Source organism: Streptomyces sp. NPDC054813, assembly GCF_053611365.1.
Map to the genome: position 1 here is coordinate 1 of NZ_JBSHAF010000041.1, position 56,264 is coordinate 56,264.

52 protein-coding genes and 1 pseudogene (1 of these 53 running past the window's edge) are annotated in these 56,264 nt (G+C 71.3%); 12 read left to right on the plus strand and 41 right to left on the minus strand.

The genetic code is table 11. From position 1 onward, the window contains the following. The 6 genes and pseudogenes from ACWGJB_RS46440 to ACWGJB_RS46465 all read right to left on the minus strand — a co-directional run. Positions 1-121: pseudogene (locus tag ACWGJB_RS46440) on the minus strand (thiamine pyrophosphate-binding protein); the annotation flags it as partial. Positions 122-126: 5 nt separating this feature from the next. Beyond that, positions 127-1,395, minus strand: coding sequence for a dihydrolipoamide acetyltransferase family protein (locus ACWGJB_RS46445; RefSeq protein ID WP_453386129.1), 1,269 nt, complete (start codon positions 1,393-1,395; stop codon positions 127-129). A 42-nt stretch (positions 1,396-1,437) separates the two neighbouring features. Beyond that, positions 1,438-2,412 (minus strand): alpha-ketoacid dehydrogenase subunit beta, encoded by a 975-nt coding sequence (locus tag ACWGJB_RS46450; RefSeq protein ID WP_453386073.1) that lies wholly within the window; start codon positions 2,410-2,412, stop codon positions 1,438-1,440. A gap of 1 nt (position 2,413) precedes the next feature. Further along, positions 2,414-3,505 carry a pyruvate dehydrogenase (acetyl-transferring) E1 component subunit alpha gene (gene pdhA / locus ACWGJB_RS46455; protein ID WP_453386130.1) on the minus strand — a complete coding sequence of 364 codons (1,092 nt, stop codon included), beginning with the start codon at positions 3,503-3,505 and terminating at the stop codon, positions 2,414-2,416. A gap of 132 nt (positions 3,506-3,637) precedes the next feature. Continuing rightward, positions 3,638-4,372 (minus strand): thioesterase II family protein, encoded by a 735-nt coding sequence (locus tag ACWGJB_RS46460; protein ID WP_453386074.1) that lies wholly within the window; start codon positions 4,370-4,372, stop codon positions 3,638-3,640. Between the two features lie 199 nt (positions 4,373-4,571). Then, positions 4,572-5,423 (minus strand): hypothetical protein, encoded by an 852-nt coding sequence (locus ACWGJB_RS46465; RefSeq protein WP_453386075.1) that lies wholly within the window; start codon positions 5,421-5,423, stop codon positions 4,572-4,574. Between the two features lie 393 nt (positions 5,424-5,816). On the opposite strand from ACWGJB_RS46465, the gene ACWGJB_RS46470 reads away from it, so the two are divergent. After that, positions 5,817-6,539: a ScbR family autoregulator-binding transcription factor gene (locus tag ACWGJB_RS46470; RefSeq protein ID WP_453386076.1), complete on the plus strand. Its 723-nt coding sequence runs from the start codon at positions 5,817-5,819 to the stop codon at positions 6,537-6,539. Between the two features lie 154 nt (positions 6,540-6,693). On the opposite strand, the gene ACWGJB_RS46475 is transcribed toward ACWGJB_RS46470, so the two are convergent. From ACWGJB_RS46475 to ACWGJB_RS46505, 7 genes are all read right to left on the minus strand, one after another. Continuing rightward, complete coding sequence (locus tag ACWGJB_RS46475; protein ID WP_453386077.1) at positions 6,694-6,888, minus strand: hypothetical protein; 195 nt, start codon at positions 6,886-6,888, stop codon at positions 6,694-6,696. Between the two features lie 390 nt (positions 6,889-7,278). Continuing rightward, positions 7,279-8,526 carry an MFS transporter gene (locus ACWGJB_RS46480; protein ID WP_453386078.1) on the minus strand — a complete coding sequence of 416 codons (1,248 nt, stop codon included), beginning with the start codon at positions 8,524-8,526 and terminating at the stop codon, positions 7,279-7,281. Beyond that, complete coding sequence (locus ACWGJB_RS46485) at positions 8,523-9,752, minus strand: ATP-grasp domain-containing protein (RefSeq protein WP_453386079.1); 1,230 nt, start codon at positions 9,750-9,752, stop codon at positions 8,523-8,525. The genes ACWGJB_RS46480 and ACWGJB_RS46485 overlap by 4 nt, the downstream gene beginning before the upstream one ends. A gap of 43 nt (positions 9,753-9,795) precedes the next feature. Further along, positions 9,796-10,893 (minus strand): hypothetical protein, encoded by a 1,098-nt coding sequence (locus ACWGJB_RS46490; protein ID WP_453386080.1) that lies wholly within the window; start codon positions 10,891-10,893, stop codon positions 9,796-9,798. Continuing rightward, on the minus strand, positions 10,890-12,725 hold the full coding sequence (locus ACWGJB_RS46495; RefSeq protein ID WP_453386081.1) for a B12-binding domain-containing radical SAM protein: 1,836 nt from the start codon (positions 12,723-12,725) through the stop codon (positions 10,890-10,892). The genes ACWGJB_RS46490 and ACWGJB_RS46495 overlap by 4 nt, the downstream gene beginning before the upstream one ends. Beyond that, positions 12,722-13,618 carry a homocysteine S-methyltransferase family protein gene (locus ACWGJB_RS46500; protein WP_453386082.1) on the minus strand — a complete coding sequence of 299 codons (897 nt, stop codon included), beginning with the start codon at positions 13,616-13,618 and terminating at the stop codon, positions 12,722-12,724. Before ACWGJB_RS46500 ends, ACWGJB_RS46495 begins: the two co-directional genes overlap by 4 nt. Further along, positions 13,615-14,460 carry a hypothetical protein gene (locus ACWGJB_RS46505; protein ID WP_453386083.1) on the minus strand — a complete coding sequence of 282 codons (846 nt, stop codon included), beginning with the start codon at positions 14,458-14,460 and terminating at the stop codon, positions 13,615-13,617. The genes ACWGJB_RS46500 and ACWGJB_RS46505 overlap by 4 nt, the downstream gene beginning before the upstream one ends. Before the next feature lie 129 nt (positions 14,461-14,589). On the opposite strand from ACWGJB_RS46505, the gene ACWGJB_RS46510 reads away from it, so the two are divergent. Continuing rightward, positions 14,590-15,069 (plus strand): response regulator transcription factor, encoded by a 480-nt coding sequence (locus ACWGJB_RS46510; protein ID WP_453386084.1) that lies wholly within the window; start codon positions 14,590-14,592, stop codon positions 15,067-15,069. Between the two features lie 145 nt (positions 15,070-15,214). Next, complete coding sequence (locus ACWGJB_RS46515; RefSeq protein ID WP_453386085.1) at positions 15,215-18,286, plus strand: AfsR/SARP family transcriptional regulator; 3,072 nt, start codon at positions 15,215-15,217, stop codon at positions 18,284-18,286. Here ACWGJB_RS46515 and ACWGJB_RS46520 read toward each other — a convergent pair. The 12 genes from ACWGJB_RS46520 to ACWGJB_RS46575 all read right to left on the minus strand — a co-directional run bounded on the left by ACWGJB_RS46520 (position 18,276) and on the right by ACWGJB_RS46575 (position 29,555). Next, positions 18,276-18,431: a hypothetical protein gene (locus ACWGJB_RS46520; protein WP_453386086.1), complete on the minus strand. Its 156-nt coding sequence runs from the start codon at positions 18,429-18,431 to the stop codon at positions 18,276-18,278. The genes ACWGJB_RS46515 and ACWGJB_RS46520 overlap by 11 nt on opposite strands. A 79-nt stretch (positions 18,432-18,510) precedes the next feature. Beyond that, complete coding sequence (locus ACWGJB_RS46525; protein WP_453386087.1) at positions 18,511-19,659, minus strand: ATP-grasp domain-containing protein; 1,149 nt, start codon at positions 19,657-19,659, stop codon at positions 18,511-18,513. Positions 19,660-19,747: 88 nt separating this feature from the next. Further along, entirely contained in the window at positions 19,748-20,233 is a 486-nt protein-coding gene (locus ACWGJB_RS46530; protein WP_453386088.1) for an SAM-dependent methyltransferase, read from the minus strand. Between the two features lie 29 nt (positions 20,234-20,262). Next, positions 20,263-21,546: an ATP-grasp domain-containing protein gene (locus tag ACWGJB_RS46535; RefSeq protein WP_453386089.1), complete on the minus strand. Its 1,284-nt coding sequence runs from the start codon at positions 21,544-21,546 to the stop codon at positions 20,263-20,265. 5 nt (positions 21,547-21,551) lie between these two features. Then, on the minus strand, positions 21,552-22,301 hold the full coding sequence (locus tag ACWGJB_RS46540) for a class I SAM-dependent methyltransferase (RefSeq protein WP_453386090.1): 750 nt from the start codon (positions 22,299-22,301) through the stop codon (positions 21,552-21,554). 57 nt (positions 22,302-22,358) lie between these two features. Then, a complete protein-coding gene (locus tag ACWGJB_RS46545; protein ID WP_453386091.1) occupies positions 22,359-23,369 on the minus strand; it encodes a hypothetical protein in 1,011 nt (336 codons plus the stop codon). Continuing rightward, entirely contained in the window at positions 23,369-24,415 is a 1,047-nt protein-coding gene (locus tag ACWGJB_RS46550) for a PLP-dependent transferase (protein ID WP_453386092.1), read from the minus strand. The genes ACWGJB_RS46545 and ACWGJB_RS46550 overlap by 1 nt, the downstream gene beginning before the upstream one ends. Before the next feature lie 2 nt (positions 24,416-24,417). Then, positions 24,418-25,890 carry a radical SAM protein gene (locus tag ACWGJB_RS46555; protein WP_453386093.1) on the minus strand — a complete coding sequence of 491 codons (1,473 nt, stop codon included), beginning with the start codon at positions 25,888-25,890 and terminating at the stop codon, positions 24,418-24,420. Positions 25,891-25,964: 74 nt separating this feature from the next. Continuing rightward, positions 25,965-26,456, minus strand: coding sequence for a tRNA (N6-threonylcarbamoyladenosine(37)-N6)-methyltransferase TrmO (gene tsaA, locus ACWGJB_RS46560; protein ID WP_453386094.1), 492 nt, complete (start codon positions 26,454-26,456; stop codon positions 25,965-25,967). After that, complete coding sequence (locus ACWGJB_RS46565; RefSeq protein WP_453386095.1) at positions 26,453-27,532, minus strand: thioesterase domain-containing protein; 1,080 nt, start codon at positions 27,530-27,532, stop codon at positions 26,453-26,455. The genes tsaA and ACWGJB_RS46565 overlap by 4 nt, the downstream gene beginning before the upstream one ends. A gap of 44 nt (positions 27,533-27,576) precedes the next feature. Further along, positions 27,577-28,815: an MFS transporter gene (locus ACWGJB_RS46570; protein WP_453386096.1), complete on the minus strand. Its 1,239-nt coding sequence runs from the start codon at positions 28,813-28,815 to the stop codon at positions 27,577-27,579. Beyond that, positions 28,812-29,555 carry an alpha/beta fold hydrolase gene (locus tag ACWGJB_RS46575; RefSeq protein WP_453386097.1) on the minus strand — a complete coding sequence of 248 codons (744 nt, stop codon included), beginning with the start codon at positions 29,553-29,555 and terminating at the stop codon, positions 28,812-28,814. The genes ACWGJB_RS46570 and ACWGJB_RS46575 overlap by 4 nt, the downstream gene beginning before the upstream one ends. Before the next feature lie 194 nt (positions 29,556-29,749). Between ACWGJB_RS46575 and ACWGJB_RS46580 the strand changes: the two genes are divergently transcribed. Both ACWGJB_RS46580 and ACWGJB_RS46585 read left to right on the plus strand, forming a co-directional pair. After that, positions 29,750-31,255 (plus strand): amino acid adenylation domain-containing protein, encoded by a 1,506-nt coding sequence (locus ACWGJB_RS46580; protein WP_453386098.1) that lies wholly within the window; start codon positions 29,750-29,752, stop codon positions 31,253-31,255. A gap of 52 nt (positions 31,256-31,307) precedes the next feature. Then, positions 31,308-31,688 (plus strand): hypothetical protein, encoded by a 381-nt coding sequence (locus ACWGJB_RS46585; RefSeq protein ID WP_453386099.1) that lies wholly within the window; start codon positions 31,308-31,310, stop codon positions 31,686-31,688. A 25-nt stretch (positions 31,689-31,713) separates the two neighbouring features. Here the strand turns inward: ACWGJB_RS46585 and ACWGJB_RS46590 are convergent, their stop codons facing one another. From ACWGJB_RS46590 to ACWGJB_RS46600, 3 genes are read right to left on the minus strand one after another with little or no spacing between them, the layout of a single operon-like run. After that, positions 31,714-32,040: a DUF1048 domain-containing protein gene (locus ACWGJB_RS46590; protein ID WP_453386100.1), complete on the minus strand. Its 327-nt coding sequence runs from the start codon at positions 32,038-32,040 to the stop codon at positions 31,714-31,716. Between the two features lies 1 nt (position 32,041). Beyond that, positions 32,042-32,398: a DUF1048 domain-containing protein gene (locus ACWGJB_RS46595; protein WP_453386101.1), complete on the minus strand. Its 357-nt coding sequence runs from the start codon at positions 32,396-32,398 to the stop codon at positions 32,042-32,044. Beyond that, positions 32,395-32,721, minus strand: a complete 327-nt coding sequence (locus tag ACWGJB_RS46600) for a PadR family transcriptional regulator (protein WP_360484491.1) — start codon at positions 32,719-32,721, stop codon at positions 32,395-32,397. The genes ACWGJB_RS46595 and ACWGJB_RS46600 overlap by 4 nt, the downstream gene beginning before the upstream one ends. Positions 32,722-32,908: 187 nt before the next feature. Between ACWGJB_RS46600 and ACWGJB_RS46605 the strand changes: the two genes are divergently transcribed. Together ACWGJB_RS46605 and ACWGJB_RS46610 are read left to right on the plus strand one after the other, a co-directional pair. Next, complete coding sequence (locus tag ACWGJB_RS46605; RefSeq protein ID WP_453386102.1) at positions 32,909-33,946, plus strand: phosphatidylinositol-specific phospholipase C domain-containing protein; 1,038 nt, start codon at positions 32,909-32,911, stop codon at positions 33,944-33,946. Between the two features lie 124 nt (positions 33,947-34,070). Continuing rightward, a complete protein-coding gene (locus ACWGJB_RS46610; RefSeq protein WP_453386103.1) occupies positions 34,071-34,631 on the plus strand; it encodes a glycoside hydrolase family 25 protein in 561 nt (186 codons plus the stop codon). Between the two features lie 546 nt (positions 34,632-35,177). On the opposite strand, the gene ACWGJB_RS46615 is transcribed toward ACWGJB_RS46610, so the two are convergent. The 3 genes from ACWGJB_RS46615 to ACWGJB_RS46625 all read right to left on the minus strand — a co-directional run bounded on the left by ACWGJB_RS46615 (position 35,178) and on the right by ACWGJB_RS46625 (position 37,271). Continuing rightward, positions 35,178-35,876 carry an NADPH-dependent F420 reductase gene (locus tag ACWGJB_RS46615; protein WP_453386104.1) on the minus strand — a complete coding sequence of 233 codons (699 nt, stop codon included), beginning with the start codon at positions 35,874-35,876 and terminating at the stop codon, positions 35,178-35,180. A gap of 189 nt (positions 35,877-36,065) precedes the next feature. Continuing rightward, entirely contained in the window at positions 36,066-36,278 is a 213-nt protein-coding gene (locus ACWGJB_RS46620; RefSeq protein WP_351739702.1) for an EF-hand domain-containing protein, read from the minus strand. Positions 36,279-36,326: 48 nt separating this feature from the next. Continuing rightward, positions 36,327-37,271, minus strand: a complete 945-nt coding sequence (locus tag ACWGJB_RS46625; protein WP_453386105.1) for a helix-turn-helix domain-containing protein — start codon at positions 37,269-37,271, stop codon at positions 36,327-36,329. Between the two features lie 53 nt (positions 37,272-37,324). On the opposite strand from ACWGJB_RS46625, the gene ACWGJB_RS46630 reads away from it, so the two are divergent. Continuing rightward, complete coding sequence (locus tag ACWGJB_RS46630) at positions 37,325-37,957, plus strand: N-acetyltransferase family protein (protein ID WP_453386106.1); 633 nt, start codon at positions 37,325-37,327, stop codon at positions 37,955-37,957. A 21-nt stretch (positions 37,958-37,978) separates the two neighbouring features. Here ACWGJB_RS46630 and ACWGJB_RS46635 read toward each other — a convergent pair whose 3' ends face one another. The 6 genes from ACWGJB_RS46635 to ACWGJB_RS46660 form a co-directional block, all read right to left on the minus strand. Beyond that, the gene (locus ACWGJB_RS46635; RefSeq protein ID WP_453386107.1) at positions 37,979-39,169 is read right to left on the minus strand and encodes a YncE family protein; all 1,191 of its coding nucleotides are present in this window, start codon (positions 39,167-39,169) and stop codon (positions 37,979-37,981) included. Next, complete coding sequence (locus ACWGJB_RS46640) at positions 39,169-39,963, minus strand: polysaccharide deacetylase family protein (RefSeq protein WP_453386108.1); 795 nt, start codon at positions 39,961-39,963, stop codon at positions 39,169-39,171. The genes ACWGJB_RS46635 and ACWGJB_RS46640 overlap by 1 nt, the downstream gene beginning before the upstream one ends. Before the next feature lie 63 nt (positions 39,964-40,026). After that, positions 40,027-40,530 carry an ATP-binding protein gene (locus tag ACWGJB_RS46645; protein WP_360484462.1) on the minus strand — a complete coding sequence of 168 codons (504 nt, stop codon included), beginning with the start codon at positions 40,528-40,530 and terminating at the stop codon, positions 40,027-40,029. 290 nt (positions 40,531-40,820) lie between these two features. Next, complete coding sequence (locus ACWGJB_RS46650; protein WP_360484459.1) at positions 40,821-41,588, minus strand: enoyl-CoA hydratase/isomerase family protein; 768 nt, start codon at positions 41,586-41,588, stop codon at positions 40,821-40,823. A gap of 113 nt (positions 41,589-41,701) precedes the next feature. Beyond that, positions 41,702-42,931: a L,D-transpeptidase gene (locus ACWGJB_RS46655; RefSeq protein ID WP_453386109.1), complete on the minus strand. Its 1,230-nt coding sequence runs from the start codon at positions 42,929-42,931 to the stop codon at positions 41,702-41,704. 178 nt (positions 42,932-43,109) lie between these two features. Beyond that, positions 43,110-44,345 (minus strand): Ig-like domain-containing protein, encoded by a 1,236-nt coding sequence (locus tag ACWGJB_RS46660; protein ID WP_453386110.1) that lies wholly within the window; start codon positions 44,343-44,345, stop codon positions 43,110-43,112. 243 nt (positions 44,346-44,588) lie between these two features. Here ACWGJB_RS46660 and glgX point away from each other — a divergent pair, with 243 nt between their 5' ends. Further along, positions 44,589-46,820, plus strand: coding sequence for a glycogen debranching protein GlgX (gene glgX, locus ACWGJB_RS46665; RefSeq protein WP_453386111.1), 2,232 nt, complete (start codon positions 44,589-44,591; stop codon positions 46,818-46,820). 43 nt (positions 46,821-46,863) lie between these two features. Here the strand turns inward: glgX and ACWGJB_RS46670 are convergent, their stop codons facing one another. The 4 genes from ACWGJB_RS46670 to ACWGJB_RS46685 are packed head-to-tail and all read right to left on the minus strand — an operon-like array spanning position 46,864 to position 50,407. Beyond that, on the minus strand, positions 46,864-47,508 hold the full coding sequence (locus ACWGJB_RS46670) for a response regulator (protein ID WP_453386112.1): 645 nt from the start codon (positions 47,506-47,508) through the stop codon (positions 46,864-46,866). Next, positions 47,498-48,742, minus strand: coding sequence for a sensor histidine kinase (locus ACWGJB_RS46675; protein WP_453386113.1), 1,245 nt, complete (start codon positions 48,740-48,742; stop codon positions 47,498-47,500). Before ACWGJB_RS46675 ends, ACWGJB_RS46670 begins: the two co-directional genes overlap by 11 nt. 25 nt (positions 48,743-48,767) lie before the next feature. After that, positions 48,768-49,502, minus strand: coding sequence for an ABC transporter permease (locus tag ACWGJB_RS46680; protein ID WP_453386114.1), 735 nt, complete (start codon positions 49,500-49,502; stop codon positions 48,768-48,770). Beyond that, positions 49,499-50,407, minus strand: a complete 909-nt coding sequence (locus ACWGJB_RS46685; RefSeq protein ID WP_453386115.1) for an ABC transporter ATP-binding protein — start codon at positions 50,405-50,407, stop codon at positions 49,499-49,501. Before ACWGJB_RS46685 ends, ACWGJB_RS46680 begins: the two co-directional genes overlap by 4 nt. A 228-nt stretch (positions 50,408-50,635) precedes the next feature. Between ACWGJB_RS46685 and ACWGJB_RS46690 the strand changes: the two genes are divergently transcribed. The 3 genes in view from ACWGJB_RS46690 to ACWGJB_RS46700 are tightly spaced (at most 22 nt apart) and all read left to right on the plus strand, a layout consistent with a single transcriptional unit that may run on beyond the window. Further along, positions 50,636-52,537, plus strand: coding sequence for an ABC transporter ATP-binding protein (locus ACWGJB_RS46690; protein WP_453386116.1), 1,902 nt, complete (start codon positions 50,636-50,638; stop codon positions 52,535-52,537). Then, positions 52,534-54,432, plus strand: a complete 1,899-nt coding sequence (locus ACWGJB_RS46695) for an ABC transporter ATP-binding protein (RefSeq protein ID WP_453386117.1) — start codon at positions 52,534-52,536, stop codon at positions 54,430-54,432. Before ACWGJB_RS46690 ends, ACWGJB_RS46695 begins: the two co-directional genes overlap by 4 nt. Before the next feature lie 22 nt (positions 54,433-54,454). Next, positions 54,455-56,264 carry the 5' portion of an ABC transporter transmembrane domain-containing protein gene (locus tag ACWGJB_RS46700; protein WP_453386118.1) on the plus strand. The gene runs 29 nt beyond the window's last position, so only the first 1,810 of its 1,839 coding nucleotides appear in the window; the start codon lies at positions 54,455-54,457; its stop codon lies off the right edge, out of view.

Here is a 56,264-nt window from a genome sequence, read left to right on the forward strand (position 1 = left end):
TGGAATCCATCAGCGGGTCATAGGCAGGCAGGATCGCACCACCGGGAATGCCGAATACCGTGTCAGCACCGACCTCCTCAAGAGAGCGGATGAGGCACTGCGCACCTGTCATGAGTTCGATCATCCTTATGCCCACGTGATGAGTCGCTTGGGCTGCTCAAGGATCTCCGCGGTCGCGGCGAGGACCTTGGAGCCGAGTTCCCCGTCGACCAGACGGTGGTCGAAGGAGAGTGCCAGGGTCAGGACTTGACGGGGCTTCACCTTGCCCTTGTGGACCCAGGGCTGGGCCTTGATCGCTCCGACGGCGAGGATGGCCGCCTCCCCCGGGTTGAGGATCGGGGTTCCCGAGTCGACGCCGAAGACTCCGAGGTTGGTGATGGTCACCGTGCCGCCGGACAGGTCCGAGGGCGTGGTCTTGCCGGCCCGGGCCGTGGTGACCAGGTCGCCCAGGGCTGCCGCGAGTTGCGGCAGCGTCTTGGAGTGCGCGTCCTTGATGTTGGGGACGAGCAGACCACGAGGCGTGGCCGCCGCGATGCCCAGGTGGACCCGCTCCTTGATGACGATCTCCTGCGCGGCCTCGTCCCAGGAGGCGTTGATCTCGGGGAATCGCCGCACCGCGGTGAGGAACGCCCTGGCCACGAGGAGCAGCGGGGTCACCCGAAGCCCCGCGAAGTCGGCATCCTCCTTGAGTTGTTGGACGAGTTTCACCGTGCGCGTGACATCGACCGTGCTGAACTCGGTGACGTGCGGCGCCGTGAACGCGCTCGCCACCATCGCCTCGGCGGTCGCCTTCCGCACCCCCTTGATGGGAACGCGGCGCTCGCCAGACGCGGGTGTGCGCGCCGGCACGCCGAGGACCGGCACTTCGATGGTGCGGGCCGCGGCATGGACGTCCTCACGGGTGATCACACCGTCCGGGCCGGAGGGCATCAGACGGCCGAGGTCGACGCCGAGGTCCCGGGCCAGCTTGCGGACCGGGGGCTTGGCCCTGCCGGGGACGGCATCGCGGTGGACGGGCCGCTCCCGCTCGGCTCGAGGCAGGCGCGGGCGGCGCCTGGTCGAGCCGTTCATGACGCCGTAGCCGACGAGCAGGGCCTGCTGGGGCTCGGGCGCGGGAGCCGACGGCGCCGCGGCTTCGGACACCGGCGGCAGCGCGGGCGCGCCCTCGCCGTCCGGGGCGGTGTCGACGGTGATGATGACCGCCCCGATGTCGACGGTCGTTCCCGCAGGGCAGCGGACCTCGTGAACCAACCCGTCGTAGGGGATGGGCAGTTCCACCGCGGCCTTGGCGGTCTCGACCTCGCACACGGTCATGCCGTCGTGCACCCGGTCGCCGGGTTTCACGTACCACTGGAGTATGTCCGCCTCGCTCAGGCCCTCACCCACGTCGGGCATCCTGAACTCACGGAAACGCTGTGTTTCCACGGGATCCTCGTCTCAGTAGGCCAGGACGCGCTCGACAGCATCCAGAATTCGGTCCAGGTCGGGCAGGTAGGCGTGCTCGGTACGGGCGGGCGGGTACGGCATGTGAAATCCGCCCACCCGCAGGACCGGCGCCTCCAGCCGATGGAAGCAGCGTTCCGTGATACGGGCGGAGATCTCCGCACCGGTCCCGAAGAAGACGGGCGCCTCGTGCGCCACGACCAGTCGGCCGGTCCGGGCCACCGAGGCCTCGATGGTGTCGAAGTCGATCGGTGAGACAGAGCGTAGATCGACGACCTCCACGCTGGTGCCCTCCTCGTCGGCCACGGCCGCCGCCTCCAGGGCGGTACGCACCGTCGGGCCGTAGGCGAGCACCGTCGCATCGCTGCCGGGACGTATCACGCGTGCGGAGTGCAGCGGGTACGGTGCCGCCGCCGGGTCGACCTCGCCCTTGTCGTAGTAACGGCGTTTGGGTTCGAGGTAGATCACCGGGTCGTCCCCCGAGATGGCTTGCCGGAGCATCGTGTACGCGTCGGCGGCGTTGGACGGCGAGACCACCCGCAACCCCGCGACGTGCGCGAACAGTGCCTCCGGCGACTCGCTGTGGTGCTCGACGGCGCCGATGCCGCCGCCGTACGGAATCCGGATGACGACCGGCAGTGCGATACGACCGCCGGAGCGGGCCCGCATCTTGGCGAGTTGGGTGACGATCTGGTCGTACGCGGGAAAGACGAAGCCGTCGAACTGGATCTCCACCACGGGGCGGTAGCCGCGCAGGGCGAGTCCGATGGCCGTACCGACGATGCCGGACTCGGCGAGCGGGGTGTCCTTCACCCGACGCTCCCCGAAGTCCTTCTGCAGACCGTCGGTCACCCGGAAGACGCCGCCGAGCCGTCCGATGTCCTCACCCATCAGCACGACCCTGGGGTCGTCCTCCATGGCCGCCCGCAACGCCGCGTTCACGGCCTTGGCCAGGGTGGTCGCCGCCATGTCAGCTCCCCTCCACGAACGACGCCTCGTACTCCTCGAACCACTCCCGCTCCTCGGCCACCAGCCGGTGCTCGCCGGCATACGTGATGTCGAAGAACTCCGTGAGGTCGGGGTCCTGCATGGCGCGCACGCTCTCCCTGATGTGCTGGGCGAGCCGGTCGCCCTCCTGCTCGACCAGGCCGAGGAAGTCGGCGTCGGCCCAGCCGTGGTTCAGGAGGTACTTCTCCAGGCGGGCGATCGGGTCCTTCCGTGCCCACTGCGTCAGTTCGGCGGGCTGCCGGTAGCGGGTCGGATCGTCCGACGTGGTGTGGGCGCCCATCCGGTACGTGAACGCCTCGACGAGCGTCGCCTCGCGTCCCTGACGGGCCCGCTCCGCGGCGGCCCGGGTCACCGCCAGACAGGCCAGCACGTCGTTGCCGTCCACCCGGACACCGTGAAACCCGAAACCGGCGGCACGTTGATGGATCGGGACCTTGCTCTGCCTTTCCACGCCCTGCGAAATGGCCCATTGATTGTTCTGGCAGAAAAAGACGACCGGCGCGTCGTACACGGCGGCGAAGTTGAATGCCTCACTCACGTCGCCCTGACTTGTCGCACCGTCCCCGAAATACACGATAACCGCAGAATCGGCGTCGTCGTCGGCCACGCCCATCGCATATCCGGTGGCATGTAGTGCCTGTGAGCCGATGACGAGCGTATAGAGATGGAAGTTCTTCTCCGCTGGATCCCAGCCGCCGTGGCTCACACCGCGGAACAGCCGGAAGATGTGCAGCGGGTCGACCTCCCGGGCGAGCGCGACACCGTGGTCCCGGTAGCTGGGGAAGACATGGTCGTCCGCGCGCATCGCGAGACCCGAGCCGACCTGGGCCGCCTCCTGCCCCAACGATGAGGGCCAGAGCCCCAGTTCACCCTGGCGTTGCAGGGTGACCCCCTCGGCGTCCACCCGGCGGGTCAGCGCCATGTGACGGTACATCTCACGGAGCTCTTCCGGGGTCGGTTCGATGTCGTAGTCCGGGTGGTGCACGCGCTCGCCGTCCGGCGTCAGCAACTGCACCATTTTCCCGGGGCCTTCGCCTTCAAGGCCGTCCTTCATACGTTTACGCGCAGCCAAGACTCTCCCCCGCCACTGCTTGGATTCTCAACTCGAATTCGCCATGGACGCTGACTCATTCGCGCTCGAGGAGTATTACTGATCCTTCACCGGGAACACCAGTTTGTGCATGGTTCAGCCATACACATTCCCGGCCCGCACGGACTCGCCGTGCAGCACGGAGCGCAGTTCATCGAAGAAAGCCCGCTTCGACTCGCGTGGGAAGAAATGTCCGCCCGGGATCACATGGACGGTGCAGCCGGCACTGGTGTGCCGGCCCCATCCCGCCGCGGCCACCCGATCGACCAGGGGATCGCGTGTGCCGGTGAAGACATGGATCGGGCAGGACAGCGGTACGCCGATGTCCTCCATCGGGCGCCGGGGCCGGATGATCCGCAGGTCCTCCCGCAGCCGGGCGAGCATCACGGCCAGTCGTTCGGTGCCGCCGAGCAGGTCCGCGTGGATGTCGGAGGTGTCTACCAGCCAACGCAGCAGCTCCGAGTCGGTCATGTCCTCGGCGGCACCTGCCGACTGACGCAGATGCGGCGCGCCGAAGGCCCCTACGAGCAGTTTCTCGGGCAGCCGCTGTGCCCGCCCGGCCCGCAACCGGGTCAGCCGGTAGGCGACCAACGCCCCCATGCTGTGGCCGTACAGCACATGGCGCCCCGACAGGCGGGGCCCCAGGTCCTGAGCCAGCGCCTCGACCAGCGAGTCCATGTCGCGGTAGCGACCGCTGCGGCCGTCCCGCCCCCGCCCCGGCAGCGCGACCGGCACCACCTCGGCCTCCGGACCCAGTGCACGCTGCCAGCCGGAGAACGCCGCGATGCTGCCTCCGGCGTGGTGAAACCCGAAGAAGGTGAATCCCTCCACGGCACCGACACCTCCCCCGTGTCCGCCGGACACCCCGTCCAGGGCCTCCGGCGCTGTGCAACCACGCAATCCCCGTGGTTGCACAACCCCGTAGTCGCACCTGTCCATGCCCGGACAGTGCTTGGCCATACAGCCCCCGCCGCCGTACGGACGTCATCGGCCGACCGGCTCCCTCACGGTCGCGGGCGACCGGCCGCGGTCACTCGCCGCCGGCCTCGGCGGCCGCCTTTTCCAGATCGTCGGCGAACTCGGTCCAGGCGATGGCGCACTTGCGGGCGAGCTGACTGATCACCTTGGCCCCGTGCTCCGGTACGGCATCCCTCAGCTCCGTCCACCGGCTGTCGGGCAGCACCTGCGCGCCGAGCAGCCGCAGCAGGAAGCGCCCCCGCTCGGTCAGCCTGAGGGAGGGGTCCTTCATGAGGGATCTCAGCAGTACCTGCTCATCGACGGGATCGCGCTTCTCGGCCAACCGCCGCACCCTCGCCGACCGGGCCTCGGCGGAGTCGCCCTGCCGTGCGACCGAGTCCCGCAGCGACTTCGGGACCGGGTCCTCGCCCCGGCTCATCCGGTCACGTACGTCGCGGACCGTGCCCGGAGAGACGTCGGCCCGCTGGGCGATCGCCCGCAGTGAGGCGCCCGGCATCTCCCTGATCAGCTGACTGGCGCGGATCCGCCCTTCGGCGCTGTTCAACGGCCGCACCCGGCCGTCGCGCCCCAGTCTGACGGCGGGCTGTTCGCTCTCGCCCAGGGACGCCCGCCTGATGTCGCTCACCGTGCGTGCGGAGAGACCGGCCGCGAGCGCGATGGCGGGGTCGGACCAGTGCGGATGGGTCCGCACGATACGGGCGGCGGCCGCGGCACGATCACTCGCGCTCAGCGGCAGCCCGTGCCCGGTGTTCTCCCGTACGGCGATCACGAACGCGTCGCGCTCGTCGCCGTCGAAGAACCGCACCTTCACCTCCGGCTCCCCGCGCAGGCGGGCCGCCATGAGCCGGTGCGTGCCGTCCACGACCCGCATGGTGGGCCGGTGGACGATGATCGGCGGGAGCACCGCTCCCGAGTCGGCCAGTACACGTGCGTGCGTATGGTCCTCGCCTGCGGTGCGCGGTGAATCCGCAGGCAACAGAGCACCGATCGGAACCGTTGTCACCGCTGAGAGTCCGGGCTGCTGCCCTTCGCCTAACGCCTGCCGGTCGCCCACCCCCGTGGACTGCTGAGGCACCACCAAGACGTTCTGGGTACTCATCACGCTCCAGATCTCGATCTGACGTCGTGTCTCCAACATAGCTTTTTTCGTACGCTAGCGAATGGTTTCTTGACTCTATTTTGCCATCGAGGGCCATCCAGGCCGCCGCCCGCTGCACCCAACTTGCCGGATTTGCTGCGACTTTGGGCACTCACTACGTCACGAACCGCCCACATCCCGCCACGGACAGGATGAGAAATGCATTTGCAGTGGTATGTTCGTGCGTCAACCGAGTCGCCGTTGACACCAAGCGGGAGCCGCTACGTGCACGTCCTTGAACCCAAGCCCTCCGGCGGGAAGCGTCCCGCCCGGCAAGGTCCCAAACAGCAGAGGTCGATCCGCACACGCGTCCAGATCCTCGAGGCGGCGGCAGTCGTCTTCGCACGGAACGGCTTCGCCGATGTCACCCTGCTCGACATCGCCGAGCAGGCCGGGGTGACCAAGGGGGCCGTGTACTTCCACTACGCGAACAAGGAGTCCATCGCCATAGCGGTCTCCGAGGAGTACTTCGCCCGCCTGGCCGCCCTGTCCGCCGGGGTCAAGCGCCTGAAACTGCCGCCCCTGCCGGCGACGGTCAAACTCCTGCACCGCGTGGCAGTCACCCTCCGCGACGACACCCTGTTCCAGGCCGCGGTGCGCCTGCATCTGGACCGCCATCAGATCATCAGCGACTCGCCCACCCGCCCGTTCGTCGACTTCATTGCACACTGTCAAGAGTTGTTGACGGAGGCGAAGCGACAGGGGCAACTCCCAGATGGCGTAGACCCGGAGAGACTGGCTCGGGTGCTCGTCGCAGCCTTTTTCGGCGCTCAGCACATCTCCTGGGCGCTGAACGACCGCGCAGACCTCATCGACCGAGTGCAGGAGACAATCGACGCGATCTTGCCCCGCGATTGGTACTCGTCCACCGACAGCACGTGACCCCTGCATCGGCATCCCGTACCGCCGACGGGGTCCTGTCCGTCGGACCCCCCAGAGCCGCGGTGCGGGCCCATCCACGGCATCGGCTTGCCCGGCATGAACAGGGGGCTGCCGACAGTGGCGGTCCCCACCCTGAGTCGGCGTGGACGGATACTCACGCCGAGCGTTCCGCCACGTTTCGGTACATCGCCGCGGCGAGCGCGATGACGAACGCGATCGGGTTCACCAAGGGGTGCGGGAGGTGGACCGCCCCGAAGCGGGGCTCCGGCAGGCACGCGATGGCCGGTTCGGCGACCGCGCCCAGGACCAGCGAGTAGGCGGTGATGCCGAGCTTGCACGGTGCCGGCATCGCGGAGATGTGAGGCCGACCCCACAGGGTGATCCGGGCCTGCTGGTAGCACTCCTTCGCACGGCTCGATCTGGCCGCGGCACACGGAGATCAGGGCGAACTCCGCGCGTGCGACGAAGGTTGGTCAGCACGGGCAGAACATCGACGGCCTGCTGCAGGACGGCCATCGGGACTGCTCCCCCGCCTGGACCGGCGCCTGGGGCCGGTTCGGTGACGCGGACGCGATCGGCGTGGTAGTGGTCGACGACAGGGAGGTCAAGGCGCCATCCGTCGTCCAAGCCGAACCCGTTGCCCTTGGCGGGGATGCGCGCGCGGTTCCTGAAGTACTCCTCGCCGCACACGGCCTGGCCGCCCGGCCAGGCCTGTCCGTGTGCGGACCCGCCTGTGTGATCAGGCGGCCCCCGCGGTCTCGGCGGCCCGCGACCCAGCGCCGGCGGCACGGGCGAGTGTCGCGCTGAGCATCGCGCCCAGGAGCGCCACGCCGGTGAACACGGTCCAGAGGGCGGAGGCGGAGGCGAGCAGCAGCCAGGCTCCGACGGCCGGGACCGCCACCGAGGCGACGGACCAGGACGCCTGGTAGACCGCCAGGCAGGGGGCTTCCATTCCGGGCTCGGCGAGTTCCGCCGCGTAGCCGTCGCTGGTCGGGGCGATCACGATCTCGCCGAGCGTGTACACGGCCATCGCGGCGAACGCCAGGGCGACGGCGAGCGCCGGGAAGGCCGTGTCCCGGAGCGGGGAGACCAGGGCGAAGCCCAGCCCGGCGGCCGTGTACAGCGCGCCGCCCAGGGCCATCATCCGGGGGGCGGCGCGCTCCGCCGTGCGTTTGACCAGCGACTGCTGGAACAGCACGACGAGCGCGCCGTTCAGGGCCAGTGCGCCGCCGGCCGCCCAGGCGCCCAGCCGGGCGTCGTCCACCAGGTAGAGGCCGGTGAATGTCGAGACCACGGTGGCGCACACCGTGAAGCAGGTCTTGGCGCCGGTCAGCAGCGCGAAGCCCGGCAGGCGCAGCACCTGGAGGGTTCCGGCCGCAGCGGCACCGGGGCGGTCCCCGGGGGTGGCGGCAGCGGGGGCGGCCCGGCTTCTGAGGCGCAGCAGTACGACGGTGGTGACGGCGAAGCTCGCCGCGTTGACCAGCGCGATCACCCTGAGACCGGTGGAGCTGTGGGCCGAGGCCAGCACCCCGCCGGCCAGGGACCCCAGGCACAGGCCGACGTTGCGGGCCCAGCCCACGGTGCTGAACGCGCGGCGTGCGGCGGACCCCCGGGTGAGGCGGGCGATCGTGGCGCCGAGCGACACCCATGCCACCTTGTCGAGCACGGCGGACAGGACCACCGCGCCCACGGCCACGGGGGCGGGCAGGGTCACCGCGTACAGGACGAACAGCGGGGCGCGCACGGCGTTGACCAGGATGAGCGAGCGCAGGTGACCCACCGACTGCACGAGGCGCCCCAGGGCCGCGCTCGCCACCACAAGCGCCAGGTTCACCACGGTGAGTGCGGTGCCGACGGACCCGACGCCGAGGTTCTGCACCCGCACGAAGTACAGCAGCGCGAAGGGCATGAACATCCCCGAGCCGATCGCGTCGACGATCATCGCGGACACGAACAGCCGGGGCAGCGGCCCGTCCGGCCGGCTCATGCGTCGGGCACCCGGGTCAGCCCCAGGAGGTCCAGCAGCCGGGAGTTCGCCTCGGCCAGCTGGGCCAGGGTCTCGGCGCGGTCGGGGCCGGCGCCGAGGACGTAGCCGGCCCGCCACCAGTTGGCGTCCACGCTCGCGAGGGCCGACCCGGGCGGCAGCAGGCGCTCGGCGTGTGTGACGAGCGGCAGCCCCTCGCGGACGGCGGCCATCGTGGGGGCGTCCGCGACGGTGCCGGTGCCCGCCACGAACTCCACGGCCGCGACCTGCGGGGTGGCACCGGGCCGGGTGCGCACGGGGTCCCCCTCGCCGAGCGCGAGCGACAGGGCGGCGTCGTACAGGTCGACTCCGGTGGCGCGCAGCAGTACGTCGCTGATGAGGCCCCCGGCGGGGCGGAAGGCGATCTCGATCAGGTGCCAGCGGTCGCCGGCGCGCTTGGCCTCCAGGTGGAGCACGGCGCTGTCGATGTCCAGGGCCTTCACCACGCTGTCGACGAAGCGGGTTGCCGACGGGGCCAGTTCGCGCTGCACTGCGGGGTCGATCACATGCCGGGTCTCGACGAAGGACGGCGGCGCGGTGCAGGTCTTCTCGGTGACCCCGACGAACACGGTGCGCCCGGCCGAGACCACGGCCTCCAAGGAGAGCTCCGGGCCGGGCACGAAGTGCTCGACGAGCGCCCGTGGCTGGCCGGTGGTGGACATCACCGCCGAGAGGGCGGCGGGCAGTTCGGCGGGGTCGGCCACGCGCCGGATGCCGAGGCTCGCCGCGCCGTCGACGGGCTTGACGATCACCTCGCCGGACGGCGCCGAACGCAGCAGTTCCTCGGCCTCGGCGGGGTCCGCGGTGAGCGCATAGGGCAGTTCGGCACCGGTGCCGGCGAGTCGACGCCGTACGTCGGCCTTGTGGGTGAGCTCGCCGGCCACGGCCGCTCCGGCGCCGGGCAGTCCCCACTCCTTGGCGAGGCGGGCCGCGATGCGGGTGCCCCAGTCGTTGAAGGCGAGGATGCCGTCCACCTTGCCCTCGAACGACTTCAGGCGGTCCAGGTCGGGCCCCGGGTCTTGATGGTCCGTCAGGCGCCAGGCATGGTTCTCGGTGGCCAGCCGGTCGTAGCGGGAGTAGGCGGTCTCGTCCACGAGGATCGTGTCGGCGCCCCGGCGCTCCGCCGCCGCGAAGAAGCGCTCGCGCAGGGGGCCGATGCCGATGATCAGGACGGTGGGGCGTGCGTTCACGGCACTGGGCTCCTTCGGAGGGGGTTCAGCGGGTACAGGTGGTTCAGGCGGCGTCTCGGGCGGCGAAGGCCGCGTCCGTGCGGCGCAGCAGTGCGGTGTGGGCCGGGGCGCCGGGCGGCAGCGCGCTCAGCAGCGGCCGGGCGATGGCGCCCCGGTGCAGCTTGGCCGTCGCGGTGCCCGTGCTGAGCAGGACGCCGCGGGCTCCGCTCGCGCGGGCAAGGCGTGTCATCAGGTGGTAGGCGACGTGGAAGTAGGCGCCGATCTCCTTGCTGCCGGGGCCGAGGCCGACCATGCGCGGCAGCACGTCGCGGGTGCCGAGGACCGCGGTGGAGCTGGCCACGGCCGTCCCGTGCCGGTCCCGTACGAGTCCCACGCAGTAGCGGGGGCCGAAGGCGTGCCTGAGTCGCTCGTTCATACGCAGCAGCCGGGCCGGGTCGCCGGGGATGCCGTGCCTCTCGTCCGAGTACGCCTCCAGCCGCGCGACCTCCAGCTGGATCTCGGCGGTCACCCCGTCGCCCCGGTGGAGTTCGGCACGCGCGCCGGTCTCCTCCAGGGACCCGAGCTCCCGCCGCAGCCTGCGCCGACGGTGCGCCGAGAAGCCCGCGAGAAAGGCGGTCTCGTCCTGCCCGACGTCCGGGATGCGGTAGTAGCGGTCGGTGACGCCCACGCTCCAGCCGCGCCCGCGCAGACACGGCAGGACGGGGTCGTCCTCGTCGAGGTGCAGGAAGCTCAGCAGCCGGCCCTGCGCATGCGCGTACTCCTCCAGGGCGGTCACCAGCATGTCCGCGTCGAACTCGGTGCCGGCCGCCGGGAAGACGGACTGGCCGTATCCGAGGGCGCAGACGTTCAGCTGGCGCAGCCCCTCGGTCCGGGCCGCCTGGATGTCCTGCTCGGGCTGCGTCACATCGCGGCCCGTGCCGGCGGCCACGACGGTGCTGTTCATCCGGGGGAAGCCTGTGTGGTCGTCCTGGGTGCGCACCGCGCAGGCGGCGCCGGCCCCGGGTATCTCCAGGAAGCGAACGCCGTCCTCGGGCCAGCGGTTGGCGCCGAGCCAAGCGGGCGAGGACCTGGGATCCGGCGGGTCGGCGTACCAGTACCGGCCGGGCAGGCCGTCGGCAGTGGCGTACTCCGTGACCGTCACATCGTCACCGCTTCCACTCCATTGCGCACCTGCCCCCAGCGCTCCCTCGACTCCCGGTGGATGCGCCAGATGTGGTCTTCCGTCAGCAGCCGGGAGACGACACCGGGATACGCCTCCTCGAAGAAGGAGTACGGCGGCGGTACCTCAACTCCTTGGGAACCATAGTCGAGTTGGTCCTCCATGCCGTGCCGGCGGGTGATCTCCGTGCCCGGGTGGTAGGTCAGGATGTTGGGGCTGGCGAGCATCAGGTAGCCGTCGTCGATGAGCCGGCCCACCTCCTCGATGGTCTCGCCGATGGTGTGCTCGTCCTCGCCGTCGAGCCCGAAGAGGACCGAACTGCCCACCCGTATCCCGGCGTCGCCGAGCAGCCCCAGGGCCCGGCGCACGCGCTCCTTCCACGGGGTGGCGCGCCGGACGTTCTTGTGGACGTGCTGCATGACCTGCTCGGACATGCTCTCGATGCCGACGTAGACATAGGTGCAGCCCGCCTGACGCATCGCGGCCAGGCCCGCGCGTACGATCTCGGGCTTCGGGCCGGTGAGCACGTCGACGGTGAGCTGGGCGCCCCACTGCAGGAAGGCGAGACCGCGGTCGATCTGCCGCGCCTCGGCCAGCTCGGTGCAGAACTGCCGGATGCGGGGCCAGGAGCCGGACCAGAAGATCGAGTCGTCGAAGAACGCGGCCTCGGCACCGTACTCGACGTACTCCCGCAGCCGCTCCACCATCATCTCGGTGTCGCCGGGCGCCGGGCGCCGCACCTGACCCAGCAGGGCGGACTCCGAGCAGAACGTGCAGCGCATCGGGCAGGTGCCGGAGACCAGCACATGGGCGCACCGGGCCACCGTGCCGTCGTCCCGGGTGAAGATCGGGAAGCGGGAACGGATCAGGAACGGGGCGTACGGGGACGGGTTCCGCTCGGCCGGGACCGGCGGGCCCTCCACCGTGAACGCGGTCCACCCGGCGGCGCCCCGGACGAGGATGCTGCCGCGTCCGTACTCCTGTCCGCCCTCGCCCGCCATCCGCTCCAGCTCGGCGGCGACCGCGTCGGCGGTGGTCGTGCGCGTGACCAGGTCCATGGCTCGGGCGACGGCTCGCAGGGTCAGGTCGAGCAGGGGACCGCCGTCGCCGCTCACCAGGACGTCGACGGGGCGGGGACCGGCGGTGGCGGTGGAACTGGGCGCGAGGGACACCTCGGCCGACTCCTCACGGCGGACCGTCTCGTCCGCATGCCGTCCGCCCAGCACCACCAGGGCCTTGGGGCACTCCTCCTTGACCAGGGCGGCGATCTCCAGCGCGTAGCGGTGGGCCGGGGAGACGGCGCTGATCAGGACGACGGAGGGGGTCCGCCGGCGCAGCAGGCCGACGAGGTCGGCGCGGGTGCGCGGGGTCCAGGTCCGGGGGTCGAAGACGGTGTCGTCGGTGGTCCGCACCTCGGTGCCGAGGCGGCGGCACACGTCGGGCCGCTCCTTCTTGCCGGGCAGGGCGGGCCACATCGGGCACAGGTCGTTGTACACGTCGGTGGGCCCGAACGGGTCGGAGAACGAGGCCGTCGCCCGGGACATGGGAAAACTCAGCGCCGAGTAGAGGGCCATGGGATCGCCGGGATAGGCGACGTCGTTGTCCTCGTCGGTGATCACCGGCGCGAGCACCGCCAGCACCCCGAAGGCGCGCACCGTCTCCGCGGCCTCGAACCCGGCGCGGTCCAGTTCCGCCCGTACCTGCCGGCGGCGCGCCCGCAGGGCGGGGTCGGTGCCGGGGCCGGCGATCTGCAGCAGACCGGATCCGGAACGGGACCCGGAACCGAAAGTGGCTCGTACTCGAAGGTTCGTCACGCTGCCTTCTGCTCCTTCCACTTGTCCGACAGTGCGCCGATGTGCGCGGGAGTCGTGCCGCAGCAGCCGCCGACGAAGGCCGGTGCGAACCGGACGGCCCAGCCGTGCGCCAGGTCGGCGAAGGCCGACGGCGACAGGGCCGCGGGCAGGGTGTGGGCGCTGTGCTCCCACGCGGCGAGCGCCGCGCGGTCCTCCAGGTTGGGGTAGACGCCGACGGGGACACCGAGACCGGCCAGCCGCTCCAGGGCGCGGGGGACGGCCGCCAGGGGCAGGCAGTTGGCGGCCACGGCACTCGCCCCGGCGTCGACGCAGGCCCGCGCCGCCTCGCGGAGCGCGTCACCGTCGGGGAGCGTGGCCTCGCCGGTGACCACGAAACTCACCCAGGCCGTCAGTCCGTGCCGTACAGCAGCCTCGACCGCGATCACGGCCTCGCGGCGCGTGCACTGCGTCTCCACCAGGACCAGGTCGGTCTCCGTGTCCGCGAGGACGCCGGCCAGCCACGCGTGTTCGCGGCGCAGGGAGGCGTCGTCCGGGGTCAGCGCCGGGGTGTAGCAGTCCTCGACGGGGGCGACCGAGGCGGCCACCAGGGCGTGCGGGGCCGCGGCGGCCGTACGGGCGCGCAGCGCACAGGTCACCGCCCGGTGCACGTAGGCGCCCTGTTCCGCCTCGGGCACGCCCATGCGGGACAGGGCCCGGGTGCCCGTGCGGAAGGTGTTGGCGGTGACGACGTCGCTGCCGCTGTCCAGGAACTCCGCGTGCACCTTCACCAGCGCGTCCGTCCCGGCCGTATCCCGAAGGGGCGCACTGGTGAGCCATGGTTCGAGCATGGGGATGCCGGCCGCCTGCAGACCGGTGGCCGTGCCGCCGTCGAGAATCCTGGGGAGCGGGCTCATACCGTCTCCCGGGATTTCTTCGCCTTTTCTTCGCTTTCTCCTTTTTCTCCTATTTCTTCGCTTTCTTCGCTTTCTTCATTGTCCGAGGTGTTTTCCCCGCTGCCCCACGCGAGGAACTCCTCGACCCACTCGGCGGGCATCAGATTGATCTTCTGGTCGGCGAAGGGGCGCTGTTCGGGGGTGACCCAGTCGGCGTCGCCCCGGCGCGGTACCGAGCCGTCGGGCCGGGTGATGTGCGGGCCGTAGTAGAACCAGGCGATCTGTCCGACGAACTCGTTCAGCACCGCCCGGTGGATGCCGGGGGAGAACATCCTCAAATGGGCATAGGCGACGGAGAGTTCACCGCGCAGGTTGAAGGGGGCGCGCATCAGGTAGTGCCCGAAGTAGTCGTGCGTGGCCCGCAGGACGTCGTTGTGGAGGGCCGGCGCACCGTCGATCTCGACGCCGGCCGGGGCGAGGAGCGGGTTGTCCGGGTCCTCGTAGCCCTCCGGGCCGTGTCCGTTCTCCGTGGGGAACACGTAGAGGTCCTCGCCCGTGTCCAGGGCTCGGCAGAGCTCGCGGGACGCGTCGTAGGGCTGTCCGGGACCGCGGTGAAAGCGCACCTTCAGGCCCATGTCGGTCATGCAGGCGAGCTGGTCCCGGGCCTCGTGGGCCATCCGCAGGTACTGGCCGCGGGCGTCGGGATCGCTGGGGCGGCTGGGTTGCTCGTGGAAACGCCGCGCTATCTTCCGTACCAGGCGTTCAGGGACGCCGGACGCCCGGAAGGGAGCGCCGGTCCACTCCTGATCGAGACCGGTACGGCGCAGGTACAGCCGGGAGGCCTCGCGAACATCAACGACCATGCCCTCCATCGTTGTTGCTGCCGTCCGCCGGGGCATGCCGCAGGATCTGGGGACACCGTTTCCGGGGACATGACGGGTCCGGGAGCGCATCGGTATCGATTCGGGAAGGCGTGGGCGGACGGTTGCCCCATGCGAACAGCGATATGCGATCGGCGACCGCTGGTGCTCATGGGCCTGGCGCACCTGCTGAGCACCCAGTCGTCCTCCGAGGTGGTCTTCACCTCGACCGACGGGCTTCCCGCAGCCGGGGAGCGGATCGACCTCCTGGTCGTCGGGGAGGGCCTGGCGGACGGAGCACCCGAGTCACCCGGCACTGTGGTGGTACGGGCGGACGCGACGGCTGAGGAGGTGCTGCGGTCGGTGTCCGAGGCGACGGCGCGGCTCGCGACGGCGTCCGGGGCGGAGCGTTCGGCCGTCGCCACGCTGTCCCCGCGGGAGCGGGAGGTGCTGCGGTTCATCGCACTGGGGATGACGCACGGGCAGGTGGCGCGGCGCATCGGGATCAGCTCCCACACCGTCGACACCTACGTCAAGCGGGTGCGGTCGAAGTTCAGTGTGGGGAACAAGGCCGAACTCACCCGGATCGCCATCGGCTTGACGCCACTTTGAACGAACGTTTACCCCCGGCTGGGAACTGTGAGTTTTGCCGTATCCACCGCTCGGCAAAACTCTTATGATCCCCAGTCGAGGCCCCACCTGGGCCTGCTGAGAAGGCCCCTAGCTGGGCCTTCTGGACAACGGGGGCAGAGTATCCATGTCCGAACAGGGAGACGGAAATCTACGGTTCAACATCCTGGGACCGCTCGAAGGCTGGTCCGGAGCCACACGGCTGCGCCTGGGCGGAGCGATCCAGGAACGCGTTCTGACGACCCTACTGCTCGAACCGGGCCGGGTGGTGCCGGTGGCGCGCCTGGTCCAGGCCGCGTGGGACGGCGATCCCCCGGCCACCGCCGCACACCAGATCCGCAAAGCCGTCGCCGACCTGCGCCGGCGCGTGCCGCACGGCGGCCGGGTGATCGTCACCGACGGGCCTGGCTACCGGGCGGTGTTGGCCGACGGGGAACTGGACCTGACCGAGTTCGGCAACCACCTGCGCGACGCGGGACGGGCCGTCTCCGCCGGCAGCCCGCGCGAGGCGGCCCAGGCCCTGGGCCAGGCGCTCGGGCTGTGGCGCGGCCCCGTCATGGCGGACACCGGAAGTGCCGTCATCCAGGCCGCCGGCACCACGCTCGACGAGCGCCGGCTGGCCGCCGCCGAGCAGCTCTTCGACCTGCGCCTCGGGCTCGGCGATGCCGCCGGACTGATCGGCGACCTGCGTGACCTCATCGCCCAGAAACCCCTGCGCGAGACCCTGCGCGGCCAGCTGATGCTGGCGCTGTACCGCACCGGCCGCCAGGCGGAGGCCCTGGAGGAGTACCAGAGGGTACGTGAGCTGCTCCTGGAGGAGCTCGGCATCGACCCCGGGCCGCGGCTGGGCGAGCTGTACGCCGCGATCCTGCGCGAGGCGCCCGAACTGGCCGCCCCCGGGCTCCGGCTGCCGCCGGCCCCCGAGCCGGCGCCCCGGCCCGCTCCCGCGACGCCCGCGCCCGGCCGGTCCGATGCTCCCTGCACCCTCCCCTACGACCTCTCCGACTTCACCGGCCGCAAGCAGGAGCTGGACGCCCTGGTCGAGTGCATCAGGGGTGGTGGGCAGCAGGGCCGGCGGCACAGCCGTATCGTCGCGATCGACGGAATGGGCGGCAGCGGCAAGACCACGCTCGCCGTCCGCGCGGCCCACCAGGTGGCCGCCGACTTCCCCGACGGCCAACTCCACCTCGACCTGCGCGGCTTCACCCCTGGCGAGTCCCCGGTCACCCCGGCCACCGCCCTGGACGTCCTGCTCAGGGCGGTCGGCACGCCGGGCGACCGGATACCCGACGACCTGGCGGGCCGTACCGCGCTGTGGCGCTCCACGCTGGCCCACCGCCGGCTGCTGCTGTTCGTCGACAACGCCCTGGACGTCGGCCAGGTCCTGCCCCTGCTGCCCGCCGCGCACGGCTGCCTGGTCCTGGTCACCAGCCGGGCGCGGCTGGTCGACCTCGACGGAGCCGAGTGGTTCTCGATCGGCCCGATGTCCCACGAGGACAGCGTGCTGCTGATCGAGGAGGTCCTCGGCGCCACGCGCGTGGTGGCGGAGCCGGCCGCGACGGCCGAACTGGTCCGGCTGTGCGGCCGTCTCCCGCTGGCCCTGCGCATCGTCGCCGCCCGGCTGCGCAACCGGCCCCGGTGGACCGTGGAGTACCTGGTCGACCGGTTGCGGGACGAGACCCGCCGGCTGGAGGAGCTCAGCGCCGGGGAGCGCAGCGTCGCGGCGTCCCTGCGGCTGTCGTACCAGATCATGGACGAGGAACACCGCGTCGCCTTCCGCATCCTGGGCCTGCACCCGGGTGCCGACATCGACGTGTACGCGGCCGCCGCCCTCCTCGGCACGGACAGACGCGACGCGGAGCTGATCCTGGAACGGCTGCTGGACGTGCACCTGCTGCAGCAGCCCGCCATCGGCCTGTACCGGTTCCACGACCTGGTGCACAACTTCGCACAGAGCCAGTGCGGCCCGGACAACGCGCAGGACGACCTCTCGGCCGTACGGCGCCTGATGGACTACTACGTCACGACCACCGAGGCGGCCTGCGAACTGCTCTTCAGCGGACGCCGGCGGCGCTCCACGGGGATACCCGACTACTGCGGCGACCAGCCGCGGTTCGCGGACGCGGATCACGCCGCCGACTGGTTCGACCGGGAGCACGGCAACCTGGTCGCCGCCATCTCCCTCGCGTACCGGGGCGGCCTCGACCGCCACACGGTGTGCCTGACCCGCAACATCGTCTTCCGGCTCAACGCCCGGGGCCAGTTCAAGGAGTTCAGGGACGTCGGCCGGACCGCCGTCAAGGCCGCGCGGCGGCTGGAGGACCTGGCGCTGCTGGGGGTCAGCCTGTCCAACCTCGGGGTCGCCTGCTGGAAGCTGGGGCACTTCGACGAGGGCCTCGCGGTGGCCACGGAGGCACGGGACGTCGCCGTACGCCTGCGTGACCAGCACACCGAGGCCCATGGCGAGTCCACCATCGGCCTGCTGCTGACCGTGCTCGGGCGGCATCCGGAGGCGCTGCGGCATCTGGAGCGCGCGATCGCCCTGGAGCGGGAGCTGGACATCCCGCGGGCCGAGGCCGAGACGCTCACCAACCTCTCCACCCTGTACGTCCAGTGGGGCAGGTGCGAGGAGGCCGCGACCGCCGCGCGGCAGGCCCTGGAGCTGCACCGGGGCTTCGACTACCGCGACAACCATGTGATGGCGCTGACCGACCTGGCCTTCGCCCACATCGGGCTCGGCCGGCACGAGGACGCCCACCAGTGCCTGGAGCAGGCGCGCGCCTTGTGCGACTCCTCCAGCCCGCCGGGGGACGTCGCGCTGGCCCTCGCCCTGTCCGCCTGGGTCGGCGAGCGCCTGGGCCGGCCGGCCCAGGCGGCCGGCTTCGCCCGTCGGGCGCTGCAGCTCGCGCACGTGAGCGGCAGTCCGACGCGGCAGGCGAAGGTCGAGAACCTCATCGGCGAGTTCTGCCTGCGTCGCGTCGAGCACGACAAGGCCCTGTCCCTGCACGCCCACGCCCATGAACTCGCCACCGCCATCGGGTACCGCGCGGAGCAGGCGCGGGCGCTGGGCGGAATGGCCGACGTGGCCGAGGCGCTCGACGACACCGTCCTGGCCCAGGAGCACCGGGCGGCGGCCGCGGTGCTCCTCGAATCCATGGGCTGCCCCGTGCCGCTGGTCGACGACCGCCTCAGGGCGTGACCACCGTCGGACCCTGGTTGTCCGCGAGGACGTGGTGGGCACTGGGCACGGCGTCGGCGGACGGGCCGTCGACCGCCGTGCCCAGGCCGAGGGCCAGGGCCGTCGAACAGAGAACGCCGATGAGGGTGGCCAGCATGGTGCGCATGAGTCTCCTTGGTGACCGGTGCCGTCTATGGTGTGGTCGCCATGCTGGGCGCGGCCCTTCCCGTACCGGTCCCGTCTCGTTACCGCCTCCCGGATCCGGTGTCGGCGCCCGTGCGGTACCCGCTCTCCCAGCGCCGGCGTACGGCGGCGAGCCGCTCGGCCACCTCCTGGTGCGAAACGCCGTGCACGACGACCTCGACGTGCTCGGGAGTGTCCGCGTCGGCCTCCACCACCCGGACGTCGTCGACCTGCCGCATCCCGGCGAGGTCGCTCAGCGCCGCCCCCAGGCCGGCCCTGGGGCGGCGCGGTGCCAGGCGGACGAGAGCCGCCGGTCGGCCGGGCGCCGGACGGCGGAAGGGCGATCCGGCCAGGGCCGCCAGAACGTCCTCCTCCGGGGCACGGCCGGTCGACGCCCGCACCAGGCGCCGGACGGGCCGCGCGCCCAGCCGGCCACTGGAGGCGGCGATCCGCGGGCCGTTCGCGGTGACGACCACCTCGGTGTGGGCGGGCCCGGACTGGAGCCCCGCCAGATCCAGCAGGGCCCGCACCATGGCACGGATCTCGACCTGGTCGGCCTCTGACAGTGCGGCCGGATGCAGCAGTAAGCCACCGGCGCGTTGCCGGGCGGTCACGGCGGTCACCTCGTGCATGCCCTCGCGGGTGAGCGTGTCCACGCTGACCTGCGGTCCGGTCAGGAGCTCCTCGACGAGATGGGGTCCGGCGGGGGCGTCGGCCAGCCAGCGTTCGAGGTCGTCCCCGCCACGGATGACAGCGGTCCGCGGTACCGGGCCCGACTTGACGGCCACCGGCAGCGGGAAGTCCTCGACCAGCGCGCGGACGGCCCGGGGGGTCGAGGCCGGCACGGCCCTGACCACGGACACCCGGCTCTGGTTGAGCATCCGTCGCATGAGCGCCGGATCCCGCAGTCGGCGCAGCGCCTGAGCGCGCGGGGGCGCCACGTCGGCGAGGGACCGCTCGACGGCCCGGTGGAGCGCCTCCGCGTCGCCCAGATACACGATGTGCCCGATCTCGTGCGCACGGGCGGTGCCTACCAGGGCCGAGTACAGGGCGTCCGCGTCGTCGAGGTTCACGGGCACCCTGCGCGCGGCAGACCGCCCGGTGCCCGCCGGACCCTCGACCGACCAGATGTCGAGCCCCACGTCTGCCGCAGCCTCCCGTACCCGGGTGTCCGGACACAGCAGCAGGACCCGGCGCGGGTTCTCGCTCACTGGCTCCGGAGTCAACAGGCGGCGGGACACAGGTCTCCTCAGGGGTAGGGCGCCTCAGGAGTGGAGGCACCTCACTGGTCGTGGCGCGTCAGTAGTAGTGGCGCATGATCTCGGTGGCCCAGCCGGGCTGGGTGGTGGTGCCGCCCTGGGGGCCGAACTCGCTCATGTAGGGCTTGATGTCGAGGACGGGGGTGCCGTCGACGGCGTCCAGGCCCTGGACGTACAGGTCGAGTCCGTCGGTGCGCAGCAGACGGCAGCGGGAGACCCCGATGCGGTTGGGGCGGTTCTTGCCGCGCTGGGCGAAGATGCCGATCAGCGGCCAGTCGGTATTGCCGCGCGGGTGGCGGGCACCGGTCTCGATCTTCGTGACGGGGACGCGGTCGAAGTGGTAGACGATCTCCAGGTGGGAGAAGGCGTCCAGGCCGGCCAGCGCGTCCGCGCCGAACTGCTCGGCGTCCAGGCGGATGACGGCCTCGACCGTGCCCCAGTCGTCATCCTTGACCTCCTCCCGGCCGCCGACCACTCGGCCCACCGGAATCGAGACCACCTCGGTGGAGGAGCTCTTCTCAGACATCTGCCGTGCCTTTCATCGGAGTTCTTGTGTCATTCGGCGCCCGAGCGTACTGCAGGGGCGGTCGCGAAGCCGTACCAGAAGATCTCCACGCGTGTCCCCAACTCCTTTAGGAGTGCGGCGAGTTGGAGGTGGTCACCGACGGTTCCGTAGACCACGCCGAGCGCGCCGAGCGTGCCCCTGCGCCAGTCCGCGTGGTGCCCGTCGAGCGGGGAGACGTCGACCAGGTCGACGCCGGGCAGGTCCTCCAGCGCGTCGAGGAGCGAGAGGGGGCCCGGGGACACCGGGTCCGCGGGCGGGATCAACAGGTACTGGAAGGCCACCGGGGCCGCTGCCCGCCCCGGCAGCAGCGGCTCCGGCGCCGTGACGGGCAGGCCCAGGGCCAGGCGCAGCGCCGACGCCACCATGTCGTGGCCCGTCCGCCGGTGCACGATCTCGGCGACGAATCCGCCGAGCCGCCCGTTGACCTCGATGATCCGCGGCCCGTCGGCGGTCAGCTTGACCTCGGTGTGGGTGACGCCGTGCCGGATGCCCAGCGCCCGCAGCGCCCGCTGTTCGAGCTCCACCACGTCCGCCGCCAGGGCCGCCGGGACCGGCGCGGGCAGGATGTGCCCCGTCTCCCGGAACGGCGCGACCAGCGGCGGCTTCCCGGTGACGGCGACGGTACGGGGCTCGCCGTCGACGACCAGGGACTCGACGGAGACGTAGTCGCCCCACCCCGAGTCCGCGAGCGCCGGGTCGCCCCGCAGGTACTCCTCCAGGACGAAGTCCCGCGGCGCCCACCGGGTGAACTCCGCCAGCCTTGCCCGGCACTCGGCGGGCGAGCCGACCAGGCAGGTGTCCACGCTGCCCGCGCCGTGGCGCGGCTTGAGCACCGCGGGCGTGCCCACCCGGGCGAGCGCGCCGGCGCAGTCGCCGGGGTACCGCACCAGGACGCACGCGGTGTCCTGGACGCCGGCCAGGGCCTGACGCTGGCGGAACTTGTCGGTGAGGCCGGCCGCCACCTCGGGCGAGTGGAACCGCAGCCCGCAGTGGGCGGCCACGGCGGCGGTGAGCCGCAGCCGGTACTCGCTGAAGGTCACGACGCCGTCGGGAGACAGCCCCGCGGCGAGCCGGCAGACCTCCGCCTCGCCGAGCCCGCCGATGTCGACGACCTCGGCGTGCCCCACGACCTGCCGCAACTCGGCGGCCACCGAAGGCTGCTCGGCCTCGCAGAGGAAGACGACCCGGCACAGCCCCCTGGCCGAGGACAGGATGCGCAGGGGACCGGCGGAGCCCTGATCGTGGACGACCAGGAGGGTGGGGAGGGCGGTCACGGCCGTCAGGTCCGGCGGGCGGTGATGTTCAGGCGGACGTAGTCGACGGCCGGCTCGGGCAGACGGGCGGCGACCGAGCGGACGAAGTCCTCGTGGTCGGCCTCGGGGAGGCGGTCCAGGTGGGAGCCGAGGACGACGGTGGCGAGATAGCTCCACAGCTGCTCGCCGGGCTCCAGCCGCGCCGGGTCGGGCAGCAGGTTGACCTCGATGTCGGTGAACCCGGCGTTCTCCAGCCGCTCGGTGGTCTCCTCGACGCCGGCGAAGTACCAGACCTTCTGCTTCTCGTCGGTGGCGCCGAGCACCTCCTCGACGGCCGCGTTGATCAGCGCGACGTTGCCCTGGCCGCCGCACTCGGCGACGAACTGGCCGCCCGGACGCAGATATCGGGCCAGGTTGTGGAAGAGGGCGGCGTGATCGGTGATCCAGTGGAACGTGGCCACGCTGGTGATCGCGTCGACCTGGCCCGTGATCGGCAGCGGCTTGGTGAGGTCGGCGTTGATCGCCTCGACCCGGTCGAGGCGGTCGGCCAGCTTCACCCGGAGCTGGTCCAGCATCCGGCTGGACCCGTCGATACCGATCACCCGGCCGTCCGGTACCAGGTCGAGCAGTGCGGCCGTGTCGCGCCCCGTGCCGCAGCCGGCGTCGAGGACGGTCTCACCGCCCTTGAGGTTCAGCCGGCCGAGAGTGCGCTTGCCCCACTGCTGGTGCGGCAGAGGAAGCGAGTCGTACGTCTTGGCGTCCCATTCACGGGGCACGGCGGGGCTCCTTCGTTCGGTTCGTACGGTTCATGCGGTTCATGCGGTTCATGCGGTTCAGGTCGTGAGGGTGACCGGCGTGCCGTCGAGCACCAGGGAGACATCGATGGTGTGCGCGTCCCGGACCAGCCGCAGGGCGTCGCCCTCGGCGAGCCAGCGGCGCACGGCGTCGGCCGCCGCGCGGTCCTCCTCGGTGGGGTCGGCGGGCAGCAGCTGGACGAGGATGTTGCGCAGCCCGGCCGGGACGTCCTGGGTGGAGTAAGGGCCGCGCAGGTCGATACGGCCGGAGGCGTGTACCGAGGCGGTCGGGGTGTCCGGAGTCGTGGTGGCCTCGCCCGGGTCGGCGAAGCCGAGCGCCTCCACTGCCAGCGCGGCCAGGAAGTACTCCTGTGCACTCGGCGCGAGATCGGCGCCGAACAGCTGCTTGGGCTGGTCGGACTCGGCCCGCACGCCGTCCACTTCGGCCAGGACGTGGGTGCCCACCTCCCACATCACCCGTGCCGAGCGCCGCCGTCCGGGCACGAAGGGCCCGGCGCCGGACGGCATGGGCCGGCTGGTGAGGTGCACGTCCCGGGCGGTCTGCACCACCGCCTTGATGTCGTTGGGCTCCTCAAGGGTGCGGTGGGCGCTGCCCCGCTCGCGGGCCGCGGCGAGCGCTCGCCGCGCCTGCTCGGGCGTCACCTCGCCGTCGAGCCGTATCTCGTACGACAGCCGTGCGGCACCGTCCGCCGCGAACTGCGCGCACGGCAGCACCTCCAGCAGCGCCGGGCTGCACCCCTCGGCGGTCAGCTCGGTGACCAGGCTGTCCGCGACGGACGCGCCCAACGCCACCAGCAGCGAGCCGACCGGGTCGAGGGAGTCGCCCGCGCCGGGTCCGCGGCACTGGTCCATACCGAAGGCGCGGGCGACCCGGGTGGAGCCGAGCCGCATCGGCTCGGTGCGCACCCGGCAGCGGTCGGCCGTCGCCCCCTGCGCGGCCACGCCCATGCTCAGCTGCGCCTCCCAGGAGTCCTCGCGGATCTGCTCGGCCAGGGCCTGCCGGGCGCGCAGGTCGACGCCGTTCAGCATCACTGGCCTCCCTCGTTCTGCTGCAGGGCCGCGTCCAGGGCCCGCCGCAGCCGTCGTATGAGCACGTCGGTGTCGTCGACGCCCACCGACAGCCGGACCAGCCGGCGTGAGATGCCCGCCTCCTGGCGGACCCGTTCGCTCAGGTGGGCATGGGTGGTGCGGGCCGGGAGCCGCGCCGCGGTGGCCAGCGGCGTCCCGTCGCCTTCCTCGCCGCACACGGCCAGGACCCCGGACAGGTCGCTGATCTCCGGTACGACCTCGAAGGACAGCAGTCCGCCGAAGCCCCGATGAGTCTCCAGGGCCCACGGCGACTCCTCGAACGACGGCCGGTGCACCTGCCGTACGGCGGGATGCGCGCGCAGCGCCCCGGCGACCCGCTCGGCGCCGTCCCGCTGCGCGGTCAGGCGGAGGTGGAGCGTGGACAGGGAGCGTTCCAGCAGATGGGCGGCCCAGGCGTCCACCTCGCCGCCGAGCCGGGCGCACTGCTCGGCGATCCTCGGCAGATAGCGGTCCAGGCCGGTGACCAGAGCGGCACCCACCTCCGACCAGCCGTCGAGGTAGGGCGCCGTGTCCTCGATGACCACCACGGCGCCGGTCTCCAGCGGCCGCAGCTCGGCGGGCGAGAGCCCGGTGTTGTCCACGGCCAGCAGCAGGTCGTTCATCTGGGCGTGGATGGCGATCTCGTTGAGCGGGGCCGGCTTCATCAGCGGGTCGCTGAGGGACGGTACGTAGACGACCTGCGTGGCCGGCTCGACGGCGGCGACGACCGCGTCGGCGTCCGTGCAGTCGACGAAGGTCACCGTGCGGCCGAGGCCGGCGAGTTCCCGGGTCAGGACGGACCGCAGCGGGTCCCCGGTCTGGTCGGAGGCGATGATGTGGCCGCCCGGGTTGGTCAGCGCGAGCAGCGTGGCCGTGGTGGCGGCCACGACGCCGGGCACGAGCAGCGCGTTGTCGGCGCCGTGCAGGGCGGCGAAGGCGGCCTCGACCCGGCGGCCCGAACCGTGGGCCGGGGAGGCGGGGCCGGTCGTCGATGTCGTCGCTCGCACGGTCACCGCCGGCACACGGGCGCGTCGGACAGGCCGATGCGCTGGTGGAAGTAGTGGAAGATGATCTCCTCGTGCAGCGCCTCGCCGTCCAGGGTCGGCTTGATCGCGCTGTCGTCGTTCACCATCTCGACCAGCCCCCGCTCCAGCAGTTCGGCGAAGGCGGAGCCGAAGGGCTCCATCGTGAGCAGATCGGCGCCGAACCGCTGCTTGTAGCGGTCGAGGACGATCGGCTGGTTGGCCTTGAAGTTGAAGCCGAGCGCGGTGCCGATGGCCTTGTGCCCGGACAGGCGCCGACCGAAGTTGAGCGGCAGGCCCTCGTCGCGCTGCATGAAGGAGACGTACTTGCTGATGTCGGTGATGTTGTGGGTCTGGAGGAACTCCTCCTCGTCGCCGGTCAGCCAGCCGTAGGCGCCGGGACCGTACGCGATCATGGTGTTGTAGTGCTCCCACTTGTTCTTCGACGTCTGCGGGATGTTGCCGCCCTCGTACGTGCCCGGGCGGCTCCACCAGCCGCAGGGGCTCGGGTAGTACCCCTGCTCCAGCAGGACCTCGACAGCCTCCTGCCGCATCGCGTACGTCGAGTCCAGGTCGGGGAAGCGGCCCTCGGCGATGAGGCGTTCGCGCACGGCCGGGTTGTTCCACACGGCCCGGTTGCCGATGCCCATCTCCTCGCGGTCGGCGTTGCGCAGCCGGTAGATGGTGATGGTCGGCACGCCGAGGTCGGTGAGGATCCGCATGTCGCGGCGGACCGATTCCGGGGTCTGGTACGGCAGGCCGAACATCATGTCGACGTTGAACGGGCACCCCGTGGCGAGGAGGTTCTCGACCGCCTGGATGGACTGAGCGGAGGAGTGACGGCGCTTGGTGAAGTCGTTGACCTCGTCCTGCAGCGACTGCACACCGAGGCTGAACCGGTTGAAGCCCAACTCCCGTGCGGACTCCAGGTGGTGGTGCTGGAAGTTCTCCGGGTTGCCCTCGATGTTGAACTCGATGTCGTCCGAGAGCTCGTAGTTCTCCCGCACGTGCCGCACCAACGGCTCGATGTACTCGGGGCTGTTGAGCAGCAGGGCCGCGGTGCCGCCGCCGATGTAGAAGGACTCGATGCGGGCGCGGGGTATCCAGTCGAAGCGGTCCAGGTAGCGGCGGGACTCGTCGATCAGCAGGTCGGACCACAGGCGCAGCGCGCCGTCCTCCTTGCCGCGCGGCACCAGCCGTTTCACGTAGTTGCAGAAGTGACAGATGTAGTTGCACAGCGGGAGGTGGAAGTACAGGTGTGCCGGGAGGCCCGCTCCCGGGAACCTGCCGTACTCGGCGGCGAGTTCGTCGCTGCCGAGCCGCTCACCCTCGTTCGAGGTGACGTTGATGTTGTACTCGTCGCGGGGGATCTGCAGCTGGGGGTTGCGGTCGAGGAGGCGGCCGAGGTTGAGCTCGAGGTCAACCGGGGCGGCGCCCGTACCGTTGGTGAGGACGGACATGGTGGGTCTCCTTGGCTGTGGACGGAGCCCCACGCCGGCTTGTGGCCGGATGGCGGGGCGGAGGTCGAGAAGCGTCAGAGGTAGTAGGCGGACATCGCCTCGTGGAGCCACGCCGGTTCGCGGATGGTCTCCGGGTCCGGGTGGAAGAGCCGCTGGTACGGCTTGATGTCGAGAACCGGGGTGCCTTCCAGGGCGTCGAGGGCGCGGACGTGCAGGGTGAGGCCGTCGACGCGGACCAGTTCGCAGCGGGAGACGCCGAGCCGGTTGGGGCGCTCCTTGAGCCGCTGGGCGAGGATGCCGAGGCGCGGCAGATCGGTGCGGCCCCTGGGGTGGACCGCTCCGGTGACCGCGTCGGACTCGGCGACGAGGTGGAAGTGGAAGACCACTTCGAGGTGCGAGAACTCCTCCAGACCGGTCACGGCCTCGGGCTGGAACAGGCCGGGGTCCAGCTCGATCAGCGAGGTGACCTGGCCCCAGTGATCGTGCTCGGGCGCGGTGCGTGGCGAGCGGACGACGCCGACCGGCCGGAAGCCGTACGTGGGGGTGGTCCTGCCGGCCGTGCTCATGAGGCCGCGCTGCCGACGAGGCCGAGCTGCTCGCGCAGGCGACGGCCCAGGACCTCGACCTGGCCGGGCTCGACCATCGTGAAGTGGTCGCCGGGTACGTCGCAGACCACCGCGCGGGCGGCGAACTCGCCCCAGCCCAGGTCGTCGGGGAGGGTGCCGCCCTCCATGGACCGGTCCTCGACGCGGAAGACGGTGACCGTGCCGTCGTAGGACCCCACCCGGTACGCGGCCAGGGCGTCGAGGTTGAACTGGTACATGTCGATCATGCGGCGTAGCCGGTCGGCGTCGAAGTCGGCGGGCATGGTGCCTGCGGCGACGGCGCGTTCCACCAGTTCCCGCGCCCGGGTCTCAGGGGCGAGGCCGCGCAGCCAGTCGATGTCCAGTTCCAGCTTGAGCCCGCGCCACAGCAGGGCGCGCAGGGCGAAGTCCGGGTCACCGCTGGGCTCGACGGTGATACGGGTGTCGAGCAGCCCGACGAGGCCGACGCGCTCACCGCGCTCCTTGAGCCGACGGGCGGTCTCGTAGGCGAGCAGGCCGCCCATGGAGTAGCCGATCAGATTCCACTCGGCGTCCTTTGGATGGACGGCGGCCATCTGGTCGATGAAGGCCTCGGAGATCTCCTCCAGCGAGCCGAGGGGCTCCTCGCCGGGCAGCAGGCCGATCGACTGCACGGCCCAGAATGGCTGGTCCAGGCCCATGGCCCGAGCGATCGGCGGGTACAGCAGCACGGTCCCGGACACCGGCGGCAGGGCGTAGACGGGGCTGCCGCCCGAACCGGCCTGGATCCGCACCAACTGGCCCTGACGGTCCGCCGTTCCGCGCCGGACGATCTCCGCGAGCTCCGCGACGGTGGCCGCGGACAGCAGGTCGGCGGCGGTGAGATCGACCTGGAAGAGCCGGCGCACCTCCACGGTGAGCTTGATGGCGAGCAGCGAGTGGCCGCCCAGCGAGAAGAAGTCGTCGTGGATGCCGACGTCGTCACGTTTCAGCAACTTGCGCCAGACGTCGCACAGTTGGAGTTCCACACCGTCGCGGCCGACGCCGCTCGACGGCACGGTGGGTTCGGGGTTGACCATCGTTTTCCCCCATCGGGTGGTGTTGTACGGGACGCCCGAACCGCTCAACCGGCGGTGAGCGCAGCCGGATCGGCCGCCGGGGTACCGGCCTGTCGGCTCTGCGCCCAACGCACGGCCGGTGCCATCGACAGCCCGCCGACCAGGAACACCGCGCCGAGCAGCAGCCAGCCGGGGGTGCCCCAGTCGATGAGGAGCAGGGTCAGCGAGACCGGGCCGAACATCTGGACGGCGGCGATCCCGGTGTTGAACAGGCCCTGGTACTGGCCCTGTTTGTCGGCGGGGGCGAGTTCGTAGCCGATCAGCCAGGAGCCCGCCGACTGCACCATCTCGCCGTAGACGTGCAGCCCCGCGGCCACCACCAGGACCACCGTCGCCACCACCGCGCCACGGCCGGCCGACAGGGCGAAGGCCGCGCAGCAGCCGAGCAGTACCGCGCCCGCCACCCGGAAGGCGCGCACGGCCGGCTCCAGGGCGTCGATCCGCTTGGTGAGGGGCACCTGGAGGGCCACCACGGCGAGGGTGTTGCACAGCAGCAGGACTGCGGTGAGCGAGTGCGGGGCGTCGGTGCGCAGCGCGATCCAGAGCGGGAGGACCACCTCCAGGATCGGGATGTGCAGCAGCATCACCATGTTGATCAGGGCGAGGACCGCATACGGGGTGTCGCGCAGCACCGCGAGCCGCGGCTCACCCGGCTTCCGCTCCGACGCGGGCGGCGCGGCGGGCAGCCAAAGGAACAGCAGCCCGCACACGACGAAGCTCACCGCGTTCCCGGCGAAGACGATCTGATAGGCCGCCTTGGTGTCCCACAGCAGGGCGAGACCGCCCAGCGCCGCTCCCGCCGACACACCCACGTTGGTGACCACCCGGATCTTGGCCCGGACCCGGACGAGGCTCTCACCGGTCAGTACCGCCGGGATCAGCGCCTGCCGCGCCGCGTACGCGCCGCGCTCGAACAGCGCGTAGAGGAAGGCGATCACGACGAACAGGGGATACGAGTCGGTCGTGAGGTAGGCGGCAGTGGCGAGGCCGGCCAGCGCCAGCAGCGCCGCCGAAGTGCCGCGCGGGCCCCTGCGGTCCGCAAGGTGGCCGAAGGGAACTCCGGCGAACAGGCCCGCGATTCCGGCGATGCTGAGACCGAGGCCCAGCTGGGCCGGTGAGAATCCGACGATCCGCACGAAGTAGAGCGCGGAGCACGTCAGGAAGACACCGTTTCCCACGGCGTTGACGAGCTGTCCCAGCACCAGGGTGCGCGCGGGCCCCTCCTCGACAAAGGAGACTTTCATGAGGTTTCGTCCTCCTTGCGGACGGCGGGGAATTGGTCCCGGTAGAAAGCGCGCATGGCCGAGGTGATCTCGTCCGTGTTGCGATAGCAGTCGGCGTGGGAGCCCTTGATGAATTCCATCCGGAACAAAGCGCTGTCGCGCCGCGAAAGGCGTTCTTGCTCGTCGGACAGAATGTTGCGGCTGTCGGCCGCGGCCAGCACCAGAAGGGGAATTCCCAGCCGCTCCAGCAGGCCCGGAAGATGCCCGAAGTCGTAGGTCCAGCGCAGCAGACTTCCCTCGGCCCACTCGTCCGCGACGTGCAGGTCCGGGTGGGCGTCGAAGGACTGGTCGACGACCACCACACTGCGCACCCGGGAGGCGCCCCAGGTGACCGCGGACACGGCCGCCACCAACCCTCCGTACGAGTAGCCGACCAGGTGCAGGCCGTCGGGCAGGACGTCGCCGAAGCGGTGCAGGTCGGCCGCGAAGTCCAGCACCGAGTAGCCCCAGGCGGGCTGGTGGCTGTCGCCGTGGGCGCGCAGGGAGGGGTAGACGGCCGCGGAGCCCTTGGGGCACAGCGCGTCGCCGACCGGCCGCAACTGCCGCTTGTCGCCGCCGAATCCGTGCAGCAGGAGCATGCTCCCGGGCGCTCCGCCGCCCCCGGGCAGGCCGGGGACGGCGTCGTAGTCCAGCAGTTCGACACCGCTGCCGGCCAGAAGTGGTCGGGGAAGAATTCGTGCTTCCGGCAGGAAGGCCTCCATCGACAAACCCCTTCGAGAAATGACGGCCGCGGTCCCATAAGATTCACGACCGGCCGGCCGCGACGTCAACAGCGGCCACCGTCCCCGGAATCGGGTACGTGACACCGGGTATGAGCGGCCCCTATACCTGCTGAGGGCTGCCGCGATTCCTGCGATGCGGTCGTGGTTCCGCCGACAGAAACGGAGGGTCCTCCATGGCAGTCGAGCTCATACACCGGGCCGTCGCACACCGGGCCCGGACGACGCCCCGCGCCCTCGCCGTGGTGGACGGCGACCTGTGCCTCGACTACGCGGCGCTGGACACAGCGGCAGACGCATGGGCACGGCAGCTGGCCTCGTCCGGCGCCGGACCGGGCACGCTGGTTCCCGTACTCCTGCCGCGCTCCGCCCGGCTGTACGTCGCACTGCTCGCGGTGCTCAAGTGCGGCGCCGGCTACGCGGCCCTGAGCCCCCGGTGGCCACAGGAGCGGATCGACGGCGTGCTGCGGCAGTTGGGCGCACCCGTGCTGGTGACGGACTCGGAGGCGGGCGCCGCAGGGCATGCGGTGTGGCGGCCCCCGACGGACCTGTCGGTTCAACCCGCCCCGGACGAAGGGGCGTTCGTGCCGTACGACGGTCCGGCCGACGCACCCGCGGCGGTCTTCTTCACCTCCGGCACCAGCGGCACCCCCAAGGGGGTCGTGTCACCGCACGCGGCCACCACCCGGCTGTTCACCCCGGACGGACCGCTCGGCTTCGGGCCCGGCACCGTCATGCTGCAGGCGGCGCCCGCAGCCTGGGACGCCTTCTCCCTCGAACTGTGGGGAACGCTCACCACCGGCGGCGCCTGCGTCACCGCCCGGGAGGACTACCTCCTCCCGGACACCCTGCGCGCGGCGATCGACAACCGCGGAGTCAACACCGCCTGGCTGACGGCCTCCCTCTTCAACCTCTTCACCGAGATCGACCCGGACTGCTTCAAGGGCCTGGACCGCCTCTACATCGGCGGCGAGAAGCTGTCGACCGCCCACGTCCGCGACTTCCTCGCGCAGCACGCCGGGGTCCGGCTGTACAACGGGTACGGCCCGGTGGAGAGTTGTGTGTTCGCCACCGTCCATCCCATCGAGGCGCGGGACTGCGACGCGCCGAACGGCGTCCCCATCGGCCGCGAGGTCCCCGGCACCGAGGTGCACGTCCTGGACGACGACGGCGCGGCGTGCCCGCCCGGCGCCGTGGGCGAGCTGTGCGTCAGCGGCGCCGGCCTGGCACACGGCTACCTCGGCGACCCGGACCTGACCGCCGCACGCTTCCGCGCAGGCGACGTCGGGGGCGGGCCCCTGCGTCACTACCGGACCGGCGACCGGGGCCTGCGCGATGCCGACGGCGTCCTCCACTTCACCGGACGCACCGACCGCCAGGTCAAGATCCGCGGTTACCGCATCGAGCCCGAGGAGATCGAGGCACACGCGGCCCGGCTGCCCGGGATCACCCACTGTGCGGCCGTGCCCGTCCCCGGCCAGCTGGGCAACTTCGACCGGCTCGCGCTGTTCTACACGTCCGCCGACGACACCGCGGACAACCCCTCGGCGCTGCGCGGCTCCCTCGGCCTGCTGCTGCCCGCCCACGCCGTTCCGGACGTCGTCCACCGCGTGGACCGGCTGCCGGTCACCGCGAACGGCAAGGTCGACCGCACCGGACTGCTGGCACTGCTCCCGAGCTGACCGTCCGCTCGCTTCCCGTCGTCGAGAGCCCCTTCCAGAGAGGCGCCGCCCCATGCCCGTCATCACCCTGATGTCACCCGACCCGAGCCCCGGCAGCCCCGCTCTCGCCGGGATCGCCAAGGCGGTCACCGGATTGCTCGGCATTCAGCCGGAGCACTGCTGGGTGACCTGGCAGCGGCTCGACCCCGACGCGGTGCACCGCCCGGAGTGGCAGCGCCCGTCGGGGCCGTACGCCCCCATCGGCTTCGTCACCTGCAAGGAGACGTATCCGCGGGAGACCGTGGGGCGCCTGCTGCGGCTGCTGCGCGACGAGCTGAGCGGCCTGCTGGGCGCGCCGGCCGACGAGGTCTACCTCGCCGTGCGGCGCGCCGTGGCGGGCGAGTTGCTGGTCCGGGGCGAGGTCTGGGCGGGGGACGCGCCCCAGACCTCGTGAGAGAGATCCCCTTTGCCGGTCGGTCCTACTGCTCGGCCGTGCCGGGTTTTCCGCTGATGGACTCCTGGTAGACGTCCGCGTAGGTGCGCGAGTCCTTGATCAGGTCGTCGCAGAAGGCAGCGACGTCGTCGCCGATGAGTTCCAGGACCCCCTGGCCGGACGCGACGCCCTCTTCGAAGAAATCGACCATCCCGGGGAGCAGGGTTCCGTCGGACAGGCCGACCGGCCCGACCTTGAAGAGGTACTTCTGCATCTCCCTGTAGACGATCTGATAGTCCGCCGGGAGCGCCTTGACCCGCGCCATGTGCGCTCGCCACTGCTTCTTGCCTTCGATGATGTCTTGGATACTCACGTCAGCCTCCCAGCCGGCCCAGTTTCCTGGCGACGTTCCGGTTCAACTGCTCGCGCCACCGGTCGCGATAGCTCCGAGCCCCTTCTCCGCCGGCCAGCGCCGCGCAGAAGCCCGCGACGTCGTCGCCCAGCACCTCGTGAACGCTCTGTCCGTCCGCCGCCGTTTCCTCGAGCAGCCCCAGGGCACCGTCGAGGATCGGCATCAGGTTGCGACCCGTGAAGTCCCCGTAGGGGAAGAGGTGGGCCTTGATCTGTTCCCACGCCGCCCGGTAGTCGGCCGGCAGTGCCCCGGCCCGGGCTTCGAACGCCTTCCATTCCCGGGTGAGGTCGCTGCCGGTAATGGTCTCCCAGAAGTTCATCGCCCGCCCTCCTTGAGCTTGTCGATCCGTGAGGAGAGGTACTCCCATTTCACCCAGAACTTCGCGAGTTCTTCGCGCCCCGCGTCGTTGAGCGCATAGAACTTGCGCGGCGGCCCCATCCCGGACGGTCGTTTCGTCACCTGAACGAGCCCGTTCTTCTCCAGCCGCAGCAAGATGGTGTAGACCGTGCCCTCGATGACGTCGGCGAAGCCGAGTTCATTCAGCCGACGCGTGATGGCGTACCCGTAGGTCTCCTCCCTGCCGACGATCTCCAGCACGCAGCCCTCGAGCGTGCCCTTCAACATCTCCGTCAGGTCGTCCACCACGGGGCCCCTCTGCGGTCCTCCCGGTACTGCGTAGTACCGAGTACCACTATACGGTATCACCAAGTAGCTCAGCGAGCAGTACGTGAGGGCACCGGTCCAGCCACGTTCCCCCTGGGGCTACCGCACAGTAACCGCATGCTTCTACGCTGCCGCCAACTCACCATCAAAACTAGGGAGTTGGCTCATGCGGGTTCTCAGACGGCTGGCGGCGGTCGCCGCCGCCGGGGCGCTGTTCCTGGTGGTTCCCGGCACCGCGCACGCGGACACGGGTTCGACGAAGTTCTCCGGGACCACCGCCATCGGTACGCACAACGCGTACGAGAAGGACAAGTACACGTACTGGGCGCAGGCCCTGGACTCCGGAGCCTCGCTGCTGGAGCTGGACGTGTACGTCGACAGCATCAGCAAGCGGTGGCGGGTCAGCCACAGCAACCCGTGGGGCAACGACAACAACTGCGAAAAGGCCAACACGCCCAGCCAGTTGTACAGCCAGAGCACCAGCCAGGACCTCGGCAGCTGCCTCGACAACATGGCGGCCTGGGAGCAACTGCACCCGGACCACGCGCCCGTCGTCGTCAAGGTCGAGATGAAGGTCGGGTTCAACCAGACCATCGGCCTCGGGCCCAGCGCGTTCGACACGCTCGTCTCGCAGAAGCTCGGCAGCAGCGTGTACAAGCCCGCCGACCTGCTCGGCTCCTCCTACTCCACGCTCGACGCGGCCGCCAAGGCCGACGCCTGGCCCACCCGGGACGCGCTCAAGGGCAAGTTCATCTTCGAGCTGATCCCTGGCACGGTGGAGCAGGCCAATCCGTTCGACCACTACTGGACGGACGAGGAGTACGGGGACCACCTGCGGGACCTGTACGCGGCCGGGAACATCTCCCAGGCGCAGGCCTTTCCCGCGGTACTGGGCGCCGCGAACGGGGATCCGCGGACCAGCCGGTACGACGCCTCGATCCAGCCCTGGTTCGTGTTCTTCGACGGCGACGCCGCGACCTACGTCAACAACGGCTACGACACGTCGTTCTACTCCACGAACCACTACATCCTGATCATGACGGACGCCTACAACGTCTCACCGGCGATCTCCTCGACCAGCCCGACCGACGCCGAGGTCGCGGCACGGCTCGCGCTGCTCGCGGCCGACCACGCCGGCATCATCACCTCGGACTGGTCGACCAAGTCGGCGGCCGTGCTCGGCGAGGTGGCCGCCCGGAGCTGACAAATCACGCGCCCACGCGGATCGCCGGTGCCGATCCAGGGAATAGGGAATGCACACTTGCAATTCCTGCCCCCACCAGCGTCTCTCCCCTATCCCCCCACCGGCACCCAGGGAGTCCCCCCGCATGCTGCACGGAATCGACGTGAGCGCGTACCAGTCCTCCGCCTACGACACGGACGACCTCTCCTTCGTCTTCATCAAGGCGACGGAGGGGCGTTCGTACGTCAATCCCAAGCTCGCCGCCCAGACCAAGACCGGCCGCGACGCCGGACTGGTCGTCGGCTACTACCACTTCCTCTGGCCCGGCAACCTCACCGCCCAGGCCGAGTACTTCGTCAAACACGCCCCCGAGAAGGCCGGCGAGATCCTCGCCGTCGACTGGGAGACCACCGGCGACGGCACCCACGCGAGCAACGCCGAGAAGGACCGTTTCATCCGAACACTGCAGGAACTGCGCCCCAGCCACCGGGTGGTGCTCTACACCAACCGCAACTTCTGGCTGAACATCGACAGCACCTCGTTCGCCGGCGACGGCCTCTGGATCGCCGACTACGTCAGCGCCGGCCACCCGCGCATCGAGGCCAAGTGGCGTTTCCACCAGTACACCAGCGACCCGCACGACAAGAACGTGGCGGACTTCGCCAGCAAGGCGGCCCTCACCTCCTGGGCGAAGAAGGGGGATTGACCGCGTCCCCAGGACGGCCCCGGCCGCCGCATGCCCCTCGCCCTCTCCCCGGACGACCTGACGGGCCTGCTCCTCGCCTCCCGGCGCACGGTGAGCCGCGTCCTCGATCAGTGGAGGTGTCCCGGGGCCGGCCAGTGACGGGACGTCAGCAGTCGGCGGTGCGCGCCCCGGACCGGCTGCGGGACCAGGCGTTCGAGGGGTGAGCCCGCACAGCCCGTGTCCGACGACGGGTGAGCCCCCGAGCCCGTCGTCCGACGCGGCACGGGCGGCGGGACCGGGCTCCCCGGATCGGTCCCGCCGCCGGCCGCCCCCGTGGCCCCGCCCGTGCCGGAAGCGTCCCCCGGTCTCGCTCTCGCACGTGACGGTTCCCCCGAGCCCACGGGGAGTCCGGGTGGCACCGGGCGGCCGGTTACCGGGCCCCGGCCGCCGGGCGCGGCCTGCTGTGTCCTGGATAGAACCTGCCGGCGCCCACGTCTAGGCCATATGGCGCACAGCGCGCCGATCCCGGTCCGGGTGTGCGGAAACCCCCGGGCCCACTCCGCCGTCCTAGCCCCGGAAGCCCTCCGGCCGCTCCGGGGACGCCTCCGCCAGGGCCTTCCGTACCCCCTCGACGCCGTCCCGGAGGCCGTACACCGGGGTGCCCGGCTGCTGGCGCCACGACTCGTCGATGCCGCCGTTGTCCACCGTGTCGAAGCCGAGTTCGTCGATCAGGGCGCGGACGACCCGCTTGGCCGCCTCGTCGTCGCCGGAGACCGGGACGGCCTGGCGGCCGGGGTCGCCGGCGGGGCGGTGGCGGTCCAGGATGTCCTGGGCGTAGGTGCCGTTGAAGGCCTTGATCACGGGGTGGCCGATCCGGCGCTCGGTCCAGCGGCTCTCCGTGACGTCCCCGTCCTCGATCTCGTCGATACGGCCGTCCCGCTCGCGCGGGTAGTAGTTGCCGGTGTCGATCACGGCGACGTTCGCGGCAGCGCCGTCCAGCAGGCCCGTCGGCAGGTTCGGGACCGCCTTCACCGGGACCGTGACGACCACGACCTCGGCGCCACGCGCGGCCTCCTCGGCCCGTACGGCGGTCGCCCCCGTCTCCTCGGCGAGTTCGCGGAGCGTCTCGGGACCGCGCGAGTTCGCCACGGACACGTCGTGGCCGAGGGCGGTGAGCCGCCGGGTGAGGTTGCCACCGATGTTGCCCGCGCCGATGATGCCGATCTTCATGACACGCCTTTCGAGATTCGATGCACACGCATGCATGCACTGACGTCGGGCGACAACCTCGGTCACGCGTGACCTATTCCACAACTGCGCCGACCGGGTGAGCCGCCGCAAGTGCTTCGACCTGCCGCCGGCCCAGGAACGGCACGGCGGGCGCTGGACCGTCCGCGTCGAGTCCCGGGCATGAGAAAGGGGGCCCTGATCCCGGGCCCCCTTCGCTCCTGGCGCCTACTTGTTGAGGTGGGCCCAGAACTCGTCGAACGACAGAACCTTGTCGCCGTTGAGGTCGCGGGTCCTGATGATGGCCTCGGCCACCGTGTCGGTGACGTTCCAGTCGCCCCCCTGCGCGAGAGCGGACTTGAACTCGGCGGCGGTGATGAAACCGTCACCGTCCGCATCGATCCGCTCGAACTGCTTGCGTGCTTCCTCGATGTCCGCCACCGGATCCGCCCCTTCGTAACGCATTACTGCCTATTGACGGAGGTCAGATTATCCGGCGACACGAGCACGCAGTGCGGCGACCACCCAGGCGAACTCCTCACGGTGCGCGGCCGCGGGCCCCGTGCCCTTCACCTCGCACAGCAGCTGCCGGTACCGGGCGAGCCGGTCGTTGGACGCGGACTCCATCCGTTCGAGTACGGCGGCCAGGTCCCCGCCGCCCAGCACCTCCCGCACGATCGCCTCCGCCTCCGGCGACTCGGGAGCGATCCCCCGTTCACGGGCCTTGGCCCCCAGCTGCACCAGCCGCATGGGAAACCACGTGGCCCGCCCGGCGGCGGCACCGCGCCCCTGGTCCGCCGCGTTGAACTCGATCACCCGCCGCATCTGCGCCCGGAACTCCGGGTCCTGGACCATCTCCGCCAGTTCCACCCAGGCGTCCACCTGCTCGGGGGTGGGATCCTCCGGCAGGTCCACGGCGATGGAGCGCATCCGCTCCTCGATGCCCGGGTCCACGGCGCCGAGCCCGTGGAACAGCTCCGCCACGAACTCCTCCATGATCCGCTTCCGCTCGGCCGCCGACAGCCGTGCCAGTTTGTTCATCAGGGTCGTCTCCTCCGCACTCGAACCGCGTCGCGCCACCGTCGACAGCACCGCCCGGGTCACCTTCAGGGAGCGGATCTGCGCGTCCAGCGCCGCCACGTGCGCCGCCGCGACCTCCGCCACCGTCTGCTCGCCGGAGAGGACCGCACGCACATGCGCCAGGCCGAGGCCCAGTTCGCGCAGGGTGCGGATCAGCTCCAGCCGGGCGAAGGACTCTGCGTCGTAGAGCCGGTAGCCGCCGGTCGATCGGCCCACCGGGGTGAGCACGCCCTCGTCGGACCAGTACCGGATGGTGCGCACGGTCAGCCCGGTGGCGCGCGCCAGCTCGCCGATGGTGAAGAGTCCGGTGCTGTCTCGGGGGTCTGGGGGGCCGCCCCCCGGATAACTCGGCATGTCTGGGAGTGTGGGCCTTCCAGTGGGTGGAGACTCAAGGAGCGGGCACGGCCATGGAGACCTTGCGGGACATTCTGGACGCGGCGGCGCGCGGTGTCTTCCCGCCGCCCGACGGCCGTACGACCGTCGTCCCGCAGCCGTCCGACCGGGACGCGGGGGTCCTCTCCTTTACCGCGCACTCGGTCGTCTTCACCGACGAGGACCCCCAGTGGGTGTACGACACCCTGGGCGCGATCCCCTGCGACCCGCTGTGCGCGACCATGAACGCGCGCTTCCTCACCGCCCTGATGGACCGCACGGGCCGCGAGCAGGAGACCATCGACGCGCTGCTGGTCGCCACCCCGCTCCCGGGCCTGCCGGACCTGCCGCTGACCGAACTGACCGGCCCCGACCACTCCCGGGTCGCCTACGCCCGCGCCCGCCGCGATGAGGTGCGCGCCTGGGCGACGGAGGGCGGGGTGGTCGTCCTGGGCCGGGGGGTCGCCGGACGCCTCGAGGTCTCGGTGGAGGTGGACGAGGGGGTACGGCGGCGGGGGCTGGGCCGGGCCCTGGTGACCGCCGCCCGGCAGCTGGCCGGGGAGCCGCTGTGGGCGCAGGTCGCCCCGGGGAACGCCCGCAGCGTACGGGCGTTCCAGGCGGCCGGCTGGCTGCCGGTCGGCGCCGAGGCACTGCTGCTCCGGGCGTGAGCCCCCGCCGGCCCGGGGCGGTCAGCGGAAGATGCCGGTGTGGCCGAGGGAGTAGCGGCCCGGCTGCGGATAGACGGCGAGGCCGTGCGGGCCGCTGCCGACGTGGATGCGGGCCAGTTCGGTGCCGGTGCGGGTGTCGATGGCGTACACCTCGGAGTTGTAACGGCCGGACAGCCACAGGATCTTGCCGTCCGCCGACACCCCGCCCATGTCCGGGCTGCCGCCGCCCGGCAGCCGCCACTTCTTGGTCAGCCGGTTCTGGGCGAAGTCGAAGACGGAGATGGTGCCCTCGCCCCTGTTGGAGACGTACATCTCGCGGGAGTCGCGGCTGACGTAGAGCCCGTGGGCGCCCCTGCCGGTGGCCAGGAAGGTGGGCTTGGTGAAGCGGTCGCCGTCCAGGATCCACAGCCCGTCGGCCATCATGTCGGCGATGTAGAACAGCTTGCCGTCGGGCGAGACCTTGACGTCCTGCGGCATGGCGCCGTGGAACGGGAGTTTCTCCTGGCGGAGCACCTCCATCTTCTCGGTGTCCACCTTGAGCACCTCCCCGCTGAACTCGCAGGAGACGATGAAGTACCGGCCGTCCAGGGAGAAGTCGGCGTGGTTGACGCCGTGGCAGCTGACCGGGACGGTCTTGACGGTCTTCATGGTGTGCGCGTCCCGGAACACCAGCTGCCGGTCCGCGGAGGCCATCACGATCGCGTACCTGCCGTTGGGCGTGAAGTACAGGTTGTACGGGTCGTGCACGGCGACCGGCTGCCCGGCCCGGCCGGTCCTCGGGTCGATGGGGGTGAGGCTGTTGCCCAGGTCGTTGTTGACCCACAGGGTCTTCAGGTCCCAGGACGGCACGACGTGCTGGGGCTGGCGGCCGACCCGGATGGTCTCGGTCACCCTGTAGGTCTTCGGGTCGATGACGGAGACCGTGTCGGAGTTGGTGTTGGGGACGTAGATCCGGGACGGGAAGTCCTTGACGACGGGCGAGAGGTTGCCGGGGCGGTCGGCGGCGTACACGTCGGTCGGGTCGAGGACCGGGGGCATGCCCGGCAGCACGTCGACGACCGGCTCCGCCTTCTTCGCCTGCGGCTGCACGGGAGCGGTGCTGCGGGCGGCCGGTGTCGCGGGGTCGGATCCGCCGTCGCACGCGGACAGCAGCGCGAGGGCGGCGAGGGCGGCGCCGAGGGCGGGCAGCCGGGCGGCTTTCGTGGTTCGCATCAGCTCAGCAGCTCCGTGGTGGTGACCGCGTGCAGTCCGCGGCGGTCGAGTTCTTGGAGTACAGCGGGGAGGGCGGCGGCCGTGTCCGGATACCCGAAGTGCATGCTCACCACCGAGCCGCCCGTGACCTCCGCGAGCACCTTGCGGGTGATGGCGGCCGCGCCGGGCCGGGTGTAGTCGAGCGAGTCGACGTCGTAGGACAGCACGTGCGGGTAGCCGGCCTCGGTGGCGAGCCGGGCGACGAGCGGCGACGCGGTGGGTGCCCTGGACGGGCGGAACCAGCTGCCGATCGACCCGGTGAGCCGTCTGAGGCGGTCCGCGCAGTCGGTGATCTCCGCGCGGGCGCCGGCCTCGGCCATGGCGTTGACGGAGATGTGCCGCTGGGTGTGGTTGCCGAGGTCGTGGCCGCCGTCGAGGACGCGACGGGCCATGGCGGGATACGCGTCGAGCCAGCTGCCCACGGCCAGGACCGTGAGGCGGGCGCCGTGTTTCTCGGCGGTGGTGAGGAGCCGGGTGGCGAGGGTGGGGTCGCCCTGGCCGTGGAAGGTGAGGGCCACGGAGGTGCTCGCGCGGGGGCCGTGGGTGATCTGGAGCGGCTGTCCGGGGAAGGCGCGGGGGGCGGGGGCGGCGGGCGCGGCCGAGGTGGGGGTGGTCGAGGCGAGGTTGGCGGCAGGGTGCGGGGGTGGTGCGTCTGTACCGGTGTTGCCGCAACCGGTGGCGAGTGTGCCTCCGGCGATGAGGCCGGCGCCCGCACGGAGGACGTCGCGTCGGTTGGAGGTGGTCACCCGCCCCATTTAAGGGGGGTTGGGTAAGAAAATGGGTGATTGACCTGATAGGGGGCTCGTCAGGCGAGCCCCTCAGCGATCGGCCACCCGCATCTCGAACCACGTCGTCTTTCCTCGCGGCAGCAAATCGACGCCCCACCGGTCCGACAGCTTGTCCACCAGGAACAGGCCCCGCCCGCTGATGTCCATGTCCTGAACCGGCATCAGGCACGGCAGCCCCCGCGAGGGATCCCGCACCTCGATCCGGATCCATCCCGGGCGGCGGCGCATCCGCAGGCCGAACACGCGGGCACCGGTGTGTCGTACGGCGTTGCCCACGAGTTCGGAGACGAGTAAGACCGCGTCCTCCGTCATCTTCGGGCTGAGCCGCCACTGACGCAGGACGACGACCTGGGCGAGCCGGCGGGCGGTCGCCGCGGACTCGGGGCGGGACGGCAGCGGAACCTCGGCTTCCGTCGGGTTGCCGAAGAGTTCGATCGCCTTGAGTGCCCGCTCGTCCTCGACCGCAGGCGACCACCGCGCCGCGGCCGCACGGCTGTGTCCCCGCGGCTGTTCGATGCCCTCCAGCCCCGCCATGCCCCCATCATGGCCGCCCGGCGCGCCCTCCGGGGCCGTTCCGGAGGAATACGCCCCCGCGAAGCTCCCGCCCGACACCGGTCGAACGGCATATGCCATCGGCATTTCGGCGGTTCTGGCAGCCTGCCCGACCTGCGGCGACGGCTCATCTCCGGGCAATCGACAGACTCCCTCGACAAGGCAGACTTAAGGGTGCCTTAAGGCTCCCATAAACCGCCCCATCGAGGGACCCCGGAATCAGACACCACGTCAATTGCAAGTGGTTCGGGGTTTTTACCACCGGGCGAAGATCACAGGAACTTCGCCTTGCCCGGCCCCTCCTCCACGAAGCTCCGCATCCCGCGCTCCCGGTCCTCGGTCGCGAACAGCCCTGCGAACCAGTTCCGTTCGACGGCGAGCCCGGTCTCCAGGTCGGTCTCGACGCCGGTGTCGATCGCCTCCTTGGCCGCCCGGAGCGCGATCGCGGGCCCCTGGGCGAGTCGGGCCGCCCAGGCGTGCGCCTCGGTGTAGACGTCGGCGGCGGGTACGACCCGGTCGACCAGGCCGATGGCGAGGGCCTCGTCCGCCTTGACCATACGGCCCGTGAAGATCAGGTCCTTGGCCTTGGAGGGCCCGACCAGACGGGGCAGCCGCTGGGTGCCGCCGGCCCCCGGGATCAGCCCGAGCAGAATCTCCGGCTGACCGAGCTTGGCGTTGTCGGCGGCGATCCGGTAGTCGGCGCAGAGGGCGAGCTCGCAACCGCCGCCGAGGGCGTACCCGGTGACGGCGGCGACGACCGGCTTGGGAATCCGGGCGACGGCGGTGAAGGAGTCCTGGAGATCCCGGGAGCGCAGAATCATGGCCGCGTGGTCCATGTTCTGCATTTCCTTGATATCGGCCCCCGCCGCGAAGACCTTCTCACCGCCGTAGATCACAACGGCACGAACGTCCTCGCGGCGGGTGGCCTCTTCCGCCAGTTCCTTGAGCCGGTCCTGGGTGGCGACGTCCAGGGCGTTCATCGGCGGCCGGTCGAGACGCAGAGTGCCGACACCTTCGGCGACTTCGAGGGTTACAGTCATGCCTCGCAGGTTAGCGGGCGTTCACTGTCCCTACTCCAGGGGCGCGGGGCTGTATCGATATGCGGCTCCGCCGCGTGGGCGCGGCCGGCCCCCACCGCCCCGCAGCCGACGAACTACGCAGTCCACCGCTTCCAGGACATGTTCCAGCCGTTGAGGCCGTTGTCGGGAGACACGGTCTCGTCATGGGAGTTCTTCACGGTCACCACGTCGCCGATGATCGAGTGGTCGAAGAACCAGGCGGCCGGCACCCCCCGGTCGCCCCCGCCCCGGATGTCGCGCAGTCCCACGCACCCGTGACTGGCGTTGTAGTTGCCGAAGGCGTCCCCGCCCCAGTAGTTGCCGTGGATGAACGTGCCGGACGTGGTCAGCCGCATCGCGTCCGGCACGTCCTTGATGTCGTACTCGCCGCCGTAGCCGACCGTCTCGCCGTTCATCCGGGTCACCCGCAGCTTCTCGCTGATGACCATCTGGCCGTTCCAGGTGTCGTAGCCGGGCTTGCCGGTCGTGACGGCGAGGGTCTTCACGACCTTGCCGTCCTGCATGACCTTCATCGTGTGCTTCTTGGCGTCGACGACGGACACCTGGTTGCGGCCGATCGTGAACTTCACGGTCTTGGCCTGCTGTCCGTAGACCCCGTCGCGGCCCTCGACACCGTTGAGGTCGAGGGTGACGGAGACCTTCGTGCCGGACTTCCAGTAGTTCTCGGGACGGAAGTCGAGGCGGTCGTTGCCGAACCAGTGGCCCTGGACGTCGACCGCCGGCTCGGTCTTGACGGTGATCGCCTTCTCGACGGCGGCCGGGTCGGTGATGCCCCGGGTGAAACGTATGGAGAACGGCATCCCGACGCCGACCGTCGAGCCGTCCTCCGGCGTGAAGTAGCCGGTGAACGTGTTCTTCGGAGTGAGCGTGGTGAACGTGGAGTCCTCGGCCGACTCACGCCCCTCGGTGTCCTTCGCGACCGCGTGCACCGTGTACTTCGTGGAGTTGGCGAGGTGACCGGCCGGCGTCCAGCTGGCGCCGCCCGCCGCGATCGCCCCGTCGACCTTGTTGCCCTTGGAGTCCTTGACCTCCACGTCGGTCAGCTCGCCCTTGGCCGCGCTGACCTTGAGCTGCCCGCTGGTGTCCACGTCGGTCGCCCCGGACTTGGGGCTGATGCTGACGGTGGCGACGGACTGCTTGCTCGCCTGCGTCGTGGCGTCCTTCGCCTTGCCGTCCCCGCTGCCCTTGTCGGAGGAGCCGCCGCCCCCGCACGCGGTGACTGCCATGAGCAGAACACCGGCCGCGACGGCCAGACCCTTCCTCCGGGCCTGGACCGCCGCCCCCGATATCGGCCGTACGTTCAAAGTCGTTCTCCCCTCCCAGGGCCTGGTCAGGCCCACCCCAGCGCGTTCCGCCCGCGCATTGGCGCATATTAACCGGACGGTTTTGAGCTTGGTGTTGGGCGAATGTCACCGTTGCGTCGCAACTTCTGTCGCGTCGCACGGCGGCCTCCGCCCGCACCGAACCGTTCCCCCCACCCGGTTACTTGACCGCGCCGCCCGCCTTCCACTCCTTCCATCCCATGTTCCACCCTCCGAGGCCATTGTCGGGAGTGACCATTTTGTCGTTGCTGTGGACGACTTCGACCACGTCCCCGATCAGGGTGCGGTCGTAGAACCAGCCCGCGGGCGTGTCCGAGCTGCCGCCCTTCACGTCGCGCAGGCCCACGCAGCCGTGGCTGACGTTGACGTGTCCGGGGGCGTCCGGGGCCCAGTAGTTGCCGTGCAGGAAGGTGCCGGAGTCGGTGAGTTTGAGGGCGTGCGGGACGTCGGGGATGTCGTACTCGCCGCCGAAGCCGACCGTGCGGCTGTTCATGCGGGTCACCTCGTGCATCTCCATCACCACCATCTTCCCGTTGTAGGTGGTGTGGTCGGGCGCGCCCGCGGTGATCGGGACGGTGGCGAGCAGGTCGCCGTCGCGGCGGACCTCCATCGAGTGTTTGGCCGCGTCGACGAGGGAGACCTGGCTACGGCCGACGGTGAAGGTGAACGTCTTGTACTGGAGGCCGTAGACCCCACGGGCCCCTTCGACGTCGCGGAGTTCGAGGCCGACGGTGACGACCGTGCCGGGCTGCCAGTAGTGCGCGGGGCGGAAGTCGAGACGGTTCTTGCCGAACCAGTGCGGGCGGATCTCGACCGCGGGCCTGGCGCTGACCCGGACGGCGCGCTCGACGGCGGCCCGGTTCTCGATGTCGCGGCTGAAGGCGAGGGAGACGATCATGCCGGTGCCGACGGTGGCCCGGTTCTCGGGGGTGACGTATCCGATGAAGCGTGCGTCGGGGACCAGCGTGGTGAAGGTGGTGTGGCGGGCCGAGCGGCGGCCGTGGCCGTCCAGGGCGACCGCGTCGACCGTGTACTTGGCGGCGAGCGCGAGTTTCGGGTCGTCGGGCCGCCAGGTCGTGCCGTCGGCGGCGATGTGCCCGGGGACCGGGGAGTCCTGGGCGTCCTGGGACTTGACGACGCTGACGGATTCCAGGCGGCCGCCGGGCACCCGTACCGTCAGCCGTTCGCCGGGGTGTACGGCCTTGGTGCCGTCGTCCGGGGAGATGCGGATGACGTCCTCGGGGGCCGGCGGCGCGCCTCCGAGGACGTGGTCGATGCCGAGCCCGTCGGTGTCGTCCGAGGAGCAGCCGGCGGCGCCCGCCAGCAGCGCCGCCCATGTCAGTACCGCGGCCAACGCGGCCCCCGCGCGCCGTGCGCGCCTCTGTGGATGCCTCACGTGGGACACAACGACCGGGCCCGCCCCGGGGAAACGTGAGTGCGACGCCGGCACTGGGCAGAACAGAGGGAAGGACGACGAGCTGGGGAGCCGCCGCGCCCGCGGAAGAGCCGTCGCGGGCGTGTCCGTAGCGAGCCGCCGACCGTGCCCGGGACCGGGAGTCCGGGCACGGCCGGCTGCCCGGACGCGGGTGGGGTGCGCCCCGGGGGTCGGCGAGCCGCGGGACGACAAAGGGGCCGACAGGTGACGAGCGCAGCCGAGCAGCAGGGGGCACGGGCGCGGGCCCCGAGGGCGGAGGCCCCCGTGGTGAACGGGACGGCCCTGCCCGTCCCGGCCGCCTGGCCGGGGTCGTCGACTCCGCTGGGCGCCCGGTTCCGGGTCGGCCCGGACGGGGTGGCCGGCACCAACTTCGCCCTGTGGGCGGCCGGGGCCGAGGCGGTCCGGCTCTGCCTCTTCGACGAGCAGGGCCGGGAGACGAGGATCCCGCTGACCGAACTGACGCACGAGATCTGGCACGGGTTCGTGCCGGGCGTGCTGCCGGGGCAGCGGTACGGCTACCGGGTCGACGGCCGCTGGGACCCGTGGACCGGCGCCCGCTGGAACCCGGCGAAGCTGCTGCTCGACCCGTACGCGCGTGCGGTGGACGGCGAGTTCGGACTGCCGCCCGAGGTGTACGGGCATGTCCGGGACTGGCCGGACCAGCAGGTCGCCGACACCGTCCGGGACGACCGGGACTCGGCGCCGTACGTCCCGAAGGGCGTGGTCGTCCACGATGACGACGACTGGTCCGACGACCACCGCCCGAAGACCCCGTGGGCGGACTCCGTCATCTACGAGCTGCATGTGCGCGGCTTCACCAGACTGCACCCCGGGATACCCGAGGAACTCCGCGGCACCTACGCGGGGCTCGCCCACCCGGCCGCCGTCGAGCACCTCGTGAACCTCGGTGTGACGGCCGTGGAGCTCCTCCCCGTGCACCAGTTCGCGCACGAGGACCACCTGTTGAAGCGGGGCCTGAGGAACTACTGGGGCTACAACTCCATCGGCTACTTCGCCCCGCACGCCGCCTATGCCGCCTCCGGTACGACGGGACAGCAGGTCGGCGAGTTCAAGCGGATGGTGCGCGCGCTGCACGCGGCCGGCATCGAGGTCATCCTCGACGTCGTCTACAACCACACGGCCGAGGCCGGCGAGCTGGGCCCGACACTGTCCCTGAAGGGCATCGACAACCGGGGCTACTACCGGCTCCAGGACGACGCCCGGCACTTCGCCGACTACACCGGCTGCGGCAACACCCTGCACGTGGTCCGGCCGCATGTGCTGCGGCTGATCACGGACTCACTGCGGTACTGGGTGACCGAGATGGGGGTGGACGGCTTCCGCTTCGACCTCGCGGCCGCACTGGCCCGCTCGATGCACGACGTCGACATGCTCTCCCCCTTTCTCGCGGTGATCGCCCAGGACCCGGTGCTGCGCCGGGTCAAGCTGATCGCCGAACCGTGGGACGTGGGCTCCGGTGGCTACCAGGTGGGCGCCTTCCCGCCGCTGTGGACGGAGTGGAACGACCGCTACCGGGACGCCGTCCGGGACTTCTGGCGCGGTGCCCTCCCGGACGTCCACGACCTCGGCTACCGCCTCTCCGGCTCCAGCGACCTCTACGCCTGGGGCGGCCGGCGCCCCTACGCCTCCGTCAACTTCATCACCGCGCACGACGGTTACACCCTGCGCGACCTGGTGTCGTACCAGGCGAAGCACAACGAGGCCAACGGCGAGAACAACCGCGACGGCACCAGCGACAACCGCTCCTGGAACTGCGGGGCGGAGGGCGAGACGGCCGACGAGGGCGTACGGGCGCTGCGCAGGCGGCAGTTGCGGAACCTCCTGACGACCCTGCTGCTGTCGACGGGGGTTCCGATGCTGGTCGCCGGCGACGAACTGGGCCGCACCCAGCGCGGCAACAACAACGCCTACTGCCAGGACAACGAAATCAGCTGGCTGGACTGGGGACTGCTGGACGACCCGGCCTGGCGGCCGCTGTTGGACCTCACCTCCCGGCTGATCCGGCTGCGCCACCGCCATCCGGTGCTGCGCCGCCGCTCCTTCTTCTCCGGCCGCGCCCACTCCGCGGACGGGCTGCGCGACCTGGCCTGGTTCACGGCGCACGGCGAGGAGATGACCGAGGGCGACTGGTACGCGCCTGCCGCCACCCTCGGCATGTATCTCTCCGGGCGGGACATCCCCGGCCGCGACGAGCGCGGGGCGCCGGTCCTGGACGACAGCTTCCTGACCGTCTTGCACGCCGGCGACCGCCCGGCGGAGTTCCTGCTGCCGGGCCCGCCGTGGGCGGAACGCTACGAGGTGCTCGTCGACACCTCGCGGGAGGAGCAGAGCGAGGCACCGGGCGTGGTGCACGAGGCCGGCACGGTCATCACGGTGCCCGCGCGGACGGTGCTGCTGCTGAGGGTGGTCGGCTGACGCGGGCGGGCGACGGGGCCGGCCGCGGCACGTCCGGGCCGGACTAGCCGAGGATCCCCCGCTGGTAGGCCGTCGCGACCGCCGCCGCGCGGTCGTTGACGCCCAGCTTGGCGTAGAGGTGGGTGAGATGGGTCTTCACCGTGGCCTCGCTGATGAAGAGTTCGCGGGCTATCTCACGGTTCGAGGTGCCCCTGGCGACCAGGGCCAGGACCTCGCGTTCGCGGACGGAGAGCGGTTCGTTGCCGGGGGCGCCGGGGGTGCGGACGGCGGAGACCAGGCGGGAGGCGACGGCCGGGGAGAGCACGGTACGGCCCTGGGCGGCGGCGCGGACGGCGGTGAAGAGCTCTTCGCGCGGGGCGTCCTTCAGCAGGTAGCCGGTGGCGCCCGCCTCGATCGCGGGGAGGGTGTCGGAGTCGGTGTCGTAGGTGGTGAGGACCAGGACCTTGGCGCGGGCGCCCCGCCGGGTCAGTTCGCGGATGGCGTCCACGCCGGAGCCGCCGGGCATCCGCAGGTCCATGAGGATCACGTCCGGGTCCAGGGCGGCGGCCCGGTCGACCGCCTCCGCTCCGTTCCCGGCCTCGCCGAGCACGGTGAAGCCGGGGGCGGACTCGAACATGCCGCGCAGGCCGTCGCGGACGACGGGGTGGTCGTCGACGACGAGGAGCGAGATCGGGGGCTCAGTTGTCATGGCGGACCAACGGTACGCGCGCCGACAGCGCGGTGCCGAGTCCCGGTTCGGACTCCACGGTCAGGGAGCCGGCGATGCGTTCGGCGCGGGCGCGCATGCCGTCGAGGCCGAAGCCGCCGGTCCGGCTACGGGCGGGCACGGCGAGCAGGTCGAAGCCGGTGCCGTCGTCACGGATGTCGAGGATGACCTCCTCGCCCAGGTAGGAGAGGGTGACGCCGACCCGGGAGGCGTGCGCGTGCCGGGCGGCGTTGGACAGGGCCTCCTGGACGATGCGCAGCAGGGTGGCCGCGACCTCCTCGTGGAGCTGCTCGGCGGTGCCGGTGAGGGTGAACTCGGCTCGTATGGACGTCCGTTCGCCCCATTCGACGACCGTCTTCTTCAGTGCCTCGGGCAGCCCGTCGTTCTCCAGGGCCACCGGGGCCAGGTTGTGCACGGAGCGGCGGGCCTCGCCCAGGCTGTGCCGGGCCAGCGCCAGGGCGCGGCCCACGTGCTCCTCGGCCACCTTCGGACCGGGGGTGTTGGTGACGACCTGGAGCTGGGCGATGATCCCGGTCAGGCCCTGGGCGATGGTGTCGTGGATCTCGGCGGCAAGCCGGCGCCGTTCGTCGGCGACCCCGGCCTCCCGCGCCTGGACGAGGAGCTGGGCGTGCAGCGCCGCGTTCTCGTCCAGGGCCTGGCGCAGGGCGGCGATGGTCTCGGTGCGCTCGCGGGACCGCTCGGCCTCCTGCTCGGTGAGGTGGGCGATCGCCATCTGGAGACCGGAGTTGACGGGCACCAGCACGGCGAAGAGGACCCACTGGAGCACGCTCTCGAACGGCATCCCGCCGGCCTGCGCACCCGCCACGGTGACCGCGCTCGCCAGCAGCCCGAGCCGCCGCCACCGGCGCGGCAGCAGTTCGTCGGCGTCCATGTAGCCGGTGGCGGCGTAGAACGCGAAGAACGGGTTGAGCCAGGTGAGCGCGAAGGCGAGAGCCCAGCGGACGACGTAGTACACGCTCCCGGCCACGGAGGGCGTACGGCCGCGGCCGGGGCGGCGGAACCGGGTGCCGTGCCACCACAGTTGGAGCGCGAGCGCGGCGCCGACCAGGGACCAGGCGGTGAACCACCTGGCCGCGGCGGTATGCGGGTCGGCGGAGGCGACACCGAGGACGACACTGATGCCGAGCAGCCCGTACGGCCCCCAGGTGTGCAGTTGCTCCCAGCGCCGGTCGATCTGGCTGTCCTCCACGGTCATGTCCCCAGTCTGCACGGCCGGCCGCCTACTCCCAGCGGAACCAGCGCGCCGCCGCGGCCGTCAGCAGCACCGCCCAGACGGCGAGCACACCCAGGTGGTCCCAGCCCGGCCACTGCCCGGCGGCGGCCTGGTCCAGGGCGCGGGCCGCCGCCCCGAACGGGGTCAACTGCACCACCCGGGCCAGTGCGTGCGGCATCTCCCGCACCGGGAGCCACACGCCCGCGCAGAACATCATCGGGAAGAACACCGCCGAGCCGATCGCGCCCGCGATCTTCGTGGTGCGGGACAGCGCCGAGACGACGGAGCCGAGGGCGAGGGCGGCCGCGGCCGCGAGCAGCAGCGCCAGCAGGTACCCGCCCGGCTGCTTCGGCAGCCGTACGTCGAAGGCGAGCCGGCCGACGACCAGCGCGAGCAGCGCCGAGCCCAGCGCGACCGTGCCCTGCACGACCATCTGCGCGGAGAGCAGCGCGGAGGGCTGTACCGGGGTGAGCCGCATCCGGCGCAGGATGCCCCGCTCCCGGTGGCCGGTCAGGACCTGGGGCAGCGACTGCACCCCGGACATGATCAGCGCGATCAGTACCGCGATGGGCACATAGGCGTCGACCGGCCGCAGGCCGCCCAGGGACTTGTCGGCGTCCCGGAACGAGGGGATCGAGCCGAGGATCACCAGGAGCAGCGTCGGGAACAGGAAGATCCAGAAGACGGCGCCGGGTTCGCGACGGAACAGCCGGAACTCGGTGCGCAGAACGGCGGTGTTCATACCGCTTCCTCCTTCGTCAGGTCCAGGAACGCGTCGTCGAGGGTCGCGTCCACGACCCGGAGCTGGTGGGCGGTGACGCGGTGCCGGGCGAGCAGGGTGATGACCGCGTTCACGGTCTCGTCGGTGCCGGAGAGCGTGATCCGGCCGTCCTTGTGCTCGATCGAGGCGAGGGCCGGGAGCGCGGCGAGGTCATGGTCGTCCAGCGGGGCGGACGGGGTGAAGCTGATGACGGTGGCGCCGGCGCTGCGGCGGATCAGCCCGGCCGGGGTGTCAAGCGCTGCCACCCGTCCCTTGTCGATCACCGCGATCCGATCGCACAGCCGCTGTGCCTCCTCCATGAAATGCGTGACGAGGAGGACGGTGACGCCACGGTCCCGGACGTCCTCGATCAGCTCCCAGGTGTCCCGCCGAGCCCGCGGATCGAGCCCGGTGGTCAGCTCGTCGAGGACCACGACCCGGGGACTCCCGATCAACGCCAGCGCGATGAACAGGCGTTGCCGCTGCCCGCCGGAGAGCTTGCCGAACCGGGTGGTGAGCTTGTCGGTGAGGGCGAGCCGCTCGGCGAGCGGTGCCCAGTCGAGCGGGGCCGGATAGAAGGAGGCGTACAGCTCGAGAGCCTCGCGGACGGTGAGCTTGGGCTGCAACTCGCTCTGCTGGAGCTGGGCGCCGAGGACGCGGGCGACCTTCTCGTGCTCGGCGACGGGATCGAGCCCGGTGACCCGGACGCGCCCGCCGTCGGGCTCCCGCAGTCCCTCCACACACTCCACGGTGGTGGTCTTGCCGGCGCCGTTCGGACCGAGGATCCCGAAGATCTCCCCTTCCTCGACGGCGAGACTCACCCCGTCCACGACGGCCCGGCCGCCGTACGACTTGCGCAGGTCTGTCACTTCGATGACGGATGGCATGGATTGAGGGTCCCGTCCGGGCCCGGTCCGCCACATCGGCCGCCCCGCTGGAAGCGGCATCAACCGATCGGCTGATGCGGCGGATCCGGTTGTACGACCCTCGAACCCTCCCGCAGTTCTCGGCCTGGCTCGAACCGGGGGACCCGCAGGTCGTAGGACCAGCGGCGGATTTCGGTCCGGCCAAAACTCGGTAGGCGTTGTCAGTGCCGATCCGTAGGCTCGCTCCTGATGCCTCCGACACGTGCAACCACCAAGGACCGGTCCGCCGTCCGTACCCTGCTGCGCCTGTGGCCGTACGTACGGCCGGTGCGGGTGCGGCTGTCCATCGCCGCGTTCGTGGCCGTGATCGCCTCCTGTACGGGGCTCGTCATCCCGCTCGTCCTCAAGTGGATGGTGGACGGCCCGGTGGCCGACCGGGACCCCGGCGGGATCTGGCTCGGCGCGCTGTACCTGCTGCTGCTCGGGATCGCCGAAGCGCTGCTCTTCGGGCTGCGGCGCTGGCTGGTGGCCAGACCTCTCTCGCACGTCGAGGCGGGCATGCGGGCGGACCTCTTCGGCCATCTGCAGCGTCTGCCGGTCGCCTTCCACGACCGCTGGGCCTCCGGTCAGCTGCTCTCCCGGGCCACCACCGACCTGATGCTGCTCCGCATGTTCCTCGCCTTTCCGCTGACCTTCCTGCTGGTCAACGGGGTGACCATCCTCGTCGGCGTGGTCATCATGCTGCTTCAGGACTGGACGCTGGGCCTGGTCATCCTCGTCCCCACGATTCCCGTGATGTGGACGTGCGCGATCTTCGAGAAGCGGTACGCGGCGGTGGCCCGGCTCGCCCAGGACCAGGTGGGCGACCTGACGACGGTGGTCGAGGAGAGCGTGCTCGGCATCCGCATCATCAAGGGGTTCGGCCGGCACCGCAGCCAGGCGCGGGCCTTCCGCGACCTGGTGTGGACCCTGCGGGGCACGGAGCTGCGCAAGGCGCGGATGCTGGCGGCGATCTGGGGCGTCATCGTGACCCTCCCGGAGCTGGCCATCGGGGCGGCGCTGCTGTGGGGGTCGGTCCAGGTCGCGGAGGGCGAGCTGAGCGCGGGGACGCTGGTGGCGTTCCTGTCGACCGCCCTGGCGCTGCGCTGGCCGGTGGAGTCGATCGGCTTCCTGCTGGCGATGAGTCAAGAAGCGGCCACGGCCACGGAACGGTACTTCGAGGTACGGGACGCGTTGCGGGAGGACGCCGACTCGTCGTCGGCTGCGGGTGCGTGGGGGCCGAGCGCGCCGTTCCCCGCGCCCCTGACGGGGCGCCTCAGCGCAGCGCCCCAAAGGGGCGCGGGGAACGGCGCGACAAGCCCCCACCGGCCCGCAGCCGACCACGGCCCCCTCCCCTCGGCCCCCGAACCCGACGGCATCCGGTTCGAGAACGTGCGGTTCCGCTACCCGGACGCCTCCCCCGACTCAGCCCCCACCCTCGCCCACATCGACCTCCACATCCGCCCCGGCGAGTCCATGGCCCTCGTCGGGGCCACCGGCAGTGGGAAGACCACCCTCACCGCGCTCATCCCCCGCCTGCACGAAGCGACCTCCGGACGGATCACCCTCGACGGCCGGGACATCACCGCCATGCCCCGTGCGGAGCTCCGCGCCCTGGTCGCCGTGGCCTTCGAGGAACCCACCCTCTTCTCCGCCTCGGTCGGCGAGAACGTGTTGATGGGAGCCGAGGACGGCGCCGGCGAACCGGAGCTGGACCGTGCCCTGGCCGTCGCCCAGGCGGACTTCGCGCACTCCCTCCCGCACGGCACCGCGACACAGGTCGGCGAGCAGGGCCTCAGCCTCTCCGGCGGCCAGCGCCAGCGCCTCGCGCTGGCGCGGGCGGTCGTCGGCCGGCCCCGCTTCCTCGTACTGGACGACCCGCTCTCCGCCCTGGACGTGCACACGGAGGCCGCCGTGGAGGCCGCGCTGCGGGACGTACTCGCCGACACCACCGCCCTGATCGTCGCCCACCGCCCCTCCACCGTCCTGCTCGCCGACCGCGTCGCCCTGCTCTCCGACGGCCGTGTCACCGCCGTCGGCACCCACCACGAACTGCTCCGCAGCAATGCCGAGTACGCCCGCCTGATGTCCGGGGAGGATCACCGCCGATGACCGCCGCCACCTCCCTGCCCGCCCCCGACGAGGACGACGAACTCCCCCGCCCGAAACCGACCGACGCCTCAGACGCCGCCGACGCCACAGCCGCCACCGGCTCCGGCGACCCCTTCGACCGGGACGTCCTGCCCGTCCCGCCCGGCGCCACGGCCACCCTGCTGCGCTCGCTGCTCGCACCGATGAAGGCGCGGGTCGCCGTGACCACGCTCCTGCTGCTGTTCCAGCAGGCGGCCGCGCAGGCGGGCCCGCTGCTGGTGGCCTACGCCATCGACCGTGCCGTACCGGCGTTCCGCCACCACGACCACGGCCCGCTGATCGCGGTGGCGGTCGGTTACGGCCTGAGCGCCCTGCTCTCCGGCGGCCTCCAGTACGCCTTCATCGAGGCTTCCGCGCGTGTGAACCAGGACGTCCTCCTCGACCTGCGCGGCCGCATCTTCCGCCACGCACAGGCCCTGAGCATCGACTTCCACGAGCGGTACACGTCGGGTCGGCTGATCTCCCGCTCCACCACGGACGTCGAGTCGCTGCGCGAGCTGCTCAGCGAGGGCCTCCAGGAGCTGGTCACGGTCATCCTCTCCTTCGTCTACATCTCGGCCATGCTGCTCTGGCTGGACCTGGGCCTGGGCGCGGTGGCCGTGGCCTCGTTCGTGCCGCTGTACCTGCTGGTGCGGCTGTACCAGCGGCGGGCGGTACGGGTGTACAAGGCGCGGTCCACGGCGATCGCGGCGGTGATCGTGAAGTTCGTGGAGACGATGAACGGCATCCGCCCGGTGCGCGCGTTCCGCCGGGAGGCCGCCAACGACGCCGAGTTCGCCGTACTCAACCGCCGACACGAACGCACCAACGGCGACGCGCTCCTCGAAATGGCGCGGTATGTGGTCGGCTCCCGGCTGGTCGCCAACACCTCGGTCGCGGTGATCGTGCTGTGGGGCGCCTACCGGGTGGCGTCCGGCTCACTGGAGCTGGGCGTCCTGGCCGCGGCCGTCCTGTATCTGCGCCGCCTGTACGACCCGATCGACCGGCTCGGCATGTTCCTCAACTCCTACCAGTCGGCGGCCGCCTCGCTGGAGAAGATCGCGGGCCTGCTGGCTCAGACCCCGTCCGTGCCGGAGCCCTCGGTCCCCAAGGAGCTGCCTCCGCCGGCGAGCGAACTGCCCGGCCGCGAGGTCGTCTTCGACGGCGTCCGCTTCGCCTACCGCACCGGCGGCGAGGTGCTGCCCCGTTTCGACCTCACCCTCCCGGCCGGCCAGACGGTCGCGGTGGTCGGCTCCACCGGCGCCGGCAAGTCGACCCTCGCCAAGCTGCTCGCCCGCTTCTACGACCCGACCGACGGACGGGTCCTCCTGGACGGCGTGGACCTGCGCGAACTGACCGTGCCCGAACTGCGGCGCGGGGTCGTGATGGTCACCCAGGAGGCGTTCCTGTTCTCCGGCACGGTCGCCGAGAACATCGCCATCGGCCGGCCGGACGCCACCCGCGAGGAGATCGAGCAGGCGGCCAAGGCGATCGGCGCGCACGAGTTCATCGCGGCCCTGCCCGACGGCTACGACACGGACGTCCGCAAGCGCGGCGGGCGCATTTCGGCGGGGCAGCGCCAACTGGTCGCTTTCGCACGCGCCTTGCTCGCCGACCCGGCGGTGCTGCTCCTCGACGAAGCCACCAGCTCCCTGGACATCCCCGGCGAACGGGCCGTGCAACGGGCCATGTCGACGGTGCTGAAGGGCCGTACGGCGGTGGTGATCGCGCACCGGCTGTCCACCGTGGAGATCGCTGACCGGGTACTGGTGATGGAGCACGGCCGGATCGTCGAGGACGGCCGACCGGCCGAACTCATCGCGGGCACCGGCCGGTTCGCGGACCTGCACCGGGCGTGGCGGGACAGTCTGGCCTAGCGAGGAGAACGGGGTTCACGGGGTGATCGACGCGCACGAGGATCCGGGCACGCCCGACACGCGCGGTGGCTGGTACTACCTGTGGTGGCTGGTGCACCGCCAGCCGGGCCGCTCGCTCGCCGGGGCGCTGCTGGGCAGCGCCTGGCTGACGCTGATGGCCGCAACGCCGTACATGATGGCCCGGGCCGTGGACGACGGCCTGGTGCCGGGGCACATGGCGGTGCTGGCCGGGTGGACGGCAGCGATCTTCGTCCTCGGGGCGGTCAACGCGTGGGTCAGCATCATGCGCCACCGCACGATGACCCGGGTGCGCATGGACGCGTATTTCCGCACGATCAAGGTGGTAGTCGGCCATGCGGTACGGCTCGGTGCCGCACTGCCCCGGCGGACGGGAGCAGGTGAGGTCGTCACGATCGGCGTCGGTGACGTGCACACCATCGCCCAGGCGCTGACCGTCGTCGGCCCCGGGGTGGGCGCGATCGTGGTGTACGCGGTGGTGGCCGGCCTGCTGGTGCCCATCTCGCCCCTGCTGACCGGCGTGGTCCTGCTCGGAGTGCCGGTGGTGGCGCTGCTCGCGGGCCCGCTGGCCCGGCGGCTCCAGGGCCGGGAGACCGAGTACCGGGAACGCCAGGGCGTCCTCACGGCCCGCATCGGCGACCTCGCGGGCGGCCTCCGCGTCCTCAACGGCCTCGGCGGCAAGGGCCTGTTCGCGGACGCCTTCCGCAAGGACTCACAGCATCTGCGCGTGCAGGGGTACCGGGTGGGTGCGGTCGCCAGCTGGGTCCAGGCCCTGGGGGTCGGACTGCCCACGGTGTACCTGGCTGTGGTGACCTGGATCGCGGCCCGGATGGCCGCCCGCGGGGAGATCACGGTGGGCCAGCTGGTGTCGGTGTACGGCTATGTCGCGGTCCTGGTGGGCCCGGTGGCGTTCTTCCTGGACATGGGCTACCAACTCAGCCGGGGCGTGGTGGCCGCCCGCCGGGTGGTACGCCTGCTGCACCTGGCCCCGGAACCGGACGAGGGCACGGAGCAGGCCCCGGCCGAACCGGCGGTCCTGCACGACCCGGAGTCGGGGGTACGGGTCCGCCCCGGCCGGCTGACGGCTCTGGTGGGCGCGAGCGGGACGGAAACGGGCGCGGTGGTGGACCGCTTGGGCCGCTACATGCCGTCGAACGTGACTTGGGGAGCGACCCGCCTGGACGCCGTCCCCCTGCAGGAGGTCCGGTCCCGCATCCTGGTGGCGGACAACGAGGCCCACTTCTTCGCCGACAGCCTGCGCAACTCCCTCAGGGGCGCGGAGCCGTATCAATCGGGCGGCCACGACGCGTCCCAAGGGGGCGCGGGTCTGCATCAAATGTGCGGCTGCCGCCGCGTGGGCGCGACAAGCCCCCACTCACCCGCACCCGCCACTGAACCCCCGGTCGCACCCTCTGACGCGCGAACCACCCAAGCCCTCCACGCAGCCGCAGCCACCGACATCCTGCAGGCCCTCCCGAACGGCCTCGACTCGGAGATCTCCGCCCAGGCCCGCAACCTCTCCGGCGGCCAACGCCAACGCATCCGCCTGGCCCGCGCCCTCCTCACCGACCCCGAGGTCCTCCTCGCCGTGGAACCCACCTCCGCCCTCGACGCCCACACGGAGTCCCTCGTGGCGGAGCGCCTCCGCACCGCCCGCGCCGGCCGCACCACCCTCCTCACCACCACCTCCCCCCTGATGCTGGCCCGCGCCGACGAGGTGATCTACCTGGTCGGCGGCAAGGTCGCGGCGACCGGTACCCACGAGGGCCTGCTGGAGTACGAGCCCGGCTACCGCGCCCTGGTGGCCCGGGACG

Bases quoted from the DNA above. Each gene is read 5' to 3' on its own strand.
- ACWGJB_RS46650 (WP_360484459.1), bottom strand. From the start codon at position 41,588: ATGACTGTAACCCTCGAAGTCGCCGAAGGTGTCGGCACTCTGCGTCTC.
- ACWGJB_RS46625 (WP_453386105.1), bottom strand. From the start codon at position 37,271: ATGCCGAGTTATCCGGGGGGCGGCCCCCCAGACCCCCGAGACAGCACC.
- ACWGJB_RS46450 (WP_453386073.1), bottom strand. From the start codon at position 2,412: ATGGCGGCGACCACCCTGGCCAAGGCCGTGAACGCGGCGTTGCGGGCG.
- ACWGJB_RS46500 (WP_453386082.1), bottom strand. From the start codon at position 13,618: ATGAGCCCGCTCCCCAGGATTCTCGACGGCGGCACGGCCACCGGTCTG.
- ACWGJB_RS46510 (WP_453386084.1), top strand. From the start codon at position 14,590: ATGCGAACAGCGATATGCGATCGGCGACCGCTGGTGCTCATGGGCCTG.
- ACWGJB_RS46605 (WP_453386102.1), top strand. From the start codon at position 32,909: ATGCGGGTTCTCAGACGGCTGGCGGCGGTCGCCGCCGCCGGGGCGCTG.
- ACWGJB_RS46520 (WP_453386086.1), bottom strand. From the start codon at position 18,431: ATGCGCACCATGCTGGCCACCCTCATCGGCGTTCTCTGTTCGACGGCC.
- ACWGJB_RS46565 (WP_453386095.1), bottom strand. From the start codon at position 27,532: ATGGTCAACCCCGAACCCACCGTGCCGTCGAGCGGCGTCGGCCGCGAC.
- ACWGJB_RS46695 (WP_453386117.1), top strand. From the start codon at position 52,534: ATGACCGCCGCCACCTCCCTGCCCGCCCCCGACGAGGACGACGAACTC.
- pdhA (WP_453386130.1), bottom strand. From the start codon at position 3,505: ATGAAGGACGGCCTTGAAGGCGAAGGCCCCGGGAAAATGGTGCAGTTG.
- ACWGJB_RS46685 (WP_453386115.1), bottom strand. From the start codon at position 50,407: ATGCCATCCGTCATCGAAGTGACAGACCTGCGCAAGTCGTACGGCGGC.
- ACWGJB_RS46670 (WP_453386112.1), bottom strand. From the start codon at position 47,508: ATGACAACTGAGCCCCCGATCTCGCTCCTCGTCGTCGACGACCACCCC.
- ACWGJB_RS46515 (WP_453386085.1), top strand. From the start codon at position 15,215: ATGTCCGAACAGGGAGACGGAAATCTACGGTTCAACATCCTGGGACCG.
- ACWGJB_RS46470 (WP_453386076.1), top strand. From the start codon at position 5,817: ATGCATTTGCAGTGGTATGTTCGTGCGTCAACCGAGTCGCCGTTGACA.
- ACWGJB_RS46585 (WP_453386099.1), top strand. From the start codon at position 31,308: ATGCCCGTCATCACCCTGATGTCACCCGACCCGAGCCCCGGCAGCCCC.
- ACWGJB_RS46580 (WP_453386098.1), top strand. From the start codon at position 29,750: ATGGCAGTCGAGCTCATACACCGGGCCGTCGCACACCGGGCCCGGACG.
- ACWGJB_RS46615 (WP_453386104.1), bottom strand. From the start codon at position 35,876: ATGCATGCGTGTGCATCGAATCTCGAAAGGCGTGTCATGAAGATCGGC.
- ACWGJB_RS46530 (WP_453386088.1), bottom strand. From the start codon at position 20,233: ATGTCTGAGAAGAGCTCCTCCACCGAGGTGGTCTCGATTCCGGTGGGC.
- ACWGJB_RS46505 (WP_453386083.1), bottom strand. From the start codon at position 14,460: ATGGTCGTTGATGTTCGCGAGGCCTCCCGGCTGTACCTGCGCCGTACC.
- ACWGJB_RS46480 (WP_453386078.1), bottom strand. From the start codon at position 8,526: ATGAGCCGGCCGGACGGGCCGCTGCCCCGGCTGTTCGTGTCCGCGATG.
- ACWGJB_RS46445 (WP_453386129.1), bottom strand. From the start codon at position 1,395: ATGCCCGACGTGGGTGAGGGCCTGAGCGAGGCGGACATACTCCAGTGG.
- ACWGJB_RS46635 (WP_453386107.1), bottom strand. From the start codon at position 39,169: ATGCGAACCACGAAAGCCGCCCGGCTGCCCGCCCTCGGCGCCGCCCTC.
- ACWGJB_RS46575 (WP_453386097.1), bottom strand. From the start codon at position 29,555: ATGGAGGCCTTCCTGCCGGAAGCACGAATTCTTCCCCGACCACTTCTG.
- ACWGJB_RS46640 (WP_453386108.1), bottom strand. From the start codon at position 39,963: ATGGGGCGGGTGACCACCTCCAACCGACGCGACGTCCTCCGTGCGGGC.
- ACWGJB_RS46680 (WP_453386114.1), bottom strand. From the start codon at position 49,502: ATGAACACCGCCGTTCTGCGCACCGAGTTCCGGCTGTTCCGTCGCGAA.
- ACWGJB_RS46690 (WP_453386116.1), top strand. From the start codon at position 50,636: ATGCCTCCGACACGTGCAACCACCAAGGACCGGTCCGCCGTCCGTACC.
- ACWGJB_RS46570 (WP_453386096.1), bottom strand. From the start codon at position 28,815: ATGAAAGTCTCCTTTGTCGAGGAGGGGCCCGCGCGCACCCTGGTGCTG.
- ACWGJB_RS46555 (WP_453386093.1), bottom strand. From the start codon at position 25,890: ATGTCCGTCCTCACCAACGGTACGGGCGCCGCCCCGGTTGACCTCGAG.
- ACWGJB_RS46675 (WP_453386113.1), bottom strand. From the start codon at position 48,742: ATGACCGTGGAGGACAGCCAGATCGACCGGCGCTGGGAGCAACTGCAC.
- ACWGJB_RS46545 (WP_453386091.1), bottom strand. From the start codon at position 23,369: ATGCTGAACGGCGTCGACCTGCGCGCCCGGCAGGCCCTGGCCGAGCAG.
- ACWGJB_RS46595 (WP_453386101.1), bottom strand. From the start codon at position 32,398: ATGAACTTCTGGGAGACCATTACCGGCAGCGACCTCACCCGGGAATGG.
- ACWGJB_RS46645 (WP_360484462.1), bottom strand. From the start codon at position 40,530: ATGGCGGGGCTGGAGGGCATCGAACAGCCGCGGGGACACAGCCGTGCG.
- ACWGJB_RS46610 (WP_453386103.1), top strand. From the start codon at position 34,071: ATGCTGCACGGAATCGACGTGAGCGCGTACCAGTCCTCCGCCTACGAC.
- ACWGJB_RS46630 (WP_453386106.1), top strand. From the start codon at position 37,325: ATGGAGACCTTGCGGGACATTCTGGACGCGGCGGCGCGCGGTGTCTTC.
- tsaA (WP_453386094.1), bottom strand. From the start codon at position 26,456: ATGAGCACGGCCGGCAGGACCACCCCCACGTACGGCTTCCGGCCGGTC.
- ACWGJB_RS46475 (WP_453386077.1), bottom strand. From the start codon at position 6,888: ATGCCGGCACCGTGCAAGCTCGGCATCACCGCCTACTCGCTGGTCCTG.